Origin of the sequence: Reyranella sp., from assembly GCF_030651995.1 — a bacterium.
GTDB lineage: Bacteria > Pseudomonadota > Alphaproteobacteria > Reyranellales > Reyranellaceae > Reyranella.
Window position 1 is genome coordinate 1 of the sequence record NZ_JAUSBN010000020.1, and the last position, 53,751, is coordinate 53,751.

The 53,751-nt window shown below is 66.1% G+C and carries 62 protein-coding genes, 1 tRNA gene and 1 pseudogene (1 of these 64 only partly in view); 55 read left to right on the forward strand and 9 right to left on the reverse strand.

The annotated features are described in order from the left end of the window. From tuf (Q7V45_RS04435) to Q7V45_RS04640, 42 genes and pseudogenes are all read left to right on the forward strand, one after another. Positions 1 to 345: pseudogene (gene tuf, locus Q7V45_RS04435) on the forward strand (elongation factor Tu); the annotation flags it as partial. A gap of 46 nt (positions 346 to 391) precedes the next feature. Beyond that, positions 392 to 467, forward strand: a tRNA-Trp gene (locus tag Q7V45_RS04440). 20 nt (positions 468 to 487) lie between these two features. Next, positions 488 to 682, forward strand: coding sequence for a preprotein translocase subunit SecE (secE, locus tag Q7V45_RS04445; protein ID WP_304847622.1), 195 nt, complete (start codon positions 488 to 490; stop codon positions 680 to 682). Between the two features lies 1 nt (position 683). Beyond that, a complete protein-coding gene (gene nusG / locus Q7V45_RS04450) occupies positions 684 to 1,220 on the forward strand; it encodes a transcription termination/antitermination protein NusG (RefSeq protein ID WP_304847624.1) in 537 nt (178 codons plus the stop codon). Positions 1,221 to 1,429: 209 nt separating this feature from the next. Then, positions 1,430 to 1,858: a 50S ribosomal protein L11 gene (rplK, locus tag Q7V45_RS04455; protein WP_304847629.1), complete on the forward strand. Its 429-nt coding sequence runs from the start codon at positions 1,430 to 1,432 to the stop codon at positions 1,856 to 1,858. Between the two features lie 4 nt (positions 1,859 to 1,862). Beyond that, the gene (gene rplA, locus Q7V45_RS04460; protein ID WP_304847632.1) at positions 1,863 to 2,555 is read left to right on the forward strand and encodes a 50S ribosomal protein L1; all 693 of its coding nucleotides are present in this window, start codon (positions 1,863 to 1,865) and stop codon (positions 2,553 to 2,555) included. Between the two features lie 332 nt (positions 2,556 to 2,887). Continuing rightward, the gene (gene rplJ, locus Q7V45_RS04465) at positions 2,888 to 3,415 is read left to right on the forward strand and encodes a 50S ribosomal protein L10 (RefSeq protein WP_304847635.1); all 528 of its coding nucleotides are present in this window, start codon (positions 2,888 to 2,890) and stop codon (positions 3,413 to 3,415) included. 51 nt (positions 3,416 to 3,466) lie between these two features. After that, positions 3,467 to 3,841 (forward strand): 50S ribosomal protein L7/L12, encoded by a 375-nt coding sequence (gene rplL / locus Q7V45_RS04470; RefSeq protein ID WP_304847638.1) that lies wholly within the window; start codon positions 3,467 to 3,469, stop codon positions 3,839 to 3,841. A gap of 191 nt (positions 3,842 to 4,032) precedes the next feature. Continuing rightward, positions 4,033 to 8,202 (forward strand): DNA-directed RNA polymerase subunit beta, encoded by a 4,170-nt coding sequence (rpoB, locus tag Q7V45_RS04475; RefSeq protein ID WP_304847641.1) that lies wholly within the window; start codon positions 4,033 to 4,035, stop codon positions 8,200 to 8,202. A gap of 54 nt (positions 8,203 to 8,256) precedes the next feature. Continuing rightward, positions 8,257 to 12,429: a DNA-directed RNA polymerase subunit beta' gene (gene rpoC / locus Q7V45_RS04480; RefSeq protein WP_304847644.1), complete on the forward strand. Its 4,173-nt coding sequence runs from the start codon at positions 8,257 to 8,259 to the stop codon at positions 12,427 to 12,429. Positions 12,430 to 12,862: 433 nt separating this feature from the next. Further along, the gene (rpsL, locus tag Q7V45_RS04485) at positions 12,863 to 13,234 is read left to right on the forward strand and encodes a 30S ribosomal protein S12 (RefSeq protein ID WP_298313471.1); all 372 of its coding nucleotides are present in this window, start codon (positions 12,863 to 12,865) and stop codon (positions 13,232 to 13,234) included. A gap of 16 nt (positions 13,235 to 13,250) precedes the next feature. Next, complete coding sequence (rpsG, locus tag Q7V45_RS04490) at positions 13,251 to 13,721, forward strand: 30S ribosomal protein S7 (protein WP_068199663.1); 471 nt, start codon at positions 13,251 to 13,253, stop codon at positions 13,719 to 13,721. A 36-nt stretch (positions 13,722 to 13,757) separates the two neighbouring features. Further along, a complete protein-coding gene (fusA, locus tag Q7V45_RS04495) occupies positions 13,758 to 15,863 on the forward strand; it encodes an elongation factor G (RefSeq protein ID WP_304847655.1) in 2,106 nt (701 codons plus the stop codon). Between the two features lie 27 nt (positions 15,864 to 15,890). Next, the gene (gene tuf, locus Q7V45_RS04500) at positions 15,891 to 17,081 is read left to right on the forward strand and encodes an elongation factor Tu (RefSeq protein WP_304847658.1); all 1,191 of its coding nucleotides are present in this window, start codon (positions 15,891 to 15,893) and stop codon (positions 17,079 to 17,081) included. Between the two features lie 34 nt (positions 17,082 to 17,115). Further along, the gene (gene rpsJ / locus Q7V45_RS04505) at positions 17,116 to 17,430 is read left to right on the forward strand and encodes a 30S ribosomal protein S10 (protein WP_068198221.1); all 315 of its coding nucleotides are present in this window, start codon (positions 17,116 to 17,118) and stop codon (positions 17,428 to 17,430) included. Positions 17,431 to 17,459: 29 nt separating this feature from the next. After that, positions 17,460 to 18,182, forward strand: coding sequence for a 50S ribosomal protein L3 (gene rplC, locus Q7V45_RS04510; RefSeq protein WP_304847661.1), 723 nt, complete (start codon positions 17,460 to 17,462; stop codon positions 18,180 to 18,182). Positions 18,183 to 18,192: 10 nt separating this feature from the next. After that, positions 18,193 to 18,813, forward strand: coding sequence for a 50S ribosomal protein L4 (gene rplD / locus Q7V45_RS04515; RefSeq protein WP_304847664.1), 621 nt, complete (start codon positions 18,193 to 18,195; stop codon positions 18,811 to 18,813). Continuing rightward, entirely contained in the window at positions 18,810 to 19,133 is a 324-nt protein-coding gene (locus tag Q7V45_RS04520) for a 50S ribosomal protein L23 (RefSeq protein ID WP_304847667.1), read from the forward strand. Before rplD ends, Q7V45_RS04520 begins: the two co-directional genes overlap by 4 nt. Positions 19,134 to 19,149: 16 nt before the next feature. Further along, the gene (gene rplB, locus Q7V45_RS04525) at positions 19,150 to 19,980 is read left to right on the forward strand and encodes a 50S ribosomal protein L2 (protein ID WP_304847670.1); all 831 of its coding nucleotides are present in this window, start codon (positions 19,150 to 19,152) and stop codon (positions 19,978 to 19,980) included. 10 nt (positions 19,981 to 19,990) lie between these two features. Next, positions 19,991 to 20,269: a 30S ribosomal protein S19 gene (gene rpsS, locus Q7V45_RS04530; protein WP_304847675.1), complete on the forward strand. Its 279-nt coding sequence runs from the start codon at positions 19,991 to 19,993 to the stop codon at positions 20,267 to 20,269. Positions 20,270 to 20,275: 6 nt separating this feature from the next. Continuing rightward, positions 20,276 to 20,662: a 50S ribosomal protein L22 gene (rplV, locus tag Q7V45_RS04535; RefSeq protein ID WP_304847678.1), complete on the forward strand. Its 387-nt coding sequence runs from the start codon at positions 20,276 to 20,278 to the stop codon at positions 20,660 to 20,662. Further along, positions 20,662 to 21,381, forward strand: coding sequence for a 30S ribosomal protein S3 (gene rpsC, locus Q7V45_RS04540; RefSeq protein WP_304847681.1), 720 nt, complete (start codon positions 20,662 to 20,664; stop codon positions 21,379 to 21,381). The genes rplV and rpsC overlap by 1 nt, the downstream gene beginning before the upstream one ends. A gap of 6 nt (positions 21,382 to 21,387) precedes the next feature. Continuing rightward, positions 21,388 to 21,807, forward strand: coding sequence for a 50S ribosomal protein L16 (rplP, locus tag Q7V45_RS04545; RefSeq protein ID WP_230552238.1), 420 nt, complete (start codon positions 21,388 to 21,390; stop codon positions 21,805 to 21,807). A gap of 11 nt (positions 21,808 to 21,818) precedes the next feature. After that, complete coding sequence (gene rpmC, locus Q7V45_RS04550) at positions 21,819 to 22,010, forward strand: 50S ribosomal protein L29 (RefSeq protein WP_304847693.1); 192 nt, start codon at positions 21,819 to 21,821, stop codon at positions 22,008 to 22,010. A gap of 10 nt (positions 22,011 to 22,020) precedes the next feature. Beyond that, a complete protein-coding gene (rpsQ, locus tag Q7V45_RS04555) occupies positions 22,021 to 22,269 on the forward strand; it encodes a 30S ribosomal protein S17 (protein WP_304847696.1) in 249 nt (82 codons plus the stop codon). A 19-nt stretch (positions 22,270 to 22,288) separates the two neighbouring features. After that, on the forward strand, positions 22,289 to 22,657 hold the full coding sequence (rplN, locus tag Q7V45_RS04560; protein WP_068188012.1) for a 50S ribosomal protein L14: 369 nt from the start codon (positions 22,289 to 22,291) through the stop codon (positions 22,655 to 22,657). Positions 22,658 to 22,659: 2 nt separating this feature from the next. Beyond that, complete coding sequence (gene rplX / locus Q7V45_RS04565) at positions 22,660 to 22,983, forward strand: 50S ribosomal protein L24 (protein ID WP_304847703.1); 324 nt, start codon at positions 22,660 to 22,662, stop codon at positions 22,981 to 22,983. A gap of 11 nt (positions 22,984 to 22,994) precedes the next feature. Beyond that, positions 22,995 to 23,537, forward strand: coding sequence for a 50S ribosomal protein L5 (rplE, locus tag Q7V45_RS04570; protein ID WP_304847706.1), 543 nt, complete (start codon positions 22,995 to 22,997; stop codon positions 23,535 to 23,537). Between the two features lie 14 nt (positions 23,538 to 23,551). After that, positions 23,552 to 23,857 (forward strand): 30S ribosomal protein S14, encoded by a 306-nt coding sequence (gene rpsN / locus Q7V45_RS04575; protein ID WP_304847710.1) that lies wholly within the window; start codon positions 23,552 to 23,554, stop codon positions 23,855 to 23,857. 16 nt (positions 23,858 to 23,873) lie between these two features. Beyond that, positions 23,874 to 24,272 (forward strand): 30S ribosomal protein S8, encoded by a 399-nt coding sequence (rpsH, locus tag Q7V45_RS04580; protein ID WP_304847713.1) that lies wholly within the window; start codon positions 23,874 to 23,876, stop codon positions 24,270 to 24,272. A gap of 2 nt (positions 24,273 to 24,274) precedes the next feature. Then, positions 24,275 to 24,808: a 50S ribosomal protein L6 gene (rplF, locus tag Q7V45_RS04585; RefSeq protein WP_304847716.1), complete on the forward strand. Its 534-nt coding sequence runs from the start codon at positions 24,275 to 24,277 to the stop codon at positions 24,806 to 24,808. A gap of 13 nt (positions 24,809 to 24,821) precedes the next feature. Next, positions 24,822 to 25,184, forward strand: coding sequence for a 50S ribosomal protein L18 (rplR, locus tag Q7V45_RS04590; RefSeq protein ID WP_304847719.1), 363 nt, complete (start codon positions 24,822 to 24,824; stop codon positions 25,182 to 25,184). 14 nt (positions 25,185 to 25,198) lie between these two features. Beyond that, positions 25,199 to 25,783, forward strand: a complete 585-nt coding sequence (rpsE, locus tag Q7V45_RS04595; RefSeq protein ID WP_298313435.1) for a 30S ribosomal protein S5 — start codon at positions 25,199 to 25,201, stop codon at positions 25,781 to 25,783. A gap of 11 nt (positions 25,784 to 25,794) precedes the next feature. Then, a complete protein-coding gene (gene rpmD, locus Q7V45_RS04600) occupies positions 25,795 to 25,989 on the forward strand; it encodes a 50S ribosomal protein L30 (protein WP_304847723.1) in 195 nt (64 codons plus the stop codon). A 33-nt stretch (positions 25,990 to 26,022) separates the two neighbouring features. Then, the gene (gene rplO / locus Q7V45_RS04605) at positions 26,023 to 26,502 is read left to right on the forward strand and encodes a 50S ribosomal protein L15 (protein ID WP_304847725.1); all 480 of its coding nucleotides are present in this window, start codon (positions 26,023 to 26,025) and stop codon (positions 26,500 to 26,502) included. A 60-nt stretch (positions 26,503 to 26,562) separates the two neighbouring features. After that, positions 26,563 to 27,906: a preprotein translocase subunit SecY gene (secY, locus tag Q7V45_RS04610; protein ID WP_304847727.1), complete on the forward strand. Its 1,344-nt coding sequence runs from the start codon at positions 26,563 to 26,565 to the stop codon at positions 27,904 to 27,906. Continuing rightward, positions 27,903 to 28,553: an adenylate kinase gene (locus Q7V45_RS04615; RefSeq protein ID WP_304847731.1), complete on the forward strand. Its 651-nt coding sequence runs from the start codon at positions 27,903 to 27,905 to the stop codon at positions 28,551 to 28,553. The genes secY and Q7V45_RS04615 overlap by 4 nt, the downstream gene beginning before the upstream one ends. A gap of 121 nt (positions 28,554 to 28,674) precedes the next feature. Further along, positions 28,675 to 29,052 (forward strand): 30S ribosomal protein S13, encoded by a 378-nt coding sequence (gene rpsM, locus Q7V45_RS04620; RefSeq protein ID WP_304847734.1) that lies wholly within the window; start codon positions 28,675 to 28,677, stop codon positions 29,050 to 29,052. Positions 29,053 to 29,067: 15 nt separating this feature from the next. Then, entirely contained in the window at positions 29,068 to 29,472 is a 405-nt protein-coding gene (gene rpsK, locus Q7V45_RS04625) for a 30S ribosomal protein S11 (RefSeq protein WP_216961746.1), read from the forward strand. Between the two features lie 71 nt (positions 29,473 to 29,543). Then, on the forward strand, positions 29,544 to 30,587 hold the full coding sequence (locus tag Q7V45_RS04630) for a DNA-directed RNA polymerase subunit alpha (protein ID WP_304847740.1): 1,044 nt from the start codon (positions 29,544 to 29,546) through the stop codon (positions 30,585 to 30,587). Positions 30,588 to 30,608: 21 nt separating this feature from the next. Further along, the gene (gene rplQ, locus Q7V45_RS04635; protein WP_295135319.1) at positions 30,609 to 31,031 is read left to right on the forward strand and encodes a 50S ribosomal protein L17; all 423 of its coding nucleotides are present in this window, start codon (positions 30,609 to 30,611) and stop codon (positions 31,029 to 31,031) included. Between the two features lie 96 nt (positions 31,032 to 31,127). Beyond that, complete coding sequence (locus Q7V45_RS04640) at positions 31,128 to 31,592, forward strand: GNAT family N-acetyltransferase (protein WP_304847747.1); 465 nt, start codon at positions 31,128 to 31,130, stop codon at positions 31,590 to 31,592. Between the two features lie 9 nt (positions 31,593 to 31,601). Here Q7V45_RS04640 and Q7V45_RS04645 read toward each other — a convergent pair whose 3' ends face one another. Next, the gene (locus Q7V45_RS04645) at positions 31,602 to 33,392 is read right to left on the reverse strand and encodes an acyl-CoA dehydrogenase (protein ID WP_304847750.1); all 1,791 of its coding nucleotides are present in this window, start codon (positions 33,390 to 33,392) and stop codon (positions 31,602 to 31,604) included. A 73-nt stretch (positions 33,393 to 33,465) separates the two neighbouring features. On the opposite strand from Q7V45_RS04645, the gene Q7V45_RS04650 reads away from it, so the two are divergent. The 6 genes from Q7V45_RS04650 (at position 33,466) to Q7V45_RS04675 (ending at position 39,000) form a co-directional block, all read left to right on the forward strand. Next, the gene (locus Q7V45_RS04650; protein WP_304847753.1) at positions 33,466 to 34,236 is read left to right on the forward strand and encodes an enoyl-CoA hydratase/isomerase family protein; all 771 of its coding nucleotides are present in this window, start codon (positions 33,466 to 33,468) and stop codon (positions 34,234 to 34,236) included. Between the two features lie 156 nt (positions 34,237 to 34,392). Continuing rightward, positions 34,393 to 35,277: an adenylate/guanylate cyclase domain-containing protein gene (locus tag Q7V45_RS04655; RefSeq protein WP_304847756.1), complete on the forward strand. Its 885-nt coding sequence runs from the start codon at positions 34,393 to 34,395 to the stop codon at positions 35,275 to 35,277. A 15-nt stretch (positions 35,278 to 35,292) separates the two neighbouring features. After that, positions 35,293 to 37,179 carry a serine/threonine-protein kinase gene (locus Q7V45_RS04660; protein WP_304847759.1) on the forward strand — a complete coding sequence of 629 codons (1,887 nt, stop codon included), beginning with the start codon at positions 35,293 to 35,295 and terminating at the stop codon, positions 37,177 to 37,179. Continuing rightward, positions 37,176 to 37,727 (forward strand): glycine zipper domain-containing protein, encoded by a 552-nt coding sequence (locus tag Q7V45_RS04665; RefSeq protein ID WP_304847763.1) that lies wholly within the window; start codon positions 37,176 to 37,178, stop codon positions 37,725 to 37,727. The genes Q7V45_RS04660 and Q7V45_RS04665 overlap by 4 nt, the downstream gene beginning before the upstream one ends. A 113-nt stretch (positions 37,728 to 37,840) precedes the next feature. Next, positions 37,841 to 38,707 (forward strand): oxaloacetate decarboxylase, encoded by an 867-nt coding sequence (locus Q7V45_RS04670; RefSeq protein WP_304847765.1) that lies wholly within the window; start codon positions 37,841 to 37,843, stop codon positions 38,705 to 38,707. Continuing rightward, a complete protein-coding gene (locus Q7V45_RS04675; protein WP_304847768.1) occupies positions 38,704 to 39,000 on the forward strand; it encodes a hypothetical protein in 297 nt (98 codons plus the stop codon). Before Q7V45_RS04670 ends, Q7V45_RS04675 begins: the two co-directional genes overlap by 4 nt. Before the next feature lie 141 nt (positions 39,001 to 39,141). On the opposite strand, the gene Q7V45_RS04680 is transcribed toward Q7V45_RS04675, so the two are convergent. The 4 genes from Q7V45_RS04680 to cysQ are packed head-to-tail and all read right to left on the reverse strand — an operon-like array spanning position 39,142 to position 43,836. Then, the gene (locus Q7V45_RS04680) at positions 39,142 to 40,572 is read right to left on the reverse strand and encodes an FAD-binding oxidoreductase (protein ID WP_304847772.1); all 1,431 of its coding nucleotides are present in this window, start codon (positions 40,570 to 40,572) and stop codon (positions 39,142 to 39,144) included. Next, positions 40,572 to 42,041, reverse strand: coding sequence for an FAD-binding oxidoreductase (locus tag Q7V45_RS04685; protein WP_304847774.1), 1,470 nt, complete (start codon positions 42,039 to 42,041; stop codon positions 40,572 to 40,574). Before Q7V45_RS04685 ends, Q7V45_RS04680 begins: the two co-directional genes overlap by 1 nt. A 23-nt stretch (positions 42,042 to 42,064) precedes the next feature. Next, positions 42,065 to 43,042, reverse strand: a complete 978-nt coding sequence (locus Q7V45_RS04690; RefSeq protein ID WP_304847777.1) for an L-threonylcarbamoyladenylate synthase — start codon at positions 43,040 to 43,042, stop codon at positions 42,065 to 42,067. Then, positions 43,039 to 43,836 carry a 3'(2'),5'-bisphosphate nucleotidase CysQ gene (cysQ, locus tag Q7V45_RS04695; protein WP_304847780.1) on the reverse strand — a complete coding sequence of 266 codons (798 nt, stop codon included), beginning with the start codon at positions 43,834 to 43,836 and terminating at the stop codon, positions 43,039 to 43,041. Before cysQ ends, Q7V45_RS04690 begins: the two co-directional genes overlap by 4 nt. 105 nt (positions 43,837 to 43,941) lie before the next feature. Here cysQ and Q7V45_RS04700 point away from each other — a divergent pair, with 105 nt between their 5' ends. Then, complete coding sequence (locus Q7V45_RS04700) at positions 43,942 to 45,018, forward strand: LLM class flavin-dependent oxidoreductase (protein ID WP_304847783.1); 1,077 nt, start codon at positions 43,942 to 43,944, stop codon at positions 45,016 to 45,018. A 49-nt stretch (positions 45,019 to 45,067) separates the two neighbouring features. Further along, positions 45,068 to 45,823: an IclR family transcriptional regulator gene (locus tag Q7V45_RS04705; protein WP_304847786.1), complete on the forward strand. Its 756-nt coding sequence runs from the start codon at positions 45,068 to 45,070 to the stop codon at positions 45,821 to 45,823. A gap of 3 nt (positions 45,824 to 45,826) precedes the next feature. On the opposite strand, the gene Q7V45_RS04710 is transcribed toward Q7V45_RS04705, so the two are convergent. Then, entirely contained in the window at positions 45,827 to 46,699 is an 873-nt protein-coding gene (locus Q7V45_RS04710) for an S-methyl-5'-thioadenosine phosphorylase (protein WP_304847789.1), read from the reverse strand. A gap of 57 nt (positions 46,700 to 46,756) precedes the next feature. On the opposite strand from Q7V45_RS04710, the gene Q7V45_RS04715 reads away from it, so the two are divergent. Together Q7V45_RS04715 and Q7V45_RS04720 are read left to right on the forward strand one after the other, a co-directional pair. After that, on the forward strand, positions 46,757 to 47,602 hold the full coding sequence (locus tag Q7V45_RS04715) for an SDR family NAD(P)-dependent oxidoreductase (RefSeq protein ID WP_304847791.1): 846 nt from the start codon (positions 46,757 to 46,759) through the stop codon (positions 47,600 to 47,602). Between the two features lies 1 nt (position 47,603). After that, entirely contained in the window at positions 47,604 to 48,335 is a 732-nt protein-coding gene (locus tag Q7V45_RS04720) for an SDR family NAD(P)-dependent oxidoreductase (RefSeq protein ID WP_304847794.1), read from the forward strand. A gap of 1 nt (position 48,336) precedes the next feature. Here the strand turns inward: Q7V45_RS04720 and gnd are convergent, their stop codons facing one another. Beyond that, a complete protein-coding gene (gene gnd / locus Q7V45_RS04725; protein WP_304847797.1) occupies positions 48,337 to 49,314 on the reverse strand; it encodes a phosphogluconate dehydrogenase (NAD(+)-dependent, decarboxylating) in 978 nt (325 codons plus the stop codon). Positions 49,315 to 49,365: 51 nt separating this feature from the next. On the opposite strand from gnd, the gene Q7V45_RS04730 reads away from it, so the two are divergent. Next, complete coding sequence (locus Q7V45_RS04730; protein WP_304847800.1) at positions 49,366 to 49,878, forward strand: gluconokinase; 513 nt, start codon at positions 49,366 to 49,368, stop codon at positions 49,876 to 49,878. Here the strand turns inward: Q7V45_RS04730 and Q7V45_RS04735 are convergent. After that, complete coding sequence (locus Q7V45_RS04735) at positions 49,870 to 51,375, reverse strand: hypothetical protein (RefSeq protein WP_304847802.1); 1,506 nt, start codon at positions 51,373 to 51,375, stop codon at positions 49,870 to 49,872. The genes Q7V45_RS04730 and Q7V45_RS04735 overlap by 9 nt on opposite strands. Here Q7V45_RS04735 and Q7V45_RS04740 point away from each other — a divergent pair. Both Q7V45_RS04740 and Q7V45_RS04745 read left to right on the forward strand, forming a co-directional pair. After that, a complete protein-coding gene (locus Q7V45_RS04740; RefSeq protein WP_304847805.1) occupies positions 51,353 to 52,327 on the forward strand; it encodes a hypothetical protein in 975 nt (324 codons plus the stop codon). The genes Q7V45_RS04735 and Q7V45_RS04740 overlap by 23 nt on opposite strands. Positions 52,328 to 52,473: 146 nt before the next feature. Then, on the forward strand, positions 52,474 to 53,154 hold the full coding sequence (locus Q7V45_RS04745; RefSeq protein ID WP_304847808.1) for a hypothetical protein: 681 nt from the start codon (positions 52,474 to 52,476) through the stop codon (positions 53,152 to 53,154). A 518-nt stretch (positions 53,155 to 53,672) separates the two neighbouring features. Here the strand turns inward: Q7V45_RS04745 and Q7V45_RS04750 are convergent. Then, positions 53,673 to 53,751, reverse strand: partial view of a GSCFA domain-containing protein gene (locus tag Q7V45_RS04750; protein WP_304847811.1) — the 3' portion only. Its footprint extends 485 nt past the window's final position; the window shows 79 of its 564 coding nt (coding positions 486-564); the start codon falls outside the window, past its right edge — the gene reads right to left on this strand; the stop codon is at positions 53,673 to 53,675.

Sequence of the window (53,751 nt, forward strand, 5' to 3'; positions counted from 1 at the left end):
GGCGTCGGGCGTGAGGACGTGGAGCGCGGGCAGGTTCTGTCGAAGCCGGGCGCGATCACGCCGCACACGAACTTCGAGGCCGAGGCCTACATCCTGACGAAGGAAGAGGGCGGCCGTCACACGCCGTTCTTCACGAACTACCGTCCGCAGTTCTACTTCCGGACGACGGACGTGACGGGCGTGGTGACGCTGCCGGAAGGCACGGAGATGGTGATGCCGGGCGACAACGCGCGGCTGGTGGTCGAGCTGATCCAGCCGATCGCCATGGACGAGGGCCTGCGCTTCGCCATCCGCGAGGGCGGCCGCACCGTCGGCGCCGGCGTCGTCACCAAAGTCGTAAAGTAGTGCTATAGAGGATCGCCGCCGGCACCATACGGCGGCGATGGACTGCAGGAGTGTAGCTCAGTTGGTAGAGCATCGGTCTCCAAAACCGAGGGTCGTGGGTTCGAGTCCCTCCGCTCCTGCCATTATTTGAAGATTGGCGATCATGACGACAAAGAATCCGCTCGAATTCGTCCGTGAGGTCAGGGCCGAGGTGGCCCGGGTCACCTGGCCGACGCGGCGCGAGACCATGATCACCACGAGCATGGTGTTCATCTTCGTCGTCATCTCGTCGCTATTCTTCCTTGTGGCCGACAAGATCATTGGCTTCGTCGTGAAGCTTCTCCTCGGGGTTTCCTGACATGGCTCATCGCTGGTACGTCGTCCACGCCTACTCGGGCTTCGAGAACAAGGTTGCCCAGTCGATCCGCGAACAGGCCGGAAAGAAGGGCCTGGACGACGAGATCACCGAGGTCATCGTGCCGACCGAGGAAGTCGTCGAGGTCCGCCGCGGCAGCAAGGTGAACACCGAGCGCAAGTTCTTCCCGGGCTACGTGCTCGTGAAGATGGACCTCACGGACGATTCCTGGCACCTGGTCAAGAACACGGCCAAGGTCACGGGCTTCCTGGGCGGCGGCGGTCGCGGCAAGCCGGTGCCGATCTCCGAGGCGGAGGCCAACCGCATCCTGAAGCAGGTCCAGGAGGGTGTGGAGCGTCCCAAGCCCGCCGTCAGCTTCGAGATTGGCGAACAGGTCAAGGTGGCCGACGGCCCCTTTGCCTCCTTCAACGGCACCGTCGAGGATGTGGACGAGGAACGGGCCCGGGTGAAGGTCGCCGTTTCGATCTTCGGCCGGTCGACTCCGGTCGAACTCGACTACGCGCAGGTGGAAAAGATCTGATTCGTTCCCATATCGGGGAACAAAATCAGGGTTGTGGCGGGCGGTCTTATTTGGTAGATCGCGCGCCCTTGAGCGGGCTGGCCGTGTGCCAGCCTTTTCTCATGAGGTGGGTCGAGGCCGAAAATCCTTCCGGATCAAGGGCTTGATCTTAGTTTGGTGCGGGAGGCCTGCCATGGCCGGACCGCGCCGCCCACAGGAAAGGGGCATACATGGCTAAAAAGATCCAAGCCTACGTCAAGCTGCAAGTGCCGGCTGGCAAGGCCAATCCGTCTCCGCCGATCGGGCCTGCGCTCGGTCAGCAGGGCGTCAACATCATGGAATTCTGCAAGCAGTTCAACGCCAAGACGCAGAAGATGGAACCGGGCATGCCGATCCCGGTGGTCATCACCGTGTTCCAGGACCGCAGCTTCACGTTCGTCACCAAGACGCCGCCGGTGACCTACTTCCTGAAGAAGGCAGCCGGCATCGAGTCTGGCGCCAAGACGGTCGGCACGCAGATCGTCGGCAAGGTTACGACGAAGCAGGTCCGCGAGATCGCCGAGCAGAAGATGCCGGATCTCAACTGCGACAGCGTCGACTCAGCGATGGCCCAGGTGGTGGGCTCGGCCCGCTCGATGGGCCTCCAGGTGGTGGAGTAGGACCATGGCCAAGGGCAAGCGTTACAAGGCGGTGTCCGCCACGGTCGACCGCGAGAAGATGTACCCGCTCGATGAGGCGGTGAAGATCGTCAAGGCCAACGCCAAGGCGAAGTTCGACGAGACCATCGAGGTCGCGATGAACCTCGGTATCGATCCGCGCCACGCCGACCAGGCGGTGCGCGGCATGATCGAGCTGCCGAACGGCACGGGCAAGTCGGTGCGCGTGGCGGTGTTCGCCCGTGGCCCGAAGGCTGACGAGGCCAAGGCGGCCGGTGCCGACCTGGTCGGCGCAGAGGACCTGGCGGAGAAGATCAATGGCGGCGAGATGGCGTTCGAGCGCTGCATCGCCACGCCGGACATGATGGGCATCGTCGGCCGTCTCGGTAAGGTGCTGGGCCCGCGCGGCCTGATGCCGAACCCGAAGCTCGGCACGGTGACGCAGGACGTCGCCGCCGCTGTTAAGGCCGCCAAGGCCGGTTCGATCGAGTTCCGCGCCGAGAAGGCTGGCATCATTCATGCTGGCGTCGGCAAGGCCTCGTTCAGCGAGGAGGCGATCACAGCCAACGTCAAGGCGCTGGTCGCGGCCATCAACCGTGCAAAGCCGAGCGGCGCCAAGGGCACCTTCATCAAGAAGGTGTCGCTGAGTTCCACGATGGGTCCGGGCATCAAGCTCGACCCGGCCACCGCGATCACCTGAGCGCGGGCGCCAGAGTTTCAGAGTTTCCGCCGTGGGCTTCGGCCCGCGGCGGAGGGAGCGAAGAGACCGAATGGTCTCCCGCTCCACCTGTCCGAGACCACCGGTACTTTGCCTTTCGGGGCGGAGTGTAAAGGGGAAACCCGCCAGTGCAGACGGGGGCAAGGGAATCGACGCTGCATCACCTGATGCGCGCACGTGCCCGAACTTCCGGGGCAGGCGAACCGGACCGCAAGGTCTCCGTGTCGCGCTAACCCGCTAACGGAGGCTGCGCAGTCTGTAACGCAGCCGGTCCGATCCGGATCCTCCGGAGCGGACCTTTGTTGGAGAAAGCCGTGAATCGTTCGGAAAAGGCCGAAGCGATCGTCGAGCTGAACCAGATCTTCAAGGACGCCAACCTGATGGTGATTACTCGCCAGTCTGGTCTGACGGTTCAGGAAGTGACGGACCTGCGTCGCAAGATCAGGGCAGCCGGCGCAAGCTACAAGGTCACGAAGAATCGGCTCACGCTCCGTGCCCTCGAGGGCACGGCCTTCCAGGCGCTCGGCCCCATGTTCACGGGACCGACTGCCATCGCCTATTCCAAGGATCCGGTCGCAGCGGCGAAAGTCGTCGCGGCCTATGCCAAGGGCAACGAAAAGCTGACCATCGTCGGCGGTTCTTTGGGTGGAGAAACTCTGGACGTCGCTGGCGTCCAGGCTCTCGCCACCCTGCCGTCCCTCGATGCTCTGCGCGGCACGATCATCGGCCTCCTGCAGGCTCCGGCGACCAAGGTCGCTGGCGTTCTGGTGGCGCCGGCCGGTCAGCTCGCTCGTGTGTTCGGGGCCTATGGAGCCAAGGAAGAGGGCGCGGAGGCGGCGTAAGTCATCGTCATCGACATCACGTTATCGAAGTTCGGGTTATAGGAGACTAAAATGGCTAATCTCGAGAAGCTGGTCGAAGAACTGTCGGCCCTGACGGTCCTTGAGGCCGCTCAGCTCAGCAAGCTGCTGGAAGAGAAGTGGGGCGTCAGCGCCGCCGCTCCGGTCGCCGTTGCCGCCGCCGGCGGTGGCGCTGCTGCCGCTCCGGTCGAAGTGAAGGACGAGTTCAACGTCATTCTCACTGCCGCCGGCGACAAGAAGATCAACGTCATCAAGGCGGTGCGTGAGATCACGGGCCTCGGCCTCAAGGAAGCCAAGGACCTCGTCGAGGCCGCTCCCAAGGCGGTCAAGGAAGGCGTGCCGAAGGCCGATGCCGAGAAGCTCAAGGCGAAGCTCGAGGCCGAAGGCGCCAAGGTCGAGCTCAAGTAGGACATTTACCGGCCGGGCCGGCTTCCTTCGGGAGGCCGGCCCGTTCGGGCCTCTTTTCCGAACGGACTTCCCCGCGGGGTCCGTTCCGACAAGTGGCCCTCTGCGACGGATGGGGCGAACGGCTGGCGGGCCGGGAGCTCCGAGAAAGCAGCGGGTGTTTATCACCGCCCTTGAACCTTCGAGGACGCAGGATGGCCACGGCCTTCAATACGCGCAAACGGATTCGTCGTTTCTTCGGCCACATCGAATCGGTGGCGCCGATGCCGAACCTCATCGAGGTCCAGAAGAGCTCCTACGAGAGCTTCCTCCAGCGCGTCACGCCGGCGGCCAAGCGCACGCAGTCCGGACTCCAGGAAGTCTTCCGCGGCGTTTTCCCGATCAAGGACTTCGCCGAGCGCGCCAGCCTCGAGTTCGTGAAGTACGAGTTCGAGGAGCCCAAGTACGACGTCGAGGAATGCCAGCAGCGCGGCATCACCTATGCCGCCCCGCTGAAGGTCACGCTGCAGCTCGTCGTGTGGGACATCGACGAGGAGGCCGGCTCGCGCTCCATCCGCGATATCAAGGAGCAGGACGTCTACATGGGCGACATGCCGCTCATGACCGACAACGGCACCTTCATCGTGAACGGCACCGAGCGCGTGATCGTCTCTCAGATGCACCGTTCGCCGGGCGTCTTCTTCGACCACGACAAGGGCAAGACCCACAGCTCGGGCAAGTACCTGTTCGCCGCCCGCATCATCCCGTACCGCGGCTCGTGGCTCGACTTCGAGTTCGACGCCAAGGACCTGATCCATGTCCGCATCGATCGTCGCCGCAAGATCCCGGTGACGACGCTGCTGCTGGCGCTCGACAACGACGCCACGTGGAAGAAGCGCCTGGCTGCCATTGCCAAGGGCCAGACGCTCGACCCGTCGGAGGCCCAGGGCATGTCGCCGGAGGAGATCCTCGCGGCGTTCTACGGCCAGGTCGTCTACACGCGCGAGAAGGACGGCTGGAACACGCCGTTCGAGGCCGAGTCGATGCGCGGCGTGAAGCTGACGCACGACCTGGTGAACGGCAAGACCGGCAAGTCGGTCGCCGACGCCGGCACCAAGATGACGCCGCGCCTGCTCAACAAGCTCAAGGAAGCGGGCCTGAAGGAAATCCGTGTCTCGGCGGAAGAGCTGATCGGCCGCTACGCCGCGCTCGACGTCATCAACGAGAAGACGGGCGAGATCTACGTCGAGGCCGGCCAGGAGATCACCGAGGCCGTGCTCGAGCTGTTCGACGAGAACGGCATCGACCTGCTGCCGACGCTCGCGATCGACCACGTCAATGTCGGTCCGTACATCCGCAACACGCTGGCCGCCGACAAGAACTCGAACCGCGAAGAAGCGCTGCTCGACGTCTACCGCGTCATGCGCCCGGGCGAGCCGCCGACACTCGAGCAGGCCGAGACCCTGTTTCAGGGCCTGCTGTTCGACATCGACCGCTACGACCTGTCGCCGGTCGGCCGCGTGAAGATGAACATGCGCCTCGATTTCGAGGGCGTGCCCGACACCCAGCGCACGCTGCGCCGCGAGGACATCCTGGCGGTGGTGCGCGTCCTGCACGGCCTCAAGGACGGCCGCGGCGAGATTGACGACATCGACCATCTCGGCAACCGCCGCGTCCGCTCGGTCGGCGAGCTGATGGAGAACCAGTATCGGGTCGGCCTGCTGCGCATGGAGCGGGCGATCCGCGAGCGCATGAGCTCGATCGACATCGACACCGTGATGCCGCACGACCTGATCAACGCCAAGCCGGCGGCGGCGGCGGTGCGCGAGTTCTTCGGCTCCTCGCAGCTCTCGCAGTTCATGGACCAGACCAACCCGCTGTCGGAAGTGACCCACAAGCGTCGTCTCTCGGCGCTTGGACCGGGCGGCCTGACCCGTGAGCGTGCCGGCTTCGAGGTGCGCGACGTGCATCCGACGCATTACGGCCGCATCTGCCCGATCGAGACGCCGGAAGGCCCGAACATCGGCCTGATCAACTCGCTGGCGACCTATGCGCGCGTGAACCAGTACGGTTTCATCGAGAGCCCGTACCGCAAGGTCGTGGCCGGTCGCGTGACCGACGAGGTGGTCTATCTCTCCGCGATGGAAGAGGGCCGCTACACGGTCGCCCAGGCCAACGCCGAGATCGACGCCAAGGGCAAGTTCGTGTCCGAGCTGGTGCAGTGCCGCAAGGGCGGCGAGTACATCCTCGGCAGGCCCGAGACCATCGACTTCGTCGACGTCTCGCCCAAGCAGATCGTCTCGGTCGCCGCGGCGCTCATCCCGTTCCTCGAGAACGACGACGCCAACCGCGCGCTGATGGGCTCGAACATGCAGCGCCAGGCGGTGCCGCTCATCCAGGCCGAATCGCCGCTGGTCGGCACCGGCATGGAAGAGGTCGTCGCCCGCGACTCCGGCGTCGCCATCTCGGCACGCCGCAGCGGCATCGTCGACCAGGTGGACGCCATGCGTATCGTGGTGCGCGCGACGGACGATGTCGGCCCGAACCGCCCGGCGGTCGACATCTACAACCTGCTGAAGTTCCAGCGCTCCAACCAGAGCACCTGCATCACCCAGAAGCCGCTCGTGCGAGTCGGCGACACGGTGAAGAAGGGTGACATCGTGGCCGACGGACCGTCGACGCAGAACGGCGAGCTAGCACTCGGCCGCAACGTGCTCGTCGCGTTCATGCCTTGGAATGGCTACAACTTCGAGGACTCGATCCTCCTCTCCGAGCGCATCGTGCGCGATGACGTCTTCACCTCGATCCACATCGAGGAGTTCGAGGTCATGGCCCGCGACACCAAGCTCGGGCAGGAAGAAATCAGCCGCGACATCCCGAACGTCGGCGAGGAGGCTCTCAAGAACCTCGACGAGGCGGGCATCGTCTATATCGGCGCCGAGGTGAAGGCGGGCGACATCCTGGTCGGCAAGGTGACGCCCAAGGGCGAGAGCCCGATGACCCCGGAAGAGAAGCTGCTGCGCGCCATCTTCGGCGAGAAAGCCGCGGACGTGCGCGACACCTCGCTGAAGGTGCCGCCGGGTGTCGAGGGCACCGTCGTCGAGGTTCGCGTGTTCAACCGCCGCGGCGTCGACAAGGACGAGCGCGCGCTCGCCATCGAGCGTGACGAGATCGAGCGTCTCGCCAAGGACCGCGACGACGAAAAGGCCATCCTCGAGCGCAGCTTCTACAGCCAGCTCCAGGAAATGCTGATGAACCAGGTGGTTGCCGGCGGGCTCAAGGGCCTGAAGCCGGGCACCAAGGTCGTCGACACGGTGCTGGGCGAGTACACGCCGGGCCAGTGGCGCCAGATCGCCGTCAAGGCGGACAAGAAGCAGGCCGAGATCGAGGCGTTGAACAAGCAGTTCGACGAGTCGATGAAGCGCCTGCAGGACCGGTTCGACAGCAAGGTCGACAAGCTGCAGCGCGGCGACGAACTGCCGCCGGGCGTGATGAAGATGGTCAAGGTCTTCGTTGCGACCAAGCGCAAGCTGCAGCCGGGCGACAAGATGGCCGGCCGTCACGGCAACAAGGGCGTCATCTCGCGCATCATGCCGCTGGAGGACATGCCGTACCTCGAGGAGGGCGGCCCGGTCGACATCGTGCTGAACCCGCTCGGCGTGCCGTCGCGCATGAACGTCGGTCAGATCCTCGAGACCCATCTCGGCTGGGCCGCGTCGGGCCTTGGCAAGAAGATCGGCAAGATGCTCGAGGACGCGCGCGAGGTTTCGGTCGCGCAGATCAAGAAGCAGCTGCGCGAGATCTATGGCGAGAAGGCCTTCAAGGCCGACATCGCCGACCTCGGCGACGAGCAGACGATCGAGCTCGCCCGCAACCTGAGCAAGGGCGTGCCCTTCGCGTCGCCGGTGTTCGACGGCGCGCACGAGCCCGACATCGTCGAGATGCTGGAGATGGCCGGTCTCGACAAGTCGGGCCAGGTCACCCTGATCGATGGCCGCACCGGCGAGCCGTTCGACCGCAAGGTGACCGTCGGCTACATCTACATGCTGAAGCTGCACCATCTCGTGGACGACAAGATCCACGCGCGCTCGATCGGGCCGTACAGCCTGGTCACCCAGCAGCCGCTGGGCGGCAAGGCGCAGTTCGGCGGACAGCGCTTCGGCGAGATGGAGGTGTGGGCGCTGGAAGCCTACGGCGCCGCCTACACGCTGCAGGAGATCCTCACCGTCAAGTCGGACGACGTGGCCGGCCGCACCAAGGTCTACGAGGCCATCGTGCGCGGCGACGACACGTTCGAGGCGGGTATCCCCGAATCCTTCAACGTGCTGGTCAAGGAGCTGCGCTCCCTGGGCCTCAACGTCGAATTGAACCAGTCGATCACCTGAGGGTGATCGACCTCCCGCCTTCGCGAATTACGTCCACAGCACAGTAGGACAACAATGACCGACCTGATCAACGTACTGGGCCAGCCGCAGGGCACCCCGACCTTCGACGAGATCCGCATCTCGATCGCCAGCCCCGAGCGCATCCGCACCTGGAGCCACGGCGAGATCAAGAAGCCGGAAACCATCAACTACCGGACGTTCAAGCCGGAGCGTGACGGCCTGTTCTGCGCCCGCATCTTCGGGCCGATCAAGGACTACGAGTGCCTGTGCGGCAAGTACAAGCGCATGAAGTTCCGCGGCATCACCTGCGAGAAGTGCGGCGTCGAGGTGACGCTCACCAAGGTGCGGCGCGAGCGCATGGGCCACATCGAGCTGGCCTCGCCGGTGGCGCACATCTGGTTCCTGAAGTCGCTGCCGAGCCGCATCGGACTGCTGCTCGACATGACGCTGCGCGACCTCGAGCGCATCCTCTATTTCGAGAACTACGTCGTCAGCAATCCCGGCCTGACGCCGCTCAAGTACCGTGAGCTGCTGAACGAGGAGCAGTACCTCAACGCGCTCGACGAGTACGGCGAGGGCTCCTTCGAGGCAGAGATCGGCGCCGAGGCGATCCGCGGCATGCTGCAGGCGATCGACCTCAACGAGGAGCGCCCGCGCCTGCGCGAGGAACTGCGCGAGACGACGTCAGAGGCCAAGCGCAAGAAGCTGGTGAAGCGGCTCAAGCTTTGCGAGAACTTCATCGAGTCCGGCGCACGCCCGGAATGGATGATCCTCGAGCTGGTGCCGGTGATCCCGCCCGAACTGCGCCCGCTGGTGCCGCTCGACGGCGGCCGTTTCGCGACGTCGGACCTCAACGACCTCTACCGCCGCGTCATCAACCGCAACAACCGCCTGAAGCGGCTGATGGAGCTGCGTGCGCCCGACATCATCGTGCGCAACGAGAAGCGCATGCTGCAGGAGTCGGTCGACGCCCTGTTCGACAACGGCCGTCGCGGCCGCGTCATCACCGGCGCCAACAAGCGTCCGCTGAAGTCGCTGAGCGACATGCTGAAGGGCAAGCAGGGACGCTTCCGCCAGAACCTGCTCGGCAAGCGCGTCGACTATTCCGGCCGTTCGGTCATCGTGGTCGGTCCCGAGCTCAAGCTGCACCAGTGCGGCCTGCCGAAGAAGATGGCGCTCGAGCTGTTCAAGCCGTTCATCTATTCGCGCCTGCAGAACTACGGCATGGCCAACACGATCAAGGCCGCCAAGCGCATGGTCGAGAAGGAGCGGCCGGAAGTGTGGGACATCCTCGAGGAGGTCATCCGCGAGCATCCCGTGCTGCTGAACCGCGCGCCGACGCTGCACCGCCTGGGCATCCAGGCGTTCGAGCCGGTGCTCATCGAGGGCAAGGCGATCCAGCTGCATCCGCTGGTCTGCACGGCCTTCAACGCCGACTTCGACGGTGACCAGATGGCGGTGCACGTGCCGCTCTCCCTGGAAGCCCAGCTCGAGGCGCGCGTGCTGATGATGTCGACCAACAACATCCTGTCGCCGGCGTCGGGCAAGCCGATCATCGTGCCGTCGCAGGACATCGTGCTCGGCATCTACTACATCACGCTGGAGCGCGAGGGCGAGCCGGGCGAGGGTTCGCTGTTCTCCGAGATCGGCGAGCTGGAGCATGCCCTGCACAGCCGCACGCTCTCCATGCACGCGCGCATCAAGATGCGTCTGGAGGCCTACGACGACAAGGGCGTGTTCGCCAAGCGTGTCGTCGAGACCACGCCGGGCCGCATCCTGCTGGCGCAGATCCTGCCCAAGCACGAGAACCTGCCGTTCTCGCTGATCAACCGCCTGCTGACCAAGAAGGACCTGCAGAACGTCATCGACTCCGTCTATCGCCACTGCGGCCAGAAGGAGACGGTGATCTTTGCCGACCGCCTGATGGGTCTCGGCTTCTATCATGCCTGCCGCGCCGGCATCTCGTTCGGCAAGGACGACCTCGTCATCCCGGCGGCCAAGGTCAAGCTGGTTGCCACCACCAACAAGGAAGTGAAGGAGTACGAGCAGCAGTACCAGGACGGCCTGATCACCTCGGGTGAGAAGTACAACAAGGTCGTCGACGCCTGGTCGCGCTGCTCGGACCGGGTCGCCGAGGAAATGATGAAGGGCATCTCGACGCCGCAGCCGGGCAAGCCGGTCAACGCGGTGTGGATGATGGCGCATTCCGGCGCGCGCGGCTCCGCCACGCAGATGAAGCAGCTCGCGGGCATGCGCGGCCTCATGACCAAGCCTTCGGGCGAGATCATCGAGACGCCGATCCTGTCGAACTTCAAGGAAGGCCTCTCGGTGCTGGAGTACTTCAACTCCACCCACGGCGCCCGCAAGGGACTGGCCGACACGGCGCTCAAGACGGCGAACTCCGGTTACCTGACCCGCCGTCTGGTCGACGTGGCGCAGGACTGCATCATCATCGAGGAGGATTGCGGCACCGAACGCGGCCTCACGATGCGTGCGGTCGTCGACGGCGGTGATGTGATCGAGCCGCTCTCGGAGCGGGTCCTCGGTCGTACGGCGCTGGACGACATCGTCGATCCGCTGACCGGCGAGGTGATCAGCAAGGCCGGTGAACTCATCGACGAGGTCAAGGTCGAGCTGATCGACAAGGCCGGCATCGAGGAGCTCCGTATCCGGTCGGTGCTGACCTGCGACACCAAGATCGGCGTCTGCGGCAAGTGCTACGGCCGCGACCTTGCGCGTGGTACGCCGGTGAACATCGGCGAGGCCGTGGGCGTGATCGCCGCGCAGTCGATCGGCGAGCCGGGCACGCAGCTCACGATGCGTACCTTCCACATCGGCGGCGCCGCGCAGCGTGGTGCGGAGCAGTCGAACATCGAGGCGAGCCACGACGGTACCGTCCAGGTGCGCAACCGCAACGTCGTCATCAACAGCTCGGGCGTGCCGGTCGTGATGGGCCGCAACACCGAGATCGTGCTGATCGACGGCGCCCAGCGCGAGCGGGCCAAGCATCGCGTGCCATACGGTGCGCGCCTGCTCGTCGACAGCGACACGGTCGTCGCGAAGGGCCAGAAGCTCGCCGAGTGGGATCCGTACACCCTGCCGATCATCACCGAAAAGGCGGGCAAGGCGGTCTATGTCGATCTCGTCGAAGGCGTGTCCATGCGCGAGGTGATCGACGATTCGACGGGCATCTCCAACAGGGTCGTGGTCGACTGGAAGGGGCAGCCGCGCGGCGGCGACCTGCGTCCGCGCATCGCCATCCACGATGCCGCCGGCAATCCGATCATGCTGGCCAACGGCCAGGAGGCCCGCTACCTGCTGTCGCTCGACTCGGTTCTCTCGGTCGAGAACGGCCAGGACGTCAATGCCGGCGACATTCTCGCGCGTATCCCGCGCGAGGGCGGCAAGAACCGCGACATCACGGGCGGTCTGCCGCGCGTGGCGGAGCTGTTCGAGGCGCGCAAGCCCAAGGATTTCGCGATCATCTGCGACATCTCGGGCCGCATCGAGTTCGGCAAGGACTACAAGAGCAAGCGCCGCATCCTGATCGTGCCGGAAGGCGAGGGGGCGGAGCCGGTCGAGTATCTGATCCCGAAGGGCAAGCGCATCGCCGTCCAGGAAGGCGACTTCGTGGAGCGGGGCGACCTGCTGATCGACGGCAACCCGGTGCCGCACGACATCCTGCGCGTGCTGGGCATCGAGAAGCTGGCCGAGTACCTCGTGAACGAGATCCAGGAGGTCTATCGCCTGCAGGGCGTGAAGATCAACGACAAGCACATCGAGACGATCGCGCGTCAGATGCTGCAGAAGGTCGAGATCACCGACCCCGGCGACACGACCTTCCTGATCGGCGAACAGGTCGACAAGGCGGAGTTCGAGGTGGAGAACGCCAAGATCCTCGCGGAGAAGCTGAGGCCGGCCAAGGCCGACCCGGTGCTGCTGGGCATCACCAAGGCGTCCCTGCAGACCAAGTCGTTCATCTCGGCGGCCTCCTTCCAGGAGACCACCCGCGTGCTGACCGAGGCGGCCGTCAGCGGCCGCGTCGACAACCTGCAGGGGCTGAAGGAGAACGTCATCGTCGGCCGCCTGATCCCGGCCGGTACCGGCGGAGTCGTGAACCGCCTGAAGGCCATCGCCGCGCAGCGCGACCGGGCGATCCTGGCTGCCGGTATCGAGGGCGAGGACGAGCCGGTTCCGACGTTGGAGGAAGAGCGCGCGGCCGACTGATTGGGTCGTCCAGCGAGAAAAATGGAAAGGCCGTCCCCGAAAGGGGGCGGCCTTCCTCAATTGTGGCAGAAGAGCCACAAGACCACTAAATGTAGTTGTTAGATTCTTACGCTTTGCGCGGCGCGCGAGTCAGGAACGAGTCGGATTCCGGCGACTCCAAAATAACCAACGATATCAATGCGAAAAGCATCGCAGCGCGCTTGACGCCTAGGAACAGCAGCCATATAAGCGCGCCACCTCGTCGGAGGGGCTGGTGGTTGGTGGAAGCCAAGACGCAGCCTGACGCCGAGGACCGCTACAAGTCAGGCCACCAGGCCACAAAGTTATCATTTCGCGCGGGGCAGTGCGTTAGTCGCTATGCCCGCGCATATGCTTTGTGTCTATGCGTCGATGTTGGGCGGACCCGAGACGGCGTTAAGGAAACCGGAAATCAATGCCGACTATTAACCAGTTGATCCGCAAGCAGCGCCAGGGCCTGAAGGCCCACAACAAGGTGCCGGCGCTTGAGGCTTGCCCGCAGAAGCGCGGTGTTTGCACCCGCGTCTATACGACGACGCCGAAGAAGCCGAACTCGGCGCTGCGCAAGGTCGCCAAGGTGCGCCTCACCAACGCCTACGAGGTGGTGAGCTACATCCCGGGCGAGGGTCACAATCTGCAGGAGCATTCGGTGGTCATGATTCGCGGTGGTCGCGTGAAGGACCTTCCGGGCGTTCGCTATCATATCATTCGCGGCACCCTCGATACGCAGGGTGTCAAGGACCGCAAGCAGCGCCGTTCGAAGTACGGCGCGAAGCGTCCGAAGTAGGACGAGGGAGGAAAGAATGTCCCGTCGTCGCGCAGCTGAAAAGCGTGAAGTCCTGCCGGACGCGAAGTTCGGCGATATCGTTCTCAGCAAGTTCATGAACACGCTGATGGAGCGTGGCAAGAAGTCGGTCGCCGAGCACATCGTCTATGGTGCGCTCGACGAGGTCGAGGCCAAGCTCAAGCAGGATCCGGTTCCGGCCTTCCATGAGGCGCTGGAGAACGTGAAGCCGGCCGTCGAGGTTCGGTCGCGCCGCGTCGGTGGTGCCACCTATCAGGTTCCCGTCGAGGTCCGCCCGGAGCGCCGTCAGGCGCTGGCGATCCGCTGGATCATCCAGGCCGCCCGCGACCGGTCGGGCCACAGCATGACCGAGAAGCTCTCCGCCGAGCTGCTCGACGCCTTCAATCGTCGCGGCAACGCGGTGAAGAAGCGCGAGGACACTCACAAGATGGCCGACGCCAACAAGGCGTTCGCTCACTACCGCTGGTAAGCGACCTCCAGGCCCCGTCCGAGAAAGCCCAGTTCCATGGCTCGCACTACCCCCATCGCGCACTATCGCAACATCGGCATCATGGCTCACATTGATGCCGGCAAGACGACGACGACCGAGCGCATCCTGTACTACACCGGCAAGTCGCATAAGATCGGCGAAGTCCATGACGGCGCCGCGACGATGGACTGGATGGAGCAGGAGCAGGAGCGCGGCATCACGATCACGTCCGCCGCGACGACGTGCTTCTGGACGGTCGAATCCGGCCCGAACGCCGGCATCAACTATCGCGTCAACATCATCGACACGCCCGGCCACGTCGACTTCACGATCGAGGTCGAGCGGTCGCTTCGCGTTCTCGACGGTGCGGTCTGCGTTTTCGACTCGGTCGCTGGCGTCGAGCCGCAGTCCGAGACGGTGTGGCGCCAGGCCGACAAATACGGCGTGCCGCGCATTTGCTTCGTCAACAAGATGGACCGTACGGGCGCCAACTTCTATCGCACCGTCGAAATGATCGTCGATCGCCTGGGCGCCAAGCCGCTGGTGACGCAGCTGCCGATCGGCTCCGAGGGCGAATACAAGGGTCTTGTTGACCTCGTCGCCAACAAGGCGATCATCTGGCTGGAGGAGACACTCGGCGCGAAGTTCGAGGTCGTCGAGATTCCCGCCGACATGAAGGAAAAGGCTGCGGAATACCGCGCCAAGCTGCTCGATATGGCCGTCGAGCAGGACGATGATGCCATGCAGAAGTTCCTCGACGGCGAGGAGCCCGACTACGACACGCTGATCAAGTGCATCCGCAAGGGCACGATCAACTACTCGTTCGTTCCGATCCTGTGTGGCTCGGCCTTCAAGAACAAGGGCGTGCAGCCCATGCTCGATGCGGTCGTGAACTACCTGCCCGCGCCGACCGACGTCGAGGACGTCAAGGGTGTGAAGATGGGCACCGACGAGCCGATCACGCTGCCGTCAAGCGACGACGCGCCGATGTCCGCACTCGCCTTCAAGATCATGACCGACCCGTTCGTCGGCTCGCTCACCTTCGCTCGCGTCTACTCGGGCGTGCTCCAGTCGGCCACCGGCGTGCTGAACAGCACGAAGGACCGCAAGGAGCGCATCGGCCGTATGCTGCTGATGCACGCCAACGACCGCGAAGACGTGAAGGAAGCCCGCGCTGGTGACATTATCGCGCTTGCGGGTCTCAAGAGTGTCACGACCGGTGATACGCTGTGTGATCCGGACAACGCCGTGATCCTCGAGCGTATGGACTTCCCGGATCCCGTCATCGAACTTGCCATCGAGCCGAAGTCGAAGGCGGACCAAGAGAAGCTCGGTCAGGCGCTCGGTCGTCTCGTCCAGGAAGACCCGACCTTCCGCGTGTCGACCGACCAGGAAACCGGTCAGACCGTCATCAAGGGCATGGGCGAGCTCCATTTGGAGATCAAGGTCGACATCCTGCGTCGCACTTACAAAGTCGATGCCAATGTCGGCGCTCCGCAGGTGGCCTATCGCGAGACGCTCGGCCGCAAGGCGGAGATCGACTACACCCACAAGAAGCAGTCCGGCGGCTCGGGCCAGTTCGCCCGCGTCAAGCTGACCTTCGAACCAGGTGAAGCCGGTTCGGGTTATTCGTTCGAGAACAAGATCGTCGGCGGTTCGATCCCCAAGGAGTTTATTCCTGGCGTCGAGAAGGGCCTCGAGGCGTCGCGCGAAACTGGTGTGCTCGCCGGCTTCCCGGTGATCGACTTCAAGGTCACGCTGACCGACGGCAACTACCATGACGTGGACTCCAGCGTGCTGGCCTTCGAGATCGCCGCCCGCGCGGCGTTCAAAGAGGGCTTGGCCAAGGCGCAGTGCAAGCTGCTCGAGCCGATCATGAAGGTCGAGGTGGTGACACCCGACGACTACATGGGCGACTGCATCGGCGACCTGAACAGCCGCCGGGGCCAGATCCAGGGTATGAACGCCCGGGGTAACGCGCAGGTCATCGACGCGATGGTGCCGCTGGCCAACATGTTCGGCTACGTGAACACGCTGCGTTCGATGACGCAGGGGCGCGCGGCCTACAGCATGACATTCGATCACTACGCTCCTGTGCCGCAGGCCGAGGCTGACAAAGTCGTCGCCAAGCTGGCTGGCTAACAAACGATCTAAGTAAGGAAGACGAACATGTCGAAGGCGAAGTTTGAGCGGAACAAGCCGCACTGCAACATCGGAACGATCGGTCACGTCGATCACGGCAAGACGTCGCTGACGGCGGCGATCACGAAGATCCTGGCGAAGACGGGTGGCGCGACGTTCACGGCCTACGATCAGATCGACAAGGCTCCGGAAGAGCGCGAGCGCGGCATCACGATCTCGACGGCGCACGTGGAGTACGAGACGGCGAACCGTCACTATGCGCACGTGGACTGCCCGGGCCATGCCGACTACGTGAAGAACATGATCACGGGCGCGGCGCAGATGGACGGTGCGATCCTTGTGGTTTCGGCGGCCGACGGCCCGATGCCGCAGACGCGCGAGCACATCCTTCTGGCGCGCCAGGTCGGTGTTCCGGCGCTGGTGGTGTTCATGAACAAGTGCGACATGGTGGACGATCCGGAGCTTCTGGACCTGGTCGAGCTTGAGGTTCGCGAGCTTCTGAAGAGCTACCAGTTCCCGGGCGACGATCTGCCGGTGGTGCGGGGCTCGGCGCTGATGGCGCTGGAGGACAAGAACCCCGAGCTGGGCGAGCAGGCGGTTCTGAAGCTGATGGAAGAGGTCGACAAGTACATTCCGCAGCCTGCGCGCGACAAGGACAAGCCGTTCCTGATGCCGATCGAGGACGTTTTCTCGATCTCGGGCCGCGGCACGGTGGTTACGGGTCGCGTCGAGCGCGGCATTGTGAAGGTGGGCGAGGAAGTCGAGATCGTGGGCCTGAAGGCGACGACGAAGACGACGGTCACGGGCGTCGAGATGTTCCGCAAGCTGCTGGATTCGGGCGAGGCGGGCGACAATATCGGCGCGCTGCTGCGCGGCGTCGGGCGCGAGGACGTGGAGCGCGGCCAGGTTCTGTCGAAGCCGGGCGCGATCACGCCGCACACGAACTTCGAGGCCGAGGCGTACATCCAGACGAAGGAAGAGGGCGGCCGTCACACGCCGTTCTTCACGAACTACCGCCCGCAGTTCTACTTCCGGACGACGGACGTGACGGGCGTGGTGACGCTGCCGGAAGGCACGGAGATGGTGATGCCGGGCGACAACGCGCGGCTGGTGGTCGAGCTGATCCAGCCGATCGCCATGGACGAGGGGCTGCGCTTCGCCATCCGCGAGGGCGGCCGCACCGTCGGCGCCGGCGTCGTCACCAAAGTCGTAAAGTAAACGTAACCGACGCGACAAGGCGAATATCATGGCCATGGACAACACAAACATCCGGATCCGGCTGAAGGCCTTCGATCATCGCGTGCTCGATTCGTCGACCAGCGAGATCGTGAGCACGGCCAAGCGGACGGGCGCGCAGGTGCGCGGGCCCATCCCGCTGCCGACCGGGATCGAGAAGTTCACGGTCAACCGCTCGCCGCACATCGACAAGAAGTCGCGTGAGCAGTTCGAAATCCGCACGCACAAGCGCGTGCTCGATATCGTCGACCCGACGCCGCAGACCGTGGACGCGCTGATGAAGCTCGACCTCGCCTCCGGCGTGGACGTCGAGATCAAGCTCGGCGCCTAAGAGCGGACCAGGAAAGAAGGAAGAAGACCATGCGTTGCGGTCTCGTCACCCAGAAGGTCGGCATGACCCGCGTCTTCAACGACGCCGGGGAGCATGTGCCCGTCACCGTTCTGAAGGTGGATCAGCTGCAGGTTGTTGCTGTCCGCTCGGAAGAGAAGGACAAGTACGTTGCCGTGCAGCTCGGCTATGGCAAGGCCAAGGTAAAGAACGTGACCCAGCCGATGCGCGGTCACTTCGCCAAGGCCAAGGTCGAGCCGAAGAAGAAGCTCGTGGAGTTCCGCGTCGCCAAGGACGCCGTCCTCGAAGTCGGCGCTGAACTGGTGCCGAGCCATTTCGTGCCCGGTCAGTTCGTCGACGTCGTCGGCACCACGATCGGCCGCGGGTTCACCGGCTCGATGGTCCGCTGGAACTTCCACGGCCTCGAGGCCAGCCACGGCGTTTCGGTGTCGCACCGTTCGCATGGTTCGACCGGTAACCGCCAGGATCCCGGCCGTACGTTCCCCGGCAAGAAGATGGCCGGCCACTACGGCAACGAGCGCGTGACCACGCAGAACCTGAAGGTCGTCGCCGTCGACGACGAAAAGGGTCTGCTGCTGGTGTCCGGCGCCGTTCCCGGCCCGGCCAACGGCTACATCATCGTCAAGGACGCCTCCAAGCGCGCCCGTCACAAGGACGCTCCGTACCCGGCCGGCCTGCGCAAGGCTGCTGCCGAGGCGGCGGCTCCGGCGGCTGATGCCGCTCCGCAGGCTTAAGGATCAGATCATGAAGATCGCGGTCAAGACCATTGAAGGCGGCAGCGCGGGCGAGATTGATCTCGCCGACGCGGTGTTTGCCGTCCCCGTCCGCAAGGACATCCTGCAGCGCTGCGTCGTGTGGCAGCTGTCGCACCGCCAGCAGGGCACGCACAAGACCAAGGGGCGCGCCGAGGTCACGGCGACGGCCAAGAAGATGTACGCCCAGAAGGGCACCGGTCGCGCCCGTCACGGCAACGAGGCGGCCCCGCAGTTCCGGGGCGGCGGCAAGGCGTTCGGCCCGGTCGTGCGCAGCCATGCCAGCGACCTGCCCAAGAAGGTCCGCAAGCTGGCGCTGCGAACCGCGCTGTCGGCCAAGGCGGCCGAGGGCAAGCTGATCGTGGTTGAGGCGGCGACTCTGGCCGAGCCGAAGACCGCCCAGCTCAAGGGCCATTTCGGCGCTCTCGGCGTCACCAGTGTCCTGGTGATCGGCGGCGCCGAGATCGATACCAATTTCGCCCGCGCGGCGGCTAACATCGCCCATGTCGATGTGCTGCCGCAGCAGGGCGCGAACGTCTACGACATCCTGCGCCGGGACACGCTGGTGCTTACCAAAGATGCCGTGAAGCACCTCGAGGAGCGTCTGCAATGAGCGCCAAGCGCTACATCCCGCAAACCGTCTCGCGTTCGCGCATGTACGAAGTGATTCGTGCGCCGCTGATCACCGAGAAGACGACCAATGGTTCGGAGCACAGCCAGGTGACCTTCAAGGTCGCCGCGGATGCGACCAAGCCCGAGATCAAGCAGGCCATCGAGGGTCTGTTCAAGGTCAAGGTCAAGGCGGTCAACACCGCCACGGTCAAGGGCAAGAGCAAGGTTTTCCGCGGCCGTCCCGGCGTGCGGAGCGACTGGAAGAAGGCGATCGTCTCGCTGGTCGAGGGTCACAAGATCGACGTGACCACGGGCCTGTAGGACGGGAGACAGAACAATGGCCTTGAAGACATACAAGCCGATCACGCCGTCCCTGCGACAGCTGGTCATCGTCGACCGTTCCGGCCTCTGGAAGGGCAAGCCGGTCAAGGAACTGACGCGCGGCAAGCACAATACCGGCGGACGCAACAACCACGGTCACATCACCAGCTACCATATGGGTGGCGGTCATAAGCGCCGCCTGCGCATCATCGACTTCAAGCGTCGCAAGTTCGACGTCACGGCGACGGTCGAGCGCCTGGAGTACGATCCCAACCGGACGGCGTTCATCGCCCTGGTCAAGTACGCCGACGGCGAGGTCGCCTACATTCTCGCGCCGCAGCGTTTGAAGGCGGGCGACGAGATCGTCTCGGGCGAGCGCGTCGACATCAAGCCGGGCAACGCCATGCCGCTCGCCAACATGCCGGTCGGTACGATCGTGCATAACGTCGAGCTCAAGAAGGGCCGTGGCGGCCAGCTGGCCCGTTCGGCCGGCAATTACGCCCAGCTCGTCGGCAAGGACGCGGGCTACGCCCAGATCAAGCTGAGCTCGGGCGAACTGCGCCTCGTCCCGGGCGAGTGCCTGGCGACCGTCGGCGCGGTGTCGAACCCGGACAACCAGAACATCGTCATCGGCAAGGCCGGCCGTCAGCGTTGGCTCGGCCGTCGCCCGACGGTTCGCGGCGTCGTCATGAACCCGGTCGATCACCCGCACGGCGGCGGCGAAGGCCGCACCTCGGGTGGCCGTCATCCGGTGACGCCGTGGGGCAAGCCGACCAAGGGCAAGAAGACACGCAAGAACAAGGCGACGGACAAGATGATCATCCGCCGCCGGCATGCGACGCGCTAGGAGATAGACAGTGGCACGCTCCGTATGGAAGGGCCCCTTCGTTGAAGGCAGCCTGATCAAGAAGGCAGAGAAGTCGCGCGGCAACATCCGCAGCGAAGTGATCAAGACCTGGTCGCGTCGCTCGACGATCCTGCCGCAGTTCGTCGGCCTGACGTTCGGCGTCTACAACGGCAAGAAGTTCATCCCGGTGAACGTCACCGAGGAGATGGTCGGTCACAAGCTCGGCGAATTCTCGCCGACCCGCACCTTCACCGGCCATGCCGGTGACAAGAAAGTGTCGAAGGATTAACGCGCGATGAGCAAGCCATCCGCTCCCCGCCGTGAGGCGGACAATGAAGCCAAGGCCGTCCTGCGCGCTGTGCGAATCAGCCCGCGCAAGCTCGACCTCGTAGCCGCGACGATCCGCGGCAAGAAGGCCGCGACTGCGGTCAACGAGCTCACCTTCTCCAAGAAGCGGATTGCTCTCGACGTGAAGAAGGCCCTGAATTCGGCCATCGCCAACGCCGAGAACAACCACAACCTCGATGTCGATCGCTTGGTCGTCGCCGAGGCGTCGGTCGGCAAGGGCCTGATCATGAAGCGCTTCCAGACGCGCGGCCGTGGCCGCGCCGCCGGTATCGTCAAGCCGTTCGCTCATCTCACCATCGTGGTGCGTGAGCGGGCCGAGACGGAGGAAAAGTAATGGGTCAGAAGGTCAATCCGATCGGCCTGCGGCTCGGTATCAACCGGACCTGGGATTCGCGCTGGTACGCCGAAGGTGCCGAATATTCGAAGATGCTCCATGAGGACATTCACATCCGCAAGGTGCTGCGCGAGCGGCTGGCCCAGGCGGGTGTCGCGAAGATCATCATCGAGCGTCCGGCCAAGCGCGCCCGCGTGACGATCCACACCGCCCGCCCGGGCGTGGTGATCGGCAAGAAGGGCGCCGACATCGAGAAGCTGCGCGGCGACCTCGCCAAGATGACCAAGGGTGAAGTGGCCCTGAACATCGTCGAGATCCGCAAGCCCGAGGTCGACGCGACGCTGATCGCCGAGAACATCGCCCAGCAGCTCGAGCGCCGCGTTGCGTTCCGCCGCGCCATGAAGCGCGCCGTTCAGTCGGCGATGCGTCTGGGCGCTCTCGGTATCCGTATCAACTGCTCGGGTCGTCTCGGCGGCTCTGAAATCGCCCGCATGGAATGGTACCGCGAAGGTCGCGTTCCGCTGCACACGCTGCGCGCCGACATCGACTATGGGACCGCCACGGCGTTCACCACCTTCGGCACCTGCGGCGTGAAGGTCTGGGTGTTCAAGGGCGAGATCATGGCGCATGACCCGATGGCGCACGACAAGCGCGCCGAGGAAGCCGCTCCGCAACGGACGCCGGCGCGGGTCGAGCGCACCGAGCAGAGGGACGCGTAAACTACCATGCTGCAACCCAAGCGCACCAAGTACCGCAAGGCCTTCAAGGGCCGTATCAGTGGCGCTGCCAAGGGCGGCTTCAACCTCGACTTCGGCTCCTATGGGCTGAAGGCGATGGAGCCGGATCGCCTGACGGCGCGCCAGATCGAGGCGGCCCGCCGCGCCATCACGCGTCACATGAAGCGTGCCGGCCGCGTGTGGATCCGTGTGTTCCCGGACGTTCCGGTGTCGAAGAAGCCGGCGGAAGTCCGCATGGGCTCCGGCAAGGGCGCGCCCGAATTCTGGGCCGCGCGCGTGAAGCCGGGCCGCATCCTGTTCGAACTGGAAGGCGTGTCCGGCACGATCGCCAAGGAAGCCCTAGCGCTCGGCGCAGCCAAGCTGCCGATCAAGACCCGCTTCGTTTCTCGCGTCGGCGCCGAAGGCTGAGGGAGAAGGACATGAAGGCCACCGATCTGCGCCCCAAGACCAACGACGAGCTCAAGAGCGAGCTCGGCAACCTTCGCAAGGAGGCGTTCAACCTGCGCTTCCAGAAGGCTGGGGGCCAGCTGCAGAAGACTTCCCGCGCGCGCCAGATTCGTCGCGACATCGCCCGCATCAAGACGGTGCAGGGCGAGAAGGCCGCCGGTTAAGGAGCACGAAATGCCGAAGCGTATCCTGGAAGGCGTCATCGTCAGCGACAAGATGGACAAGACCATCGTCGTGAAGGTCGAGCGTCGCGTTCAGCACCCGATCTACAAGAAGTTCATTCGCAAGTCGAAGAAGTATCACGCGCACGACGAAGCCAATGCCTGCAAGGGCAAGATCGGCGAGATCGTTCGTATCCGCGAGTGCCGCCCGTTGTCCAAGACCAAGAGCTGGGAAGTTCTGGTCGAAGGCGCCAAGGCTTAAGCGGTCGGAGCATTAAGTCATGATTCAGATGCGAACCAACCTCGAGGTCGCCGATAATTCGGGCGCCCGTCGAGTCCAGTGCATCAAGGTGCTGGGCGGCTCACGTCGCAAGTACGCCAGCGTCGGCGACGTCATCGTCGTGTCGATCAAGGAAGCCATTCCGCGCGGCAAGGTCAAGAAGGGCGAGGTGCATCGCGCCGTCGTCGTCCGTACGTCGTTCGCGCTGCGCCGCCCCGACGGCAGCGCCATCCGCTTCGACCGCAATGCCGCCGTCCTCATCAGCAAGCAGGACGAGCCGATCGGCACGCGTATCTTCGGACCGGTGACGCGCGAGCTGCGCGCCAAGAAGTTCATGAAGATCATCTCGCTTGCGCCTGAGGTGCTCTAGCCATGGCAACGAAACTGAAGATCAAGAAGGGCGACCGGGTGAAGGTCATCACCGGTGGCAGCAAGGGCAAGGTAGGCGACGTCCTGCGTGTTTTCCCCAAGGAGAACCGCCTGGTCGTTTCCGGCGTCAACATGATCAAGCGCCACACCAAGCCCAGCCGTGCGGAAGCCGGCGGCATCATCGAACGCGAGGCCACGATCCACGTCTCCAACGTGGCCCTGCTGGATCCCAAATCGGATAAGCCGACGAAAGTCGGTTTCCGGTTCCTTGAAGACGGCCGCAAGGTACGCGTAGCGCGTGCCTCCGGCGAGACCATCGACCGCTAGGAGAACGGGCCATGCCCGCGCGTCTGCAAGAGCACTATAACCAGTCCGTGCGCGAAGCGCTTACGAAGGAGTTCTCCTATCAGAACCCCTTCCAGGTGCCGAAGCTCGACAAGATCGTCATCAACATGGGCGTCGGCGAGGCGGTCAACGACCGCAAGGCCGTCGATGGCGCCGTGGCCGACCTGACGGCGATCACCGGCCAGAAGCCGGTCATCACCCGGTCGCGCAAGTCGATCGCGACGTTCAAGTTGCGTGAAGGCATGGCGATCGGCGCCAAGGTCACGCTGCGTCGCGACCGGATGTACGAGTTCATCGATCGCCTGATCAACATCGCCCTGCCGCGCGTCCGCGACTTCCGCGGCCTGAACGGCAAGTCGTTCGACGGCAATGGCAACTACGCCATGGGCCTGAAGGAGCAGATCGTGTTCCCCGAGATCGACTACGACAAGGTCGACCAGGTGCGCGGTATGGACATCATCATCTGCACGTCGGCGAAGACGGACGCGGAAGCTAGGTCGCTTCTTCGCGCTTTCAACTTCCCCTTCGTGAACTGAGGCCGGAGAATCACATGGCCAAGACGAGTTCGGTCGAGAAGAACAACCGGCGCGCAAGGATGGTGAAGCAATTCGCCGGCAAGCGCGCCAAGCTGAAGGCGATGGCCGTCGACGACAAGTTGACGCCTGAAGAGCGCTTCGGGGCCCGCCTCAAGCTGGCGGACCTGCCGCGCAACTCTTCGCCGACGCGGGTACGCAACCGGTGCGAGCTCACGGGCCGTCCGCGGGCCGTGTACCGGAAGTTCAAGCTGTCGCGCGTTGCGCTGCGTCAGCTGGCGTCGCTGGGCGCTCTGCCCGGCGTCGTGAAGTCGAGCTGGTAAACGGGGACCGTAGACCATGGCGATGACAGATCCCGTCGGCGATTTGCTGACCCGCATCCGCAACGGCCAGTCGGCGCGCCTCGAGAGCGTGACCGCGCCGGCTTCGCGGCTTCGGTCGAGTGTTCTCGATGTGCTCCAGCGTGAGGGCTACATTCGTGGCTGGTTCGAAGAAGAGCTGCGGCCCGGTGTCAGGGAACTCCGCATCGAGCTGAAGTACGACAACGGCCGTCCGGTCATCAAGGAGATCAAGCGCGTCTCCACGCCGGGCCGTCGCGTCTACTCCAAGATCCGCGAGCTGCCGCGCCATTTCAACGGGCTGGGCATCTCGATCCTCTCCACGCCGCGCGGAGTCATGTCCGACGCCGAGGCGCGGGCCGCCAATGTCGGCGGCGAAGTCATCTGCAAGGTGTTCTGAGCATGTCGCGCGTCGGCAAAAATCCGGTCGTCATTCCGGCCGGTGTCACCATCGAGCTCCAGGGCCAGCACCTCAAGGCCAAGGGCAAGCGGGGCGAGCTCCAGCTGGTCGTTCATGACGACGTTACCGTCGCCAGGGAAGGCGAGGGTCTGGTCTTCAAGCCGCGCAACGACAGCCGCCGCGCCCGCATGCAGTGGGGCACGGCGCGTAACCTGGCGAGCAACGTCGTCCGCGGCGTTTCCGACGGGTTCACCATCAACCTCGAGATCAACGGCGTGGGCTATCGCGCCTCGGCCGATGCCAAGATGCTGAAGATGCAGCTCGGCTTCAGCCACGATGTCGAGATCCCCATTCCCGCCGGAATCCAGATCAAGGCGGTCAAGCCGACCGAGATCGAGATTTCGGGCTCCGATCGTCAGCGCGTAGGCCAGATCGCCGCGGAAATCCGCAGCTTGAGGCCGCCCGAGCCCTATAAGGGCAAGGGCATCAAGTACTCGACTGAGACGATCCGGCGCAAGGAAGGCAAGAAGAAGTAGAGGCGAGAGAATCATGTCCGACCGCAATGCTCTTTTCGCCCGTCGCCAGCGGCGCACGCGCTACGCGCTGCGCCAGGCCGGCAACGGCCGTCCGCGCCTCAGCGTCTTTCGCTCGGGTAAGCACATCTATGCCCAGGTCATCGACGACCGTAAGGGCGTGACCCTGGCTGCCGCGTCGACGCTCGACAAGGACGTCCGGGGCACGCTCAAGACCGGTGCCGACAAGGGCGCTGCGACCGAAGTCGGCAAGCTGATCGCCGCCCGCGCCGTCGCGGCCGGGGTCAAGGAAGTCATCTTCGACCGCGGTGGATATACGTATCACGGCCGCATCGCTGCGCTGGCCAATGCCGCCCGTGAGGGCGGCCTGTCGTTCTGATCGGGAGTTAGATTATGGCTCGTTCACCCGGTGGTTCCGGCCGTTCCCCGCGCGATCGCGATCGGCCGCGCGACCGCGACGAGGACAACGAACTGACCGACAAGCTCGTCACGATCAATCGCGTTGCGAAGGTCGTGAAGGGTGGTCGTCGCTTCGCCTTCGCCGCCATCGTCGTCGTCGGTGACCAGCGCGGTCGTGTCGGCCACGGCGCCGGCAAGGCCCGTGAGGTTCCCGAGGCGATCCGCAAGGCCACGGAGGCCGCCAAGCGTGGGCTGATCCGGGTGCCGCTGCGCGACGGTCGCACGCTGCATCACGACGTGAAGGGCCGCTTCGGCGCCGGCAAGGTGACGCTTCGCGCGGCCCCGGCCGGTACCGGCATCATCGCCGGCGGTCCGATGCGCGCCATCTTCGAGACGCTCGGCATCAAGGACATCGTTGCCAAGTCGGTCGGGACGTCCAACCCGCACAACATGATCAAGGCGACGTTCAAGGCGCTGGATCAGCTCAACTCGCCGCGCATGGTCGCGACGCGCCGCGGCAAGAAGGTCGGTGACCTGCTCGGCCGCCGTGACGAGACGACCGCGGAAGCGGCGGCTTAAGGAACCGGACCATGGCCAAGGGCAAGACCATCAAGATCACCCAGACCGGCAGCCATATCGGCCGCACGGAAGACCAGCGCGGGACGCTGATCGGCCTGGGCCTGAACAAGCGCCATCGCACCCGCGAGCTCGTGGATACGCCCGAGGTGCGCGGCATGATCAACAAGGTGCGCCATCTCGTGCGCGTCGAAGAGGAAGCGCGCTAGGCCCCAGTGGCTGCGGCGCGGAGGTAGAAGACGATGAGACTGAACGAGATCTCCGACAATCCGGGCGCCCGCAAGGGTCGCATGCGCGTTGGCCGCGGTATCGGCTCCGGCAAGGGCAAGACCGCGGGTCGCGGTGTCAAGGGCCAGAAGTCGCGTACGGGCGTTGCCATCAAGGGCTTCGAGGGCGGCCAGATGCCGCTCTACCGGCGTATCCCGAAGCGGGGCTTCCGCCCGCCGCACCAGAAGAGCTACCAGGTCGTCAACCTGGGCACGCTGCAGAAGGCGATCGATGAAAAGAAGCTCGACGCCGGCAAGGTGATCGATGCCGAGGCGATGCTGGCGGCCGGTCTGTTCAAGAATGCCGCGGATGGCGTCCGCCTCCTTGGCAAGGGCGAACTCAAGACCAAGATCGAGGTGAAGGTTGCGGGCGCCTCGGCGTCGGCGATCGCCGCGGTCGAGAAGGCCGGTGGCAAGGTCGAACTGCCGCCCAAGCCCGTGGCCGAAGCGGCCTGATCCGGACGGCGTCTACGGGGGCGTCGCTTCCCCCCTGGTGTCGTTCACGCGTGAGGTTCCATGGCATCCGCCGCCGAGCAACTTGCATCCAACCTGAACTGGGGTTCGATCGGTAGGGCGACCGAGCTGAAGAAGCGGCTGTGGTTTACGGTCGCCGCGCTCGTCGTCTTCCGTATCGGCGCCTACATTCCGGTCCCCGGCGTCGATCCGGCCGCTCTGGCCGAGATCTTCAAGCAGAACGCCGGCGGCATCGCGGGGTTGCTGGACGTCTTCTCGGGCGGCTCGATCGGCCGCATGTCGGTGCTGGCGCTCAGCATCATGCCGTACATCTCGGCCTCCATCATCATGCAGATCCTGACGACGGTCGTGCCGTCGCTGGAGGCGCTGAAGAAGGAAGGCGAGGCGGGCCGCAAGAAGATCAACCAGTACACGCGCTACGGTACAGTCGTCCTGGCGACCTTTCAGGCCTACGGCATCGCGGTGGGGCTCGAGAGCCAGGTTGCCACGGCCGGTCCCGTCGTGATCGACCCGGGCGTCTTCTTCCGCTTCGTCACCATCGTGACCCTGGTCGGCGGCACGCTGTTCCTGATGTGGCTGGGCGAGCAGATCACCGCGCGCGGCGTCGGCAACGGCGTGTCCCTGATCATCTTTGCGGGCATCGTCGCGGCTCTGCCGGACGCGCTGGTGCAGACCCTTGAACTCGGCCGTACCGGCGCCCTGTCGGCGCTGTTCATCATTGCGCTGGTGGTCGGCGTCGTGGTGGTCGTGGCGGTCGTCGTCTTCGTCGAGACCGCTCAGAGACGGATCGTCGTCCAATATCCCAAGCGCCAGGTCGGCAACCGCATGTATGGCGGCGAGGCCTCGCACCTGCCGCTCAAGATCAATACGGCCGGCGTCATCCCCCCGATCTTCGCGTCGTCCCTGCTGCTGTTTCCGGCGACCATCGCGTCTTTCCAGGGGGCCGGGGAGCCGGGCTGGATCCAGTGGTTTTCGACCTATCTCGGCCACGGCCAGCCGGCCTATCTGATCGCCTATATCGGCCTGATCGTGTTCTTCTGCTTCTTCTACACGACCGTCGTGTTCAACCCGACGGACACGGCCGATAACCTGAAGAAGAACGGCGGCTTCATTCCCGGCATTCGTCCCGGCAAGAACACGGCCGAGTATCTCGAATACATTCTGAACCGGCTGACGGCCGTCGGTGCGCTCTACCTCTCAGCGGTCTGTATCCTGCCCGAGCTGCTGATCGCCCGCGGCGGCGTGCCGTTCTACTTCGGCGGCACCAGCCTCCTGATCGTGGTCTCGGTCACGCTCGACACGGTGACCCAGGTGCAGGCGCACCTGCTCGCCCACCAATATGAGGGCCTCATCAAGAAGGCCCGCCTGAGGGGCAAGGGCCGATGAACATCATTCTTTTGGGGCCGCCGGGCGCCGGCAAGGGGACGCAGGCCCAGCGGCTGCAGCAGGAACGGGGGCTGATCCAGCTCTCGACCGGCGATATGCTTCGGGCGGCCGTCGCCTCCGGCAGTGAACTCGGCCAGAAGGCCAAGGGCATCATGGAGCGCGGCGAACTGGTTCCTGACGAGCTGATGGTGGGCCTGATCAGGGACCGCATCGCCCAGCCGGACTGCGCCAAGGGCTTCATCCTGGACGGGTTCCCGCGCACCGAGGCCCAGGCCCGGGCGCTGGACAAGATGCTGGCCGAGACGTCCAGGAAGCTCGACCGGGTGATCGAGATGGAAGTCGACGAAAAAGCGCTGACCGAGCGCATCGTCGGCCGGTTTTCCTGCGCCAAGTGCGGCGCGGGCTATCACGACACGTTCAAGCGGCCGAAGGTCGATGGAATCTGCGACGTTTGTGGATCGACCGGGTTCACGCGCCGCAAGGACGATAATGCAGAGACCATGAAGACTCGCATGGCCGCCTATAGGGCTCAGACCGAGCCCTTGTTGCCCTACTACAGCGCCCGCGGGGTGCTGCGAAAGGTCGACGGGATGGCCGCGATGGACGAGGTTTACCGCCAGATCACGGAGGTCTTGGCGGGGACTTGACAAGGGTGAGTTCCATTGACTCGGGGACGCGGATACATATAATCGCGCGCTTTTCCGGGGCCAGCGGAACATGTGACGGGCGCGCGCGAGCGCGCCATAAGTCTTTGAAGGAGTTGGGACTTTGGCTCGTATAGCCGGTGTGAACATTCCGACCGCCAAGCGTGTCGTGATCGGACTTCAGTACATCCACGGGATCGGTGCGGCGAAAGCCAAGGAGATCTGTGGAAAAGTCGGGATCGAGGAGTCGCGCCGCGTGAACACGCTGAGCGACGACGAAGTCATCCGCATTCGCGAGGCCATCGACCGGGACTACACGGTCGAAGGCGATCTGCGTCGCGAAGTGGCGATGAACATCAAGCGATTGATGGACCTCGCCTGCTATCGCGGCCTGCGCCATCGTCGCGGTCTGCCGGTCCATGGCCAGCGCACGCATACCAACGCGCGCACCCGCAAGGGTCCGGCCAAGCCGATCGCCGGCAAGAAAAAAGTGACGAAGTAAGAGGGGATCAGGGTCATGGCCAAAGCTGCAGCCGCCACCGGCGCCGCGCGTCCCCGTCGCAAGGAACGCAAGAACATCATCGCGGGCGTCGCCCACGTGAACGCCTCGTTCAACAATACGATCGTGACGATCACCGACGCGCAGGGCAATGCCATCGCCTGGTCGTCCTCGGGGCAGCAGGGGTTCAAGGGGTCGCGCAAGTCGACCCCGTTCGCCGCGCAGATGGCCGCCGAAGGCGCCGGCCGCAAGGCGATGGAACATGGCATGCGCACGATCGAGATCCTGGTGCGCGGCCCGGGTTCCGGACGCGAGTCGGCGCTGCGCGCGCTGCAGGCCGTCGGCCTCGCCGTGACGTCGATCCGCGACGTGACGCCGATCCCGCACAACGGCTGCCGCCCGCCGAAGCGTCGTCGCGTCTGATTTCGAGTGGAGGCGGCGCTTCGCGCGCCGCCCGCTCTTGAGGAATGTGTTGCGGGTCCTGCGGGGCTCGCATGAACCGGTCTAGAGGGGTAACCCACGTGCTTCAGAAGAACTGGCAGGACCTGATCAAGCCGGAGAAGCTTGTCACCGAAGCCGGCGTCGATCCCGGTCGCGTTGCGACCATCGTCGCCGAGCCGCTCGAGCGCGGTTTCGGTCTCACGCTCGGCAACGCGCTGCGTCGCGTCCTCCTGTCGTCGCTCCAGGGTGCCGCCGTCACGTCGATCAAGATCGACAACGTGCTGCATGAATTCTCGTCGATCCCCGGCGTCCGCGAGGATGTGGTCGACATCGTGCTGAATATCAAGGCGATGGCCGTGAAGATGCAGGGCGACCGCCCGCAGCGTCTTTACCTGCGCGCCGTCGGCCCCGGCGAAGTCACCGCGGGCATGATCGAACTGCCGGGCGACGTCCAGATCATGGATGCCAAGCATCTGATCTGCACGCTCGACGACGGCGCGTCGATCTCGATGGAACTGATGGTCGCCACCGGCAAGGGCTATGTCCCGGCCTCGGCGAACCGGCCGGAAGACGCGCCGATCGGCCTGATCCCCGTCGATTCGGTGTTCAGCCCGGTCAAGCGCGTCTCCTACAAGATCGAGAACAGCCGCGTCGGCCAGGTCACCGACTACGACCGCCTGTCGATGACGGTCGAGACCAACGGCACGACGATGCCGGCCGACGCCGTGGCGCTCGCCGCGCGCATCCTGCAGGACCAGCTGCAGCTCTTCATCAACTTCGAGGAGCCGCGCGAGGTCCGCAAGGAAGAGCAGCAGGACGACTTCCCGTTCAACCGCAACCTGCTGCGCAAGGTCGACGAGCTGGAACTGTCGGTCCGTTCGGCCAACTGCCTGAAGAACGACAACATCATCTATATCGGCGATCTGGTTCAGAAAACCGAGGCGGAGATGCTGCGCACGCCGAACTTCGGCCGCAAGTCGCTGAACGAGATCAAGGAAGTGCTGGCCGGCATGGGCCTCCACCTGGGTATGGAAATCCCGGGCTGGCCGCCGGACAACATCGAGGAAATGGCCAAGCGGCTGGAAGAGCCGTACTAGGCCGGTAGAAGGAAATAAGTCATGCGTCACAATAATCGCGGCCGGAAGTTCCACCGCACCGCCGAGCATCGCAAGGCGATGTTCATGAATCTTGCCGGTGCCCTCATCAAGCACGAGCAGATCACGACCACGCTGCACAAGGCGAAGGACCTGCGTCCGATCGTCGAGAAGCTGGTCACGCTCGGCAAGCGCGGCGGCCTGCATGCGCGCCGTCAGGCGATCGGCTTCCTGCGCGATCCCTACGTTGCCGACAAGCTTTTCACGACGCTCGGACCGCGCTATTCCAAGCGCAACGGCGGCTATCTCCGCGTCCTGAAGGCGGGCTACCGCTTCGGCGACGCCGCCGAGATGGCCGTGATCGAGTTCGTCGAGCGCGACACCTCCGCCAAGGGCCAGGACAGCGGTCCTTCGGCCGACAAGTCGGAGCAGCAGGAAGCGGCGTAAGCCTCTTTCGCCTCATCGAATTGAAAACGCCCGCTCAAAAGAGCGGGCGTTTTTCTTGATGAGTGGCGCGCCCCCGTCGGAAGGCTAAGCTGGGGCATGAGCTTCATCTTCAGGACCGCCCAATCATCGGAATGCGCCGACGCCGACCGCGTCCTGCGCGCCGCGTTCACGCCCTATCTCGCGAAGCTCGGACGCGAGATTCCGCCTGACTATTACAAGTGGCTGCCGGCTTCGATCGAACGGGGCGACGTGTTCGTCGCGGACGAGGGCGGCCGGGTCGTCGGAGTCGCAGCCACCGAACGGCGCCAGGAGGAACTCTTCCTCGACCGGCTGGCCGTCGATCCGTCGAAGCAGGGGACAGGCCTCGGACGCTGGCTGTTGCTGCGGCTCGACGAAGTCGCTCGCGAGCGCGGCGACCGTGCCGTCTCACTCGTGACCGCGGAGATGATGGATCACCTCATCAGGCTCTATGGCAGCCAGGGTTTCGAGGTGATCCATCGCGGCCTGCCGGACCACGGCAAGGACGCCCATATGCGCGTCCACATGCTGAAGCGGCTGTAGCGGCTTTCTCTAGAACTGCTCCTCGGCCAGTACGAACACCGTCCGTCCCGCCGCCTTGAGGGGACCGAGCTCGGCCAGGGCCGGGGGGAGGATGACCTCGGCATAGAAGCGCGCCGTCACCAGCTTGGCTTCGAGGAACGCGGGATCGCCGTCCCGCTGCCCCAGCCGGGTCTGGGCGACGAGGGCGCTGCGGGCCAGCAGCCAGCCGCCCAGGGCGGTGCCGGCGAGGCGCAGGAAGGGCACCGAGCCCGCGAGCGCGTTCACCAGCTCGGCCTTGACCGATTGGGCGACCCACCGGGTCGCATCCTCCAGAGCGTCGGCCGCGGCCACGAGCCCGGCACGGATCGCGTCGATATCGTCGCCTGGCGCGGCCTTCATCTCCTCGGCCGTGGCCCGCATCTCGGCGACCAGCGCCAGCATCGTCTCGCCGCCGTCCTTGGCGACCTTGCGGCCCACCAGGTCGCGCGCCTGGATGCCGTTGGTGCCCTCGTAGATCGGCAGGATGCGGGCGTCGCGCAGGTGCTGCGCCGCGCCGGTGTCCTCGATGAAGCCCATGCCGCCGTGGATCTGCACGCCGGTCGAGGCGATCTCGTTGCCAAGGTCGGTGAACCAGGCCTTCACGATCGGGATCAGCAGATCGACACGGTCCTGGATCCTGCGCCCTGCCGCCTTGTCGGGCTGCTTCAGCGCGCCGTCGATGCCGGCGGCGGTGTAGTAGCCAAGGGCCCGCATCGCCTCGATCTGGGCGCGCATGCTCATCAGCATGCGGCGGACGTCGGCATGATGGACGATCGACACGGAAGCGGGCGCGGTGCTGCCGTCGTCCTTCGACTGCACGCGGCTGCGGGCGAAGGCGGCGGCCTGCTGGTAGGCGCGCTCGGCGATGGCGAGGCCCTGGATGCCGACCGACAGGCGGGCGTTGTTCATCATCGTGAACATGTAGGAGAGGCCGCGGCCTTCCTCGCCGACCAGGTATCCGACCGCGCCGCCATCGTCGCCGAACGACATCACGCAGGTCGGGCTCGCATGGATGCCGAGCTTGTGCTCCAGCGACACGCAGCGCAGGTCGTTGCGCTTGCCCGGCTTGCCATCGGCGTCCGGCAGGTACTTCGGCACGATGAACAGCGAGATGCCGCGCACGCCCGCGGGCGCGTCCGGGGTACGGGCCAGTACGAGGTGGACGATGTTCTCGGCCATGTCGTGCTCGCCATAGGTGATGTAGATCTTCTGGCCGCTCACGAGATAGTGGTCGCCGTCCTTTACCGCCCGGCTCTTGATCTGGCCGAGGTCGGAGCCGGCCTGCGGCTCGGTGAGGTTCATCGTCCCGGTCCATTCGCCGGAGATCATCTTCGGCAGGTAGGTCGCCTTCTGCGCTTCCGACCCGTGATGGTGGATGGCGTCGATCGCGCCCTGGTTCAGCAGCAGCACCAGCCCGAAGCCCATGTTGGCGGCCTGCCACATCTCCTGTACGGCGGTCGCCAGCAGCCACGGCATGCCCTGGCCGCCGAATTCCGGATCGAAGGGGAGGGAATTCCAGCCGCCCTCGACGAATTCCTTGTAGATCCCAGCGAAGCCCGGCGCGGTGCGGACCACGCCGTTCTCGAGCCTGGCACCGACCTTGTCACCCTCGCGATTGAGGGGCGCGAGGCCATTGCCGGCCAGTTTGGCGGCTTCCTCCAGCACGGCGTCGATCGTGTCGTCCGTCGCATGCTCGTAACCGGGCAGGGCGGCGACGCCGGACAGGCCGGCGACTTCGCGCAGGGCGAAACGCATGTCAGCCAGCGGGGCAGTGTAAGTCATGTGAATTCCTCCGTTCCGCAATATGCCGCGCTCGGTCGCTTTTGGCGACCGGCTCGGCTATTTTGGAGGCCACATGACAAACACAGTCCTGCTGTCGATCGACGGCCCCATCGCCACCATCACGCTGAATGACCCGGCGAAGCACAATCGCCTCAACCCCGAGGGGCTGAAGCTGCTGCGTGAGGCGGTGGAAAAGGTCGACGCCGATCCGGTCGTGCGCGCCACCGTGATCACGGGCGCCGGCGACAAGACCTTCTGCTCCGGCTACGACCTCGGCTCGATCCCGGCCGGCGAGCGCAAGGACGAGGGCGGCGACAACACGTTCGAAGTCGTCATGGACCGCATCGAGGCGATGCGCATGCCGACCCTGTGCGCCCTGAACGGCGGCGTCTATGGCGGCGCCACCGACCTGGCGCTGGCCTGCGACTTCCGCCTCGGCGTCAAGGGCATGCGCTTCTTCATGCCGGCCGCGCGCTTCGGCCTGCATTACTATCCGAGCGGACTGCGCCGCTACACGCAGAAGGTGAGCCCGAGCTTCGCCAAGCGTGCCTTCCTGCTCTCGGAGGATTTCCACGATACCGAGCTCCTGGCGGTCGGCTATCTCGACTGGCTGGTCGAGCGCGCGGAGTTCAAGGACAAGGTCGCGGAGAAGGCCGCGCGGCTGGCGGGCCTCGCACCGCTGTCGATGTCGGGCATGAAGCGCGCCATCGAACAGTTCGCCCAGGCAGCGCCCGACATGCCATCCATCCGCCAGACCCAGCGGGCCTGCGCCGCCTCCGACGATCTCAAGGAGGGGCTGGCGGCGCTCGGCGAGCGTCGGACCCCGACCTTCAAGGGCCGTTGAAGGCCGGCGCCGGCACCTGATCGTGCCGGTTGTCCCAAGATTGCCGCGATTCAATGCAGGATGCCGGCAGTATCTGAGGTCGTGCCGAAAGTCGCCTGGCGAGGTATCCTGCTGCCGGACGGTCAATCGAGATATGGCCGCTGAATCGAAGAGACCATGCAACGCCGCCTAGCCGCCATCGTCCATGCCGACCTCGCCGGGTTCACCCGGATGATGGAAGGCGCCGAGACACGCACGTTCCGCCATCTCAAGTCGGCCCAGATCGAAGTCTGGCGGCCGGCCATCGACGCTGGACGCGGCCGGCTCGTCGGTACGGCGGGTGATGCCATGCTGGCAGAGTTCGGCTCAGCCGTCTCGGCGGTTGCGGCGGCCATCGACATCCAGGAGCGGATGGCGCAGTTCAACGATTTGCTCAGCGAGGAGCAGCGCATGCTGTTCCGCGTCGGCGTGCATCTCGGTGAAGTCATCATCGACGACGAGGACCAGAACATCTTCGGCGACGGCGTCAACCTGGCCGCCCGCATCCAGACGCTGGCGGAGCCCGGCGGCATCGCGGTCTCGCGCGCGGTCCGCGATCTCGTCGAGCTGCGCACCGAGTACGCCTTCCATGACGGCGGCGAGCATCAGTTGAAGAACGTCAGCCGGTCGGTGCAGGTGTTCCATGTGCGTGCGGCGAAGCTCGTGGCTCCCGGTACGACGACGCGCATGGTGCCGCAGATCACCCTGCGCTTCGAGGGGCCCGACTCGGCCGGCCGCAAGCACGCGTTCGAAGTGTCGATGGAGAAGCTCGTCGGCCAGTCGAAAGGCATGTGCATCGGCCGCGCCGCCGACCAGTGCGAACTCGTCGTACCGCATCCGACCGTGTCGCGGCGGCATGCCAAGCTGAGCGTCGCCGGCGAGGCGCTGCAGGTCGAGGATCTCGGCTCGACCAACGGCACTTCGGTCAATGGCACGATCCTCAAGGCGGGCGCGCCGACTGCCCTGCAGGCAGGATCGAAGTTGCGGCTCGGCGATGTCGAGCTGGTCGTTCATCACACCTAGCGGCGTGGACCGCCCATGAACGAGCCCACGACCCTGTCAGGCGCCACACCGCCCGAGGTCGACTACGTCTCGCTGAAGGCTGGTCAGCTGATCGGCCGCTACGAGATCGTGTCGGTGCTGGGACAGGGCGGCTTCGGCATCACTTATCGCGCCCGCGACGTGCAACTGGGCCGTGAGGTCGCGATCAAGGAGTACCTGCCGTCGGCATTGGCGGTGCGCCAGGACGGCTCCACGGTGTTGCCGCGCACGACCAAGATGGCCGATGATTTCGGCTGGGGTCGCGACCGCTTCGTCACAGAAGGGCGGACTCTCGCCAGCCTCCATCGCGTGCCGGCGATCGTGCAGGTCTTCGATTTCCTCGAGGCCAACGGCACGGCCTACATCGTGATGGAGCTCCTGAGCGGCGCGACGCTCGAGGACCGCATCAACACCGGCGGCAAGCTGAAGCCCGAGGAAGTCGATCGCATCCTGTGGCCGCTGCTGGACGGCCTCGAGCAGGTCCATGCGGCGGGCTTCCTGCATCGCGACATCAAGCCGGCGAACATCCTGCTCGACGCTGCCGGCAATCCGACCCTGATCGATTTCGGCGCTTCGCGCGCGGCCATGGTCGGCCGGACGGCGGCGATGACGGCGATCTTCACGCCGGGATATGCCGCAGCAGAACAGATGACGTCGGCCAAGCAGGGGCCGTGGACGGACATCTACGGTCTCGCCGCCACGATCTATCACGCCATTGCCGGCAAGGCACCGCCCAACGCCTTCGACCGCATGCTGGACGACACCTACGAGCCGCTCGGCAAGCTGGCGCCGTCGGGTTTCTCGCCGGGTTTGCTGGCCGGCGTCGATGCCGGCCTGACGGTGGCGGCGCGCGACCGTCCGCAATCGATTGCCGGCTGGCGGCCGATCCTCGGCATGACTTCGGCGCCGGAGCCCGGCGCGACGATGGTCATGGGCAAGGCCGACGAGGCACCGGCCGTGCGCGTGTCGGTTTTGGGTCCCGCCGCGACGGCATCCACCATGGCGCCTCCGTCGGCAGCGAAGTCACGCACCGGCCTGTGGGCCGGACTTGCGGCCGTCGTACTGCTGGCGATGGGGGGTGGCGGCTACTATGCGATGGCCACGCGCGGGCCCGACCCGGAGATGGTGAAGGTGCGCGCCGCGGCCGAAGCGGCCGAGGAGGCGCGGCGCAAGGCGGCAGAGGAAGCCGACAGGCTGCGTGCCGAGAAGGCCGACCAGGAAGCCAGGGCAAAGGCCGAGCAGGAAGCGAAAGCGAAGGCTGCGCAGGACGCCAAGGCCAAGGCCGATCTCGAGGCGCAGGCCGAAGCTGCCCGACGCCAGTTCGAGGAGGATACCCGCCGCAAGGTCGAGGCGGAGATCGCCGAGAAGAAGCGCGCCGAAGAGGAAGCCCAGCGCAAGGCCGACGAGGAAGCTGCGGCCCGCCAGAAGGCGATCGAGGAAGCGCGCAAGGCCATCGAGTTCGTTGCCGGCAACTTCGACCATTTCGGCAAGACGCTGATGATGATCGGCCTCAAGGATCGGCCGGGCGAGATCAGGTTGCAGGGCGTCGATAGCGTCGACGATCCGGCGCTGCACAAGCTCGCAGCCGACGCGCTGGCTGCCCAGCCGCGCAACCTGCGCTGCCGGCAGACCGATCGCCTGACCGACGGCACACCGCTCTATCGCTGCCTGATCACCAAACGAAACTCCAAGGATCCGCTCGCCGACATTCCGGACTCCGATCGCGACGACCTCGCGCTCGTCCTGGTCCGGACCGGCCTGCTGCTGGCCTCGTGCGACGCTCCGCGCTCCTACGCGGATGCGGAGGACGACGCTCGTGGCGGCAAGCAATATCTCTGGAGTAGAGTGAATGTCCCTGAATACAAAAGGAGATGCACCAGATGACTGCAGTGACTGCTGACACGGCCTTCTTCTCCGGCAGGAAGATCGTCGTCCGGATCGTAGGCGTGGTTGCAGCCCTCGGGCTCGTGGCCGCCTGCACGAACGATCGCGGTCAGCCGACCAACCAGACGACCGGCACCGTCATGGGCGCGGCGCTGGGTGGCGTCGTCGGTGGTCTCGCCTTTGGGTCGGTCGGCGGCGCGGTCGGTGGTGCGCTGGTGGGTGGACTGGCCGGCAATCTGGTCGGTCGCGCGCTGGATGAGCAGGAGCGTCGCCGTCTGGCCGAAGCCACGCAGTATGCGTTCGTCGCCGATAACAACGTGCCGACCACCTACACGGTCGAGCCGGCCAAGACCTCCTCGTCGGCCGCGCCGACGGCACCGCCGACCGTGGTGAGCGCCAAGCCGGTCGCACCCGCGACCAGCCGCGCCGATGGCAGCACCTGCCGCCCGATCGAGCTGACGGCAACCAAGAATGGCCAGACCACGACCGAGACGACGACCTTCTGCAAGTCGGCCGGCTCGCAGGAGCTGAAGCCCGTCTCCGTCTGATCCACCGACATTTTCGTGAACGGCCGGCGGTTACTGACCGCCGGCCGTTTTCGCATGCGGTGGACTGGCCGGATCGACACAACTCGGTCATTTTCCTGAGCGAGGAGAGAGACATGGCAGGTAATCCACAGGCAGCGAAACTGCGTGACCTTCTGGCGCGGGGCGATTTCATCCTGGCGCCGGGCATCTATGACGGTATTTCCGCGCGTGTCGCGGACCGCATGGGCTTTCCCGCGCTCTACATGACGGGCTATGGCGCCACGGCCTCGATGCTGGGCCTGCCAGACGCGGGCCTCGCGACCTATTCCGACATGCTCGGCCGCGCCGAGATGATCTGTTCGGTGGTCGAGACGCCGCTGATCGCCGATGCCGACACCGGCTATGGCGGGCTTCTGAACGTCCAGCGCACGATCCGCGGTTACGAGGCGGCAGGGGTCGCCGCGATTCAGATCGAAGACCAGGAGATGCCCAAGAAGTGCGGCCATACGCCGGGACGGCGCGTGGTGCCGGCCGAGGACATGGCGCTCAAGATCAGGGTCGCGGCGGACGCGCGCCGCCACGAGGAGACGCTGATCGTGGCGCGCACGGATGCGCGCACGGCGCTGGGGCTCGATGAGGCGCTGCGCCGCGCCAGGCTCTACGAGGAGGCTGGCGCCGACATCATCTTCGTCGAATCGCCGGAGAGCGAAGCCGAGCTGGAGCGAATCGGCAAGGAAGTGAGCAAGCCGCTGCTCGCCAACATGGTCGAGTTCGGCAAGACGCCGCGCGCCGAGGTCGAGCGGCTGAAGAAATGGGGCTTCGACCTCGCGATCTATCCGGTGCTGGGCTTGAGCGTCGCCGCCGAGGCGATGAGGCGGTCTTTCGCGCACCTCAAGGACAGCGGTACCAGCGTGGGCGATCCGTTGCCGCAATACCAGGACATCCACGGGCTGATGGGATTCCCCGAGGTCTGGGACTTCGAAAAGCGTTGGGCGACATGAACGGCAAGCAGTTCCTCGAACTTCTGTCGCGCCTGCCGGCCCGTGTCTGGATCCAGGCGATCCTGGGACTGATTGGTTTCGTCGTGCTGGCGGTGCTGGGCTTTGCGGTGATCGCCGGCGTCGCCGCGGTCGCGCTCGTGCTGCTGCTGGCGTTCAAGGCGAAGGCCTGGATCCTGAGCTTCTTCCGCCGCGACGTGGAGCCCGCTCCCCCGGCCCGCCATCACGACGGCAAGGTCACCGACGTCCAGTTCGAGATCGTCGACCGGACGAATGACCGCACGCCGCGGCCTTAAGAACTCCGTCGCCTCGACCGGAGCGCCGCAGGCGCGGAGCGGAGAGGCCTTTGCTCTACAAATAGCCGCCAAATAGTAGAGAGAAGGTCTCTCCGCTACGCCTCGCTGCGCGAGGCGTAGCGGAGAGACGACGGTACTCTTCTAAACCCGGACGATCTTTCCCGGGTTCATCAGGTTCTGCGGGTCGAGCGCGCGCTTGATCGTGCGCATCGTGTCGATCTCGACCTGGCTGCGATAGTGGGCGAGCTCGTCGATCTTGAGCAGACCGATGCCGTGCTCGGCCGAGATCGAGCCGCCGTAGCTCACGACCAGATCGTAGATCGCAGCCGTCACTGCCCGGGCATGCGGCGCGAAGCGGGCCTTGTCCCAGCCGGCCGGCGCCTGGCAGTTGAAATGGAGGTTGCCGTCGCCGACATGACCGAAGGTCACCGGGCGGCACTCGGGCAGCGCCTTCTTCATCGCCGCCAGGCCTTCGGTGACGAAGGAAGGGATCCGGCTCACCGCGACGGAGATGTCGTGCTTCACGGACGGGCCTTCCTTCTTGGAGGCTTCCGTGTGGTTCTCGCGCAAGGCCCACAGCGCGCGGGCCTGCGTCTCGTTCTGGGCGATGGTCGCGTCGAGCACGAGGCCCTGTTCCATGGCTTCGCCGAGATAGGCTTCCATCTTTTCGCGCAGGCCGCCCGCGTTCTCGCCGTCGCGACGCGCGCGGGTCGAGGACCATTCGAGCAGAACGTACCAGTCGTGGCGCTCGGCCAGAGGATCGGCCGCGCCCGGAATGTGCTGCAGCACCAGGTCGATGCCCTGGCGGCCCATCAGCTCGCAGGAGGTGACGTTGTCCTCGGACGCCGCATGCGCGCCGCTCAGCAGGGCGACGGCGGCCTCGGGCGAGGGGACGGCAACCCAGGCGGTCGCAATGTCCTTGGGCTTGGGCCACAGCTTCAGCACCGCGCGCGTGATGATGCCCAGGGTGCCCTCGGCGCCGAGATAGAGGTCGCGCAGGTCGTAGCCGGTATTGTCCTTCTTGAGCGCCCGCAGGCCGTTCCAGATCTCGCCCTGGGGCGTCACCACTTCGAGGCCGAGCACGAGCTGGCGGGCGTTGCCGTAGTGCAGCACCTGCACGCCGCCGGCATTGGTCGAGAGGTTACCGCCGATCGAGCAGCTTCCTTCGGCGGCCAGCGACAGCGGGAACAGCCGGTCGTTCGCCGCCGCCGTTTCCTGGACGGTCTTCAGGATGACGCCCGCCTCGACCGTCATCGTGTAGCCGATCGGATCGATGTCGGTGATGCGCGTCATGCGGTTGAGCGATAGGACGATCTCGCGGCCCTTCTCGTGCGGGATGCCACCGCCGACCAGGCCGGTATTGCCGCCCTGCGGCACCACCGAGACCTTCTCCGCCGCGCAGAGCTTCACGACATCCGCGACTTCCTGCGTATTGGCCGGCCGCACCACGGCCAACGCGTTGCCCACGAAGCTCTCGCGCCAGTCGGTGACGTAGGGGTGCTTGCCCTGATCGTCGACGATCAGGCCCTTGTCGCCGACGATGGCACGCAGTTTCTCGACGAAGTCGGTCATCAGAGTCGCAGCACCTTGCCGGGGTTCATGATGTTCTTCGGATCGAGCGCCCGCTTGATCGTGCGCATCGTGTCGAGCTCGATCCGGCTGCGGTAATGCGCGAGCTCGTCGAGCTTGTCGATGCCGATGCCGTGCTCGGCCGAGATCGAGCCGTCGAGGCTCGTTACCAGGTCGTTCACCGCGCGGGTGATGGCAGGCGAGTACTGGCTGAGCGTCGGCCGGTCCATGCCCTTCGGTCCCATGAAGGAGAAGTGGATGTTGCCGTCGCCGATATGGCCGAGCGGGTAGGGGCGGATGCTGGGCAGGATGTCGAGCGCGGCCTTGAGACCACGTTCGATGAACTCCGGCACCTTGGAGATCGAGACCGAGATGTCATAGCTGAGACCCGGTCCTTCGGCGCGCGAGGCGGGGGCGACCGATTCGCGGATCACCCACATGTTGCGTGCCTGCGCCTCGCTCTGGGCGATGACGGCGTCGAGCACCCTGCCGGCTTCCATCTGGTCGGCGAGGAACTGCTCCATCTTCTCCGACATGCCCTCGGCACCTTCGGCCTTGGGACGCGCCGAGGTCCATTCGAGCAGCAGGAACCACTGCGTGTCCGCCTTCAGCGGATCCTGCGTGCCTGGGATGTTGCGCAGGACCATGTCGGTGCAGGTCCGGCTCATGAGTTCGCACGAGCCGACATTGTCTTCCGACGCGCCGTGCGCCTCCGACAGGATCTCGATGGCGGCCTGCGGATCGCGGATGGCGAGCCAGGCGGTGGCCACGTCCTTGGAGGCCGGCCAGAGCTTGAGAACCGCCTTGGTGATGATGCCGAGCGTGCCTTCGGCGCCCATGAACAGGTGCTTGAGGTCGTAGCCGGTATTGTCCTTCTTGAGGGCGCGCAGGCCGTTCCAGATGTCGCCGTTGGGCAGCACCACCTCGAGGCCCATGACGAGGTTGCGCGCATTGCCGTAGCGCAGCACCTGCACACCGCCGGCATTGGTCGAGAGATTGCCGCCGATCATGCAGGAGCCCTGGGCGCCCAGGAACAGCGGGAAGAAGCGGTCATGGCTGGCCGCAGTTTCCTGCAGCGTCTGCAGCACGCAACCGGCCTCCACGGTCATCGAATAGCCGACCGGGTCGACGTTCAGCACCTTGTTCATGCGGCCGACCGACAGGACGATGCCGGTGTGCGAGGGCCAGGGCGTCGCGCCGCCCATCAGACTGGTGTTGCCGGCCTGGGGCACGATGGCGATGCCGTTGTCATGGCAGAGCTTCACGACCTTCGAGACTTCCTCGACATTGGCCGGCCGCACCACGACGGCCGCGTTGCCCACGATCGAGCCGCGCCAGTCGGTGACGAAGGGCTGCTTGCCCTGATCGTCGACGATCAGGCCCTTGTCGCCCACGATGGCGCGCAGGCTTTCGAGGATCGCGGGCGTGACGGGCGACGTCGGAATGGTCGGGGGGATGGCGGTATCGGGCATCGTTTCCTCTCTTTGACGGCAGACTAGCGCTGCCTGTGGGAGCCGTCATCCGCGGCGGCGCGGCGGAGCCTGTCGTTGATCGCAAGGCCGAGCCCGATGGGCGGAATGGGTGCCACGGCGATGCGGCCGATGCCAGGCCGGTCGAGCGCGCGCATCATCGCGAACAGGTTGGCGGCGGCCTCGCCGAGATTGCCGGACGGGCTGAGGTTCATCGTGAGCATGGCGCCCGCCGGTGCGGTGTCGCCGAATGCGAGCAGCCCCTCGTCGGGCGATACCGAGGTCGCCTCCAGCCGCACCGGTCGCGACGGGGCGTAGTGACTGTGGAGCTGGCCGGGTGACTTGCGGGCCGCATCGCCGTTCGGGATCGCGTCGCTGAGCGCGATCGGGCCGATCACGGCTTCGATCGCTTCGCGGGTCGCTCCGCCGGGCCGCAGCAGGACGGGCGTCAGGGTCGTGAGATCGAGCACCGTCGATTCGACGCCGACGAGGCAGGGGCCGCCGTCGAGGATCATGGGTGCGCGCGCGCCCAGCGATTGCGCGACATGCTCGGGCCGGGTGGGGCTTACTTCGCCGCTACGGTTGGCGGAGGGCGCGGCGATCGGCCGGCCGGTCGCACGCATCAGCGCCTGGGCGATCGGATGCGAGGGCGCGCGGATCGCCACCGTGTCGAGCCCGGCGGTCGCCAGCAGGGCGATGGTCGAGCCCTCGGCACGGGGCAGGACCAAGGTCAGCGGGCCCGGCCAGAAGCGCGCCGCGAGTTTCTCGGCCGTATCCGTCCAGCGCACGAAGGCGCGGGCGGCGGTGGCGTCGAGCACGTGGCTGATCAGCGGATTGAACTGCGGGCGGCTCTTGGCCTCGAAGATTGCGGCGACAGCCCGCTCGTTGGTGGCATCGCCGCCCAACCCGTAGACGGTCTCGGTCGGGAAGGCGACGAGGCCGCCCTCCCGTAGTGTCCGGGCGGCCTCGGCGATGGACTGTGCCGTCGCCTCGACCACGCTCATCGCGCCGCCAGGCTGCGGGCGATGAAGTGCGGGTTGGCGAAGCGAGGCTTGCCGTAGAGAAGGGGCTGGCCGTCCACGGTGACGACTTCGCCGCCGGCGGCCTCGAGCACGCCCTGGGCCGCGCCGGTGTCCCACTCCATGGTCGGTCCGAAACGCGGGTAGATGTCGGCCTTGCCCTCGGCGATCAGGCAGAACTTCAGGGACGAACCGGCCTGCACACGTTCCACGACCGTGAGGTTGTTGTTGCGGAACCAGATGTCGAGGTCGCCGTAGGTGCCGTGGCTGCGGCTGGCGCACGCCGTCAATCCCTCGGGCGGGGGGGTGCGCGTCCGCATCGGCGTGAACGGACCCTTGCCTTCGCGCTTGTCGGCGCCAAGGCCCTTGGCGCCGCGCCACAACGTCTCGGTGGCGGGGGCCAGGACGATGCCGAGGGTCGGGCGGCCGTTCTCGACCAGCGCGATGTTCACCGTGAACTCGCCGTTCTTCTTGATGAACTCCTTGGTCCCGTCGAGCGGGTCGACCAGCCAGAAGGGGCGACCGTCGTCGAGCGTCGGGATGCGGCCGGCGGCCATCTCCTCCTCGGCGATGATCACCACACCGGGCGTGAGCTTGCGCAGGCCGGCCAGGATGACGGCTTCGGCGGCATGGTCGGCATCGGTGACGGGGCTGCGGTCGTCCTTGGCGCGGGTACCGTGGTCGCCCGCGTAGATGCGCATGATCTCGAGCGCGGCTTCTTCGGCGATGGTCGTGGTGGCGTCGCGGAGGGTGTCGAGGGGGGGGAGGGCATGGGTCATGGGCGGTCCTTATAGACGGCAGGGGCTTCGGCTTGACAGCAAAGTTCGTGCACGCAAGGATATTGGAACAACGTTTCATTATTTAGAACAAAATGGAGCAATGCGATGCCGGTTAATGTTATTGGAATGATCGGCGTGGCCCCTCCGCAGGGCACGGCTCTCCACGTGATCGGGGGCGGCATCTCGCCCTCGTTCCTGCGCGAATTCGCGCAGACCCACGAGAAGGCCGGCTTCGACTATGTGCTGGTCGGCTACTACGCCTCGTCCGCCGAGGGGTTCACGGTCGCGACCTATGCCTCGGCCCATACGGAGAAGCTTCGCTTTCTGATCGCCCACCGGCCGGGCGTCGTTTCGCCGACCCTTGCGGCACGCGCGGCGGCAACGATGGACCAGCTCTCCGGCGGCCGCCTCGCCCTTCACATCATCGTCGGGAACAGCGACGCCGATCAGCAGCGCGAGGGCGATTTCTCGCCCAAGGAAGAACGCTACGAGCGCGCCGCCGAGTATCTCGACGTGATGCGCAAGGTCTGGACCTCGACCAAACCGTTCGACTACCAGGGCAGGTTCTACCGGTTCAAGGACGTGTTCTCCGAGGCCCGGCCCTTCCAGCAGCCGCATCCGCCTCTGTTCTTCGGCGGTTCGTCGCCGGGGGCGATGGCGATGGGTGCGCAGCATTGCGACACCTTCGCGATGTTCGGCGAACCGCTGGCCGAGACGGCAGAGCGGATGGAAGAATTCCGGCGCATGACCCAGCCGTTCGGCCGCACGCCACGCTTCAACGTCTCGTTCCGCCCGATCATCGCCGGGACCGAAGGCAAGGCGTGGGACAAGGCGAGGAAGATCCTCGACGATCTGAAGTCGAGCGGCACCATGCCCACCAACCCGCAGGACAAGTCTGCCGAACGACTGGTCGAACTGGCGAGGCGCGGCGACGTGCATGACGAGCGGCTCTGGATGCCGGTTGCAGGGGCGGCCGCCGGCAAGGGCAACACCTCGTGCCTCGTCGGCACGCCGGAGCAGGTCGCGGAGGCGATGCTGAAGTATTACCGGCTCGGCGTGGCCTCGTTCCTCATCCGCGGATTCGACCCGTTGGGGGATGTCACGGATTTCGGCCGCGAACTGATCCCGCGTCTGAAGGCGGGCGCCCTCGACATCGATCGCGACCTCGCGGCCGCGGCCTAGGGCGCGGCCTGAGGCAAATTCGGACACGACTGATGCGGGGGCTTGCGGGGTGGACACGACCGTCGTCAAGGCATTGACGGTGCTGGAAGCGCTGGCCTCCAGCGCGACGCCGCTTGGCGTAACCGAGCTGGCGACCCGGCTCGGCCTGTCGAAGAGCAACGTGCATCGGCTGCTGCAGACGCTCGCCGCTCGGGGCTACGTCACGCAGGTCGACCAGCGTTACACCGTCACGACCAGGCTGTGGGAACTGGGGGCGATGGTCGTGAGCCGCCTCGATGTGGCGCGGGTCGCCACGCCGGTGATGCAGCGTCTCGTCGCCGACGTCGACGAGACCGCCCATCTCTCGATCCTCGACATGGCGGCCTGCGAGGTCGTCTCGATCCACAATGTCGAGAGCACGCAGCCGGTGCGTGCCTACTCGCGGATCGGTCAGCGCACGCCGGCGCATTGCGTGGCCACCGGCAAGGCCCTGCTGTCGGCGCAGTCGCCCGAGGCGTTGCGCGCCTTGCCCGAGGAGCTGCAGCGCTTCACGCCGCAGACGCTCCATCGTCGCGACGAGTTGCTCGCGGCCCTGGAGAAGGTCCGCCGCGACGGCTATTCGACGAATGTCGGCGAATGGCGCGAGCAGGTGGGCGGCGCGGCCGCGGTGATCTACGACCATGCCGGCCGACCGGCGGCGGCGCTCGGGCTCACCGTGCCGGTGGAGCGGATGCAGCCCGAGGTGATGAACCGCTACATTCCGCGATTGACGGCGGCGGCGGACGAGATCTCCCGGCTCATGGGCGCGCCCTCCCGCCGCGGCTGACCGCTATCCCTTGAGGACACGGCCCGCGACGGCCTCGAGCTTGGCGACCATCTCCGCCGAACGGACGGCGGGCGAGGTGATGAGCGCGTGTTCGAGCGCGCGGTCACAGCCGGACGGGCAGGGCGTCGGGCGATCGGCCTTGAGGCGCGGCGCGATCATGGCGACAAGCGCCTTGGCCCTCTCGGCATTCTCGAGCAGCACGCGGACGATGTCGGCGACCTGCACATGGTCATGGTCGGGATGCCAGCAGTCGAAGTCGGTGACCATGGCGACGGTGACGTAACAAATCTCCGCCTCGCGGGCGAGCTTGGCCTCCGGCATGTTGGTCATGCCGATCACGTCGCAGCCCCAGCTCCGATAGAGCTTCGATTCAGCGAGGCTGGAGAACTGCGGGCCCTCCATCGCGAGGTAGGTGCCGCCCTTGCGGACCGGGAAGCCGGCCGTCTGCGCACACTCGTGCGCGAGATCGGCCAGCCGGTTGCAGGTCGGCTGCGCCATCGAGACATGGGCGACGAGACCGTCCCCGAAAAAGCTCTTCTCGCGGGCGAAGGTGCGGTCGATGAACTGGTCGACGATGACGAAGTGACCGGGCGGCAGGTCCTCGCGCAGCGAGCCGCAGGCCGAGAGCGACAGGATGTCGGTGACGCCGACCCGCTTCAGGGCATCGATGTTGGCGCGGTAGTTGATCGAGGTCGGGGAATGGCGGTGCCCGCGGCCGTGCCGGGGCACGAAGACGACGTCGAGCCCGTCGAGGACGCCGAACAGGAACTCGTCGGACGTCTCGCCGAACGGCGAGGCGATCCGGCGCCACTCCTGGTTCTTGAGACCGGCCATGTCGTAGACGCCGCTGCCGCCGAGAATTCCCAACACCGTCATATGCCTCTCCTGGTTGGCGGTGGTGTATCATTCCGGACAGGCAAAGGGGAGAGAAGCATGGGCAGGCTCGAAGGCAAGATCACGATCGTCACGGGTGCGACCAGCGGCATCGGGCGGCGCACCGTAGAGCTGTTCGTCGAGGAGGGAGCGAAGGTCGTCGCCACCGGGCGGCGGGCGGAACTCGGCCGCACGCTCGAGGCCGCCCTGGGGACTGACAACTGCCTCTTCGTGACGGCGGATGCGACGCGCGAGGACGATGTGCAGCGGGTTTTCGACGCCTGCCTGTCCAAGTGGGGCCGGGTCGATTGCCTGTTCAACAATGCCGGCGGTCCGGCGCCGGTGGGCGGCATCGAGACGGTGCCGGTCGAGGGCTTCGACGCGGCGATGGCGACCCTCGTCCGGTCGGTCATGCTGGGCATGAAGCACGCCGCGCCGCTCATGATGGCGCAGGGCTCGGGCAGCATCATCAACAATGGCAGCGTCGCCGGACGCCGGGCGGGCTACTCGACGTCCATGATCTACGGGGCTGCCAAGGCCGCGGTGAACCACCTGACGGTCTGCGTCGCCATGCAGCTCGGCGAGAAGAACGTGCGGGTGAACTCGATCTCGCCGGGCGGCATCGCCACCGGCATCTTCGCCAAGGCGCTCGGGCTGCCGCCGGACAAGGCCGATTCCTATGCCGAGGCGATGAAGGCCAGCATGGCGAAGAACCAGCCGATCCCGCGCGCCGGCATCGTCGACGACATCGCCAAGGCCGCCGTCTTCCTGGCGTCGGACGACTCGACCTTCATCAACGGGCACGATCTCGTGGTCGATGGCGGGCTGGTCGGCGGGCGCCTGTGGACGCCGCACCAGGAGGGCGTGAAGGCGATGCGGCAGGCCTTCGGCGTCGACGAGATCTGAGATGGCGTCGCTCGCCAACAGGGTCGCGCTGGTGACCGGCGCCTCGCGTGGCATCGGGCGTGCGGTGGCCCTTTCGCTTGCCCATGAAGGGGCCGCCGTCGCCGTGAATTATCGCGAGCGCGCGGCTGACGCTGACGAGGTGGTCGCTTCCATCCGGAATGCAGGCGGCAGGGCGATGGCGGTCGCGGCCGACGTGTCGGACAGCGCAGCCGTTGCCGCGATGATGGCCGCGGTCGAGCGCGAGCTGGGGCCGGTCGACGTGCTGGTGAACAATGCCGGGCTGGCGATCATGACCGGCATCGACGATCTCACCGAGGAGCAGTTCGACCGCACCATCGCGGTCAACCTGAAGTCGGCCTTTCTCTGCACCAAAGCCGTGCTGCCGGGCATGCGGGCCCGCAAATGGGGCCGCATCGTCAACATTTCCTCGGGCGCGGCGCGGGGCGCCGGCGGCATCGGTCCGCACTACAATGCCTCCAAGGCCGGCCTGGAAGGGCTGACGCGGGGCTACGCCGCGCGGGTCGTGAAGGATGGCGTCACCGTCAATGCCGTGGCGCCGTCACTGATCGAGACCGACATGGTCCGCGGCGGCCTCGCCTCGTCGCCGGACCGCATCCCGCTCGGCCGCTTCGGCACCTCGGAGGAATGCGCCCAGGCGGTCCTGATGGTGATCGGCAACGCCTACATGACCGGCCAGACGGTGGCCCTGAGCGGCGGCCTGTCGTTCCTCTGACCTACGTCTTCGGCTCGACATGGCCGCCGAAGGCGTGGCGCATGGCCGACAGCAGCTTGTTGGCGGTGCCCTCGCGGTCGCGCGAGCGGAAGCGGGCGTAGAGCGCGGCGGACAGGACGTCGGCCGGCACCGCTTCCTCGATCGCGGCATTGATCGTCCAGCGTCCCTCGCCGGAATCCTCGACGAAGCCGGAATACTTCGACAGGGCCGGGTCCTCGGCCAGCGCCGACGAGGTGAGGTCGAGCAGCCAGGAGCTGACGACGCTGCCGCGCCGCCAGACCTCGGCGATGTCGGCGAGGTCGAGGTCGTAGCGCCGCTCCGCCGGGATCGCTTCGGAGGAGACCTTGCGCAGGATCTCGAAGCCCTCGGCATAGGCCTGCATCAGCCCGTACTCGATGCCGTTGTGCACCATCTTCACGAAGTGGCCGGCGCCGCTCGGGCCGCAATGGAGGTAGCCGCGCTCGACCCGGGGATCGCGCGCCTCGCGGCGCGGCGTCTTCGGGATCGTGCCTTCGCCCGGGCTGAGCGCGGCGAAGATCGGGTCGAGCCGCTCCACCGCCTCCTTGTCGCCGCCGATCATCAGGCAGTAGCCGCGCTCCAGACCCCAGACGCCGCCGCTGGTGCCGCAGTCGAGATAGTGGATGCCCTTTGCCTTCATCTCGCGGGCGCGGCGCACGTCGTCCTGGAAGAAGGCGTTGCCGCGGTCGATGATCGTGTCGCCGGGTTCCAGCAGACGGCCCAGTTCCGCCACGGTCTGCTCGGTGATCTCGCCAGCCGGCAGCATGACCCAGACGTTGCGGGGCCTGGCCAGCCCGGCGACCAGATCGGAAAGATCGGCGGCGCCGGCGATGTTCTGTCCGACGAGTCCGGAGACCGTTTCGGGGTTCTGGTCGAAGACGACGCAATCATGGCCCTGCCGGACCAGCCGGCGCACGAGGTTGGCGCCCATCCGTCCCAGGCCGATCATGCCGAGCTGCATCCGTCTCTCCCGTTCGTTTCGCGATCCCGCTCCATGATAGACTGAGGTCCAATGAAGACCATCGTCGTCGTGATGGGTGTCTCGGGATCGGGCAAGACCACCGTCGCCAGCTTGCTGGCCGAACGGCTCGGCTGCGCGTTCCAGGACGGCGACGATCTGCATCCGCGCGAGAACGTCGAGAAGATGAAGAGCGGGACTCCGCTCACCGACGCCGACCGCTTGCCGTGGCTCCAGGCGATCGGTCGCCGGATCGATGCCTGGCGGGAGAGGGGCGAGGCCGGTGTCGTCACCTGCTCGGCGCTGAAGCGGGCCTATCGCGACATCCTCGTCGGGGAGCGGCGTGGCGTCGCTCTCGTGTACCTCAAGGGCCCGCAGGCGCTGATCCACGGCCGGCTCATGGCGCGGACCTCCCATTTCATGCCGGTCGGGCTGCTCGACAGCCAGTTCGCCACCCTGCAGGAGCCGGCGGCGGACGAACGGCCGATCGTGGTCGACATCGGGCCGGAGCCGGCGCGGGTCGTCAGCGAGATCGTGCGCAGGCTCGCGGATCGGCCCTCAGGGTAGGGCCGGCAGGGCCGCGAGTTCGCGGAAGAGATCGACGATCCGGTCCCGGTCGGATCCGCCACGATACCCCATCGCCACGCGCAGGAAGGGCTGTCCGGCCTGGGGCTCCGGTTCGATCAGTTCGTAGCGGTTGCCGCGAAAGCCGAAGGATCCGCCGTTGGCGAGCGCCAGGCCGCGGCGGGCGATTTCCGTCTCCACTCGATCAAGGAGACGACGCTGGGCCGCCGCATCGCCATCCCGCAGCCGGATCGCGCAGAACGGCGCCACCGCGCCCGGAGACAGCAGCGAGGGATGGCAGCGGTCGTCGAACAGCGTCGAGCGTGTGCCGATCGCCCGGGCGAGGGCGGCATTGTTTGCGAACACCCGGCCCGTATAGTGGTCGAGATAGGGGCGATCGAGGAACCAGGGCGCGGACAGGGCCGCCAGTTCGTCGAGGGTCAGGCCGCTCCCCGTCAGCCCCCGGATGCGTTGCAGCGCGGCCCCCATCGCCGCCAGGTCGCTCTTCCCTCGGTCCCGAACGAACAGTTGCACGATGCCGACGTTGGCCAGCTCCAACCCTGCCTGATCGAGCTTGAGGCCCGACCGGAACACGGCGGCGAAAGACCCATCGAACCTGTCGAGCCAGGGGGCGATATCGACCTGCAGGCCGACCATCGTCGCATCGAGCAGCAAGGCCTGGCGGGCGCGCGGCAGGTGGGCGGGGACGGAGAGGCCGAACCGGCCGTCGCAATGGACGGGCTCGCCGACCAGCACATCGACGGTTGCCGGGCTCCCGTCGCACGGCGCGAAGACCTGGCGGGGCCACAGGTCGAGCAGCGTGGCCGTCTCGAAGTAGCGGCCGGCATGATGCAGCGTGAGCGGCAACGTCGACGACTCGCGAGCGACGAGGTGGAGCAGGCACGAAAGCGCGGCCTGTCCGCTGCGGCAGAGGACGCGCAGCGACTGCCATCCGGGCGGCACCGGATAGCAAAGCGGCGTGCGGCTCTCCAGGAGGTTGGCGCTGAGGTCCCGTTCGTAGCCGAAGTGGATGCTCTGCCCATCGGGCAGTCGCGAGACCTCTCCTTCGCATGGACTCTTCAGGGTCGCATCGGCCGGACGGTGCGCCCGGGCAAGCCAGGCGCGGCGCAGCTCGAGGGCGGCGGCGTCCGGAGTGCCGGCGGCCATGCCCGGCACGTCGGACAGGGCGATGCCCGCGCGGTCGGCGAGCGCGGCCAGGTCCTCGCGGTCGCAGGAGACTGCCGGAGAGCGGTGGAGCATGGGCGTCGAAACGAGCGCCGGGCTGGGCCGTTCCGGCGACAGTCCTTGGGCAAAGGCCGCAACGATCTGCATCGCTCCGGTGGAACTCGCACGCAAAGCGGGCGTTTCCGTCCGCAACTGAGGAGAATTCACATGAATGGCATCATCTATTTGGTCGGTCTGGTCGTCGTGGTCATGTTCGTCCTGTCCTTTATCGGTCTCCGGTAGGACGCGACCCATGGCCACCGCCACCACCACCACAACCGCAGTTCCCGTCGAGACCGGTCCGGTCCGCTATCTCGACTGGGGTCCCGTGATCCTGGGCGCCCTGGGCGCCGCGGCGATGTCCGTCGTGCTGCTGGCCTTCGGCTCGGCGCTCGGACTGAGCGTCGTCTCGCCCTATGCCTATGCCGGCATTTCGGCCAAGGGCGCCGCCATCCTGGCCGCGGTCTATCTGGCCCTCGTGATGGTCGCGAGCTTTGCGGCGGGCGGCTACCTCGCCGGCCGCATGCGTTCGCCCTGGCGCACGACCGATGAGACCGAGAGCCATTTCCGGGACGGTGCGCACGGCTTCGGCGTCTGGTCGATCGGTGTGCTGCTGGGTGCCGCGCTGGCCGCCTCCGGCGTGGGCGCCGTCGTCTCTGCCGCCGGCAAGGCCACGACCGCCATTGCCGCGGCCGGCACCGCGGGAGCGGCGTCCAACCCGGCCCTCGGGCAGCTTTCGCTGAGCCCGACCGACTATGCCATCGATCGCCTGCTGGCGCCGGCGCCGGCGGGTGCGCCCGCCGCCCCGGAAGCCACTCCCGCAACGCCGGGCGGTGCGCAGCCCGCGGCAGCCGCAGCCGCGGCACCGCGCACGCGCGCCGACCTCGAGGCGCCGATGGCGCGGGCCCTGGCGGCCGGCCTGACGACGCCACAGCTGGACGTTCGCGACCGCACCTACCTGGCCCGCGTCGTGTCGGACCAGACCGGTATGCCGCAGGCCGAGGCGGAGAAGCGGGTCGATGCGACCTTTGCCGACCTGAAGGCCGCCGTGCAGAAGGCGCGCGATGCGGCCGACGCGGCGCGCAAGGCCGGCATCATCGCGGCGTTCCTGGCGGCCGCCACCCTGGCGATCGGTTGCGCCGCCGCCTGCGCCGGAGCCGCGGTAGGCGGCCGTCACCGCGACGAGCGCACCGCCGTCGCCTTCCTGGGCTCGACGCGCTTCTGGTAGCGATCAGTCGCTGAGAACTTCGGAGCGCCGGCGCGGTTTGATCACCGCGCCGGCGTTTTTCTGTGTCGCGGTCGGTGGGCGTCGCGAACGATCCTCGATCTCCGGCGCTTGTGCGTCGCGTGCCCGTGCCGGTAACGTCGGTCATCATGATCGCCTCCCGGAAGCACGGTTTCATCTTCATCAAGACGAAGAAGACCGCTGGAACGTCGATTGAGCTGGCGCTGGGGCCATTCTGCGGGCCCGATGACATCCTCACGCCGATCAGCACCCGTCATGACCTGCAGAGGTTTCGCGACACCGGCGTCCGGGCGCAGCGGTTCACTACCCCGGACCTCGCCAAGCGCTATCTGCGGGCGCTGAACAAGGGAAGCCCGAAGCTCCTGAAGGCCGTGCTGCGCGAGGTCGAGGCCAGTGGCTTCTGGGCCCATGCGCGGCCCGGCGCCATCCGTGAGATGGTCGGGCCGTTCTGGGAAACCGCGTTCCGGTTTACCAGCGAGCGGCACCCTTACGAGAAGGCGCTCTCACTGGCCGCCATGACGGGGAAGGAGCTCGAAAGCGTGGTGTTCAACGACACCCGCTACGTCGGCCACCCCTGGTACCTCGAGGACGGCAAGCTGATCGTGGACCGTGTCATCCTCCACGACCACCTTGCGCGCGATTTCGCCCAGGTCCTGACGCACCTCGGTCTGCCCAGCACCGATCTCCCGCATGCCCGACAGACCGACCGGGACCGAAGGCCGGCCGGTGAGCAGATGACGGCCAGCCAGCGCGCGTTTGTCTATGAACAGTGTGCGCCGGAGTTTGAACTGTTCGGATGGGAGCGGTGAGGAGAAACCTGAATCCATGAGGCATTCCGGTTTGCGCCCTCCTGGGGTCGAGCCCCCTATTTTAGCATTGAGAGGGCCATGACGCGGCTTGGCCGCCGAGTTTCCCAACATTTCCGGTTTCTTCCTAGGATAGAGGAATAGCCTCTGTTGTCACAGGCTGGACTGCCTAGCGTCGCGCACTTTGGGGCTTCAGGGCACCATCTTCACCTATGCAGTGGAGTGGGGGCACCGGGGCAACAATCCCGTCGCGGATGTGAAGCGCCCGGGCGAATCTTACCCGCACGGCATTCTTGATCTTAGATGACTGCCGCCAGCTTGGCGTTGTGCCAGTCGCCGCCGAACAGGCCGGGAAAGCAGAATCGCCACTGACGCGATCCGGCTGCTGGCCCTGACCGGGTGGAGGCGCGGCGAGGGCTTGGGGCCGAGGTGGACGGAGGCAGATTTGGTAAAGGCTACTTCCTCGGGACGCACGCAACCGTCGCCCCCTTCCGATGCGGGCTTGCTGGCCACGCTGATCCTTAGGCACCCTCAACATACAGTTCGATGAAACGGTCTGTCACGGCATCGATAATCGGGATGGACGCGTGCCGTTGGTCC

Excerpts from the sequence above, each read along its gene's own strand:
- secE (WP_304847622.1), top strand. The coding sequence starts at position 488 with ATGACGACAAAGAATCCGCTCGAATTCGTCCGTGAGGTCAGGGCCGAG.
- nusG (WP_304847624.1), top strand. The coding sequence starts at position 684 with ATGGCTCATCGCTGGTACGTCGTCCACGCCTACTCGGGCTTCGAGAAC.
- rplK (WP_304847629.1), top strand. The coding sequence starts at position 1,430 with ATGGCTAAAAAGATCCAAGCCTACGTCAAGCTGCAAGTGCCGGCTGGC.
- rplA (WP_304847632.1), top strand. The coding sequence starts at position 1,863 with ATGGCCAAGGGCAAGCGTTACAAGGCGGTGTCCGCCACGGTCGACCGC.
- rplL (WP_304847638.1), top strand. The coding sequence starts at position 3,467 with ATGGCTAATCTCGAGAAGCTGGTCGAAGAACTGTCGGCCCTGACGGTC.
- rpoB (WP_304847641.1), top strand. The coding sequence starts at position 4,033 with ATGGCCACGGCCTTCAATACGCGCAAACGGATTCGTCGTTTCTTCGGC.
- rpoC (WP_304847644.1), top strand. The coding sequence starts at position 8,257 with ATGACCGACCTGATCAACGTACTGGGCCAGCCGCAGGGCACCCCGACC.
- rpsL (WP_298313471.1), top strand. The coding sequence starts at position 12,863 with ATGCCGACTATTAACCAGTTGATCCGCAAGCAGCGCCAGGGCCTGAAG.
- rpsG (WP_068199663.1), top strand. The coding sequence starts at position 13,251 with ATGTCCCGTCGTCGCGCAGCTGAAAAGCGTGAAGTCCTGCCGGACGCG.
- fusA (WP_304847655.1), top strand. The coding sequence starts at position 13,758 with ATGGCTCGCACTACCCCCATCGCGCACTATCGCAACATCGGCATCATG.
- tuf (WP_304847658.1), top strand. The coding sequence starts at position 15,891 with ATGTCGAAGGCGAAGTTTGAGCGGAACAAGCCGCACTGCAACATCGGA.
- rpsJ (WP_068198221.1), top strand. The coding sequence starts at position 17,116 with ATGGACAACACAAACATCCGGATCCGGCTGAAGGCCTTCGATCATCGC.
- rplC (WP_304847661.1), top strand. The coding sequence starts at position 17,460 with ATGCGTTGCGGTCTCGTCACCCAGAAGGTCGGCATGACCCGCGTCTTC.
- rplD (WP_304847664.1), top strand. The coding sequence starts at position 18,193 with ATGAAGATCGCGGTCAAGACCATTGAAGGCGGCAGCGCGGGCGAGATT.
- Q7V45_RS04520 (WP_304847667.1), top strand. The coding sequence starts at position 18,810 with ATGAGCGCCAAGCGCTACATCCCGCAAACCGTCTCGCGTTCGCGCATG.
- rplB (WP_304847670.1), top strand. The coding sequence starts at position 19,150 with ATGGCCTTGAAGACATACAAGCCGATCACGCCGTCCCTGCGACAGCTG.
- rplV (WP_304847678.1), top strand. The coding sequence starts at position 20,276 with ATGAGCAAGCCATCCGCTCCCCGCCGTGAGGCGGACAATGAAGCCAAG.
- rpsC (WP_304847681.1), top strand. The coding sequence starts at position 20,662 with ATGGGTCAGAAGGTCAATCCGATCGGCCTGCGGCTCGGTATCAACCGG.
- rplP (WP_230552238.1), top strand. The coding sequence starts at position 21,388 with ATGCTGCAACCCAAGCGCACCAAGTACCGCAAGGCCTTCAAGGGCCGT.
- rpmC (WP_304847693.1), top strand. The coding sequence starts at position 21,819 with ATGAAGGCCACCGATCTGCGCCCCAAGACCAACGACGAGCTCAAGAGC.
- rpsQ (WP_304847696.1), top strand. The coding sequence starts at position 22,021 with ATGCCGAAGCGTATCCTGGAAGGCGTCATCGTCAGCGACAAGATGGAC.
- rplN (WP_068188012.1), top strand. The coding sequence starts at position 22,289 with ATGATTCAGATGCGAACCAACCTCGAGGTCGCCGATAATTCGGGCGCC.
- rplX (WP_304847703.1), top strand. The coding sequence starts at position 22,660 with ATGGCAACGAAACTGAAGATCAAGAAGGGCGACCGGGTGAAGGTCATC.
- rplE (WP_304847706.1), top strand. The coding sequence starts at position 22,995 with ATGCCCGCGCGTCTGCAAGAGCACTATAACCAGTCCGTGCGCGAAGCG.
- rpsN (WP_304847710.1), top strand. The coding sequence starts at position 23,552 with ATGGCCAAGACGAGTTCGGTCGAGAAGAACAACCGGCGCGCAAGGATG.
- rpsH (WP_304847713.1), top strand. The coding sequence starts at position 23,874 with ATGGCGATGACAGATCCCGTCGGCGATTTGCTGACCCGCATCCGCAAC.
- rplF (WP_304847716.1), top strand. The coding sequence starts at position 24,275 with ATGTCGCGCGTCGGCAAAAATCCGGTCGTCATTCCGGCCGGTGTCACC.
- rplR (WP_304847719.1), top strand. The coding sequence starts at position 24,822 with ATGTCCGACCGCAATGCTCTTTTCGCCCGTCGCCAGCGGCGCACGCGC.
- rpsE (WP_298313435.1), top strand. The coding sequence starts at position 25,199 with ATGGCTCGTTCACCCGGTGGTTCCGGCCGTTCCCCGCGCGATCGCGAT.
- rpmD (WP_304847723.1), top strand. The coding sequence starts at position 25,795 with ATGGCCAAGGGCAAGACCATCAAGATCACCCAGACCGGCAGCCATATC.
- rplO (WP_304847725.1), top strand. The coding sequence starts at position 26,023 with ATGAGACTGAACGAGATCTCCGACAATCCGGGCGCCCGCAAGGGTCGC.
- secY (WP_304847727.1), top strand. The coding sequence starts at position 26,563 with ATGGCATCCGCCGCCGAGCAACTTGCATCCAACCTGAACTGGGGTTCG.
- Q7V45_RS04615 (WP_304847731.1), top strand. The coding sequence starts at position 27,903 with ATGAACATCATTCTTTTGGGGCCGCCGGGCGCCGGCAAGGGGACGCAG.
- rpsK (WP_216961746.1), top strand. The coding sequence starts at position 29,068 with ATGGCCAAAGCTGCAGCCGCCACCGGCGCCGCGCGTCCCCGTCGCAAG.
- Q7V45_RS04630 (WP_304847740.1), top strand. The coding sequence starts at position 29,544 with ATGAACCGGTCTAGAGGGGTAACCCACGTGCTTCAGAAGAACTGGCAG.
- rplQ (WP_295135319.1), top strand. The coding sequence starts at position 30,609 with ATGCGTCACAATAATCGCGGCCGGAAGTTCCACCGCACCGCCGAGCAT.
- Q7V45_RS04640 (WP_304847747.1), top strand. The coding sequence starts at position 31,128 with ATGAGCTTCATCTTCAGGACCGCCCAATCATCGGAATGCGCCGACGCC.
- Q7V45_RS04645 (WP_304847750.1), bottom strand. The coding sequence starts at position 33,392 with ATGACTTACACTGCCCCGCTGGCTGACATGCGTTTCGCCCTGCGCGAA.
- Q7V45_RS04650 (WP_304847753.1), top strand. The coding sequence starts at position 33,466 with ATGACAAACACAGTCCTGCTGTCGATCGACGGCCCCATCGCCACCATC.
- Q7V45_RS04655 (WP_304847756.1), top strand. The coding sequence starts at position 34,393 with ATGCAACGCCGCCTAGCCGCCATCGTCCATGCCGACCTCGCCGGGTTC.
- Q7V45_RS04660 (WP_304847759.1), top strand. The coding sequence starts at position 35,293 with ATGAACGAGCCCACGACCCTGTCAGGCGCCACACCGCCCGAGGTCGAC.
- Q7V45_RS04665 (WP_304847763.1), top strand. The coding sequence starts at position 37,176 with ATGACTGCAGTGACTGCTGACACGGCCTTCTTCTCCGGCAGGAAGATC.
- Q7V45_RS04670 (WP_304847765.1), top strand. The coding sequence starts at position 37,841 with ATGGCAGGTAATCCACAGGCAGCGAAACTGCGTGACCTTCTGGCGCGG.
- Q7V45_RS04675 (WP_304847768.1), top strand. The coding sequence starts at position 38,704 with ATGAACGGCAAGCAGTTCCTCGAACTTCTGTCGCGCCTGCCGGCCCGT.
- Q7V45_RS04680 (WP_304847772.1), bottom strand. The coding sequence starts at position 40,572 with ATGACCGACTTCGTCGAGAAACTGCGTGCCATCGTCGGCGACAAGGGC.
- Q7V45_RS04685 (WP_304847774.1), bottom strand. The coding sequence starts at position 42,041 with ATGCCCGATACCGCCATCCCCCCGACCATTCCGACGTCGCCCGTCACG.
- Q7V45_RS04690 (WP_304847777.1), bottom strand. The coding sequence starts at position 43,042 with ATGAGCGTGGTCGAGGCGACGGCACAGTCCATCGCCGAGGCCGCCCGG.
- cysQ (WP_304847780.1), bottom strand. The coding sequence starts at position 43,836 with ATGACCCATGCCCTCCCCCCCCTCGACACCCTCCGCGACGCCACCACG.
- Q7V45_RS04700 (WP_304847783.1), top strand. The coding sequence starts at position 43,942 with ATGCCGGTTAATGTTATTGGAATGATCGGCGTGGCCCCTCCGCAGGGC.
- Q7V45_RS04710 (WP_304847789.1), bottom strand. The coding sequence starts at position 46,699 with ATGACGGTGTTGGGAATTCTCGGCGGCAGCGGCGTCTACGACATGGCC.
- Q7V45_RS04715 (WP_304847791.1), top strand. The coding sequence starts at position 46,757 with ATGGGCAGGCTCGAAGGCAAGATCACGATCGTCACGGGTGCGACCAGC.
- Q7V45_RS04720 (WP_304847794.1), top strand. The coding sequence starts at position 47,604 with ATGGCGTCGCTCGCCAACAGGGTCGCGCTGGTGACCGGCGCCTCGCGT.
- gnd (WP_304847797.1), bottom strand. The coding sequence starts at position 49,314 with ATGCAGCTCGGCATGATCGGCCTGGGACGGATGGGCGCCAACCTCGTG.
- Q7V45_RS04730 (WP_304847800.1), top strand. The coding sequence starts at position 49,366 with ATGAAGACCATCGTCGTCGTGATGGGTGTCTCGGGATCGGGCAAGACC.
- Q7V45_RS04740 (WP_304847805.1), top strand. The coding sequence starts at position 51,353 with ATGGCCACCGCCACCACCACCACAACCGCAGTTCCCGTCGAGACCGGT.
- Q7V45_RS04745 (WP_304847808.1), top strand. The coding sequence starts at position 52,474 with ATGATCGCCTCCCGGAAGCACGGTTTCATCTTCATCAAGACGAAGAAG.